Annotated in this window: 65 protein-coding genes (1 of these 65 only partly in view); 33 read left to right on the top strand and 32 right to left on the bottom strand. The window is 68.4% G+C overall.

Annotated elements, in window-relative coordinates; translation table 11 throughout:
- Positions 1 to 21: 21 nt before the first annotated feature.
- Complete coding sequence (locus tag ncot_RS13510; protein WP_168618087.1) at positions 22 to 1,182, bottom strand: site-specific integrase; 1,161 nt, start codon at positions 1,180 to 1,182, stop codon at positions 22 to 24.
- A gap of 497 nt (positions 1,183 to 1,679) precedes the next feature.
- Between ncot_RS13510 and ncot_RS13505 the strand changes: the two genes are divergently transcribed.
- The 12 genes from ncot_RS13505 (at position 1,680) to ncot_RS13450 (ending at position 9,338) form a co-directional block, all read left to right on the top strand.
- Positions 1,680 to 1,892, top strand: a complete 213-nt coding sequence (locus tag ncot_RS13505; RefSeq protein ID WP_168618086.1) for a helix-turn-helix domain-containing protein — start codon at positions 1,680 to 1,682, stop codon at positions 1,890 to 1,892.
- Positions 1,889 to 2,098 (top strand): hypothetical protein, encoded by a 210-nt coding sequence (locus ncot_RS13500; protein ID WP_168618085.1) that lies wholly within the window; start codon positions 1,889 to 1,891, stop codon positions 2,096 to 2,098. Before ncot_RS13505 ends, ncot_RS13500 begins: the two co-directional genes overlap by 4 nt.
- A gap of 181 nt (positions 2,099 to 2,279) precedes the next feature.
- The gene (locus ncot_RS13495; protein WP_168618084.1) at positions 2,280 to 2,561 is read left to right on the top strand and encodes a hypothetical protein; all 282 of its coding nucleotides are present in this window, start codon (positions 2,280 to 2,282) and stop codon (positions 2,559 to 2,561) included.
- Between the two features lie 541 nt (positions 2,562 to 3,102).
- Positions 3,103 to 3,360: a hypothetical protein gene (locus ncot_RS13490; RefSeq protein WP_168618083.1), complete on the top strand. Its 258-nt coding sequence runs from the start codon at positions 3,103 to 3,105 to the stop codon at positions 3,358 to 3,360.
- Positions 3,361 to 3,871: 511 nt separating this feature from the next.
- Positions 3,872 to 5,209, top strand: coding sequence for a terminase large subunit (locus ncot_RS13485; protein WP_206064969.1), 1,338 nt, complete (start codon positions 3,872 to 3,874; stop codon positions 5,207 to 5,209).
- Complete coding sequence (locus ncot_RS13480) at positions 5,206 to 6,525, top strand: phage portal protein (protein WP_168618081.1); 1,320 nt, start codon at positions 5,206 to 5,208, stop codon at positions 6,523 to 6,525. The genes ncot_RS13485 and ncot_RS13480 overlap by 4 nt, the downstream gene beginning before the upstream one ends.
- Positions 6,525 to 7,052 (top strand): hypothetical protein, encoded by a 528-nt coding sequence (locus tag ncot_RS13475; RefSeq protein WP_168618080.1) that lies wholly within the window; start codon positions 6,525 to 6,527, stop codon positions 7,050 to 7,052. The genes ncot_RS13480 and ncot_RS13475 overlap by 1 nt, the downstream gene beginning before the upstream one ends.
- Positions 7,053 to 7,066: 14 nt before the next feature.
- Positions 7,067 to 7,483 carry a hypothetical protein gene (locus ncot_RS13470; protein WP_206064968.1) on the top strand — a complete coding sequence of 139 codons (417 nt, stop codon included), beginning with the start codon at positions 7,067 to 7,069 and terminating at the stop codon, positions 7,481 to 7,483.
- A gap of 13 nt (positions 7,484 to 7,496) precedes the next feature.
- Positions 7,497 to 7,724, top strand: coding sequence for a hypothetical protein (locus ncot_RS13465; RefSeq protein ID WP_168618079.1), 228 nt, complete (start codon positions 7,497 to 7,499; stop codon positions 7,722 to 7,724).
- Between the two features lie 41 nt (positions 7,725 to 7,765).
- Complete coding sequence (locus ncot_RS13460) at positions 7,766 to 8,716, top strand: phage major capsid protein (RefSeq protein ID WP_277345736.1); 951 nt, start codon at positions 7,766 to 7,768, stop codon at positions 8,714 to 8,716.
- Entirely contained in the window at positions 8,716 to 9,036 is a 321-nt protein-coding gene (locus ncot_RS13455; protein WP_168618077.1) for a hypothetical protein, read from the top strand. Before ncot_RS13460 ends, ncot_RS13455 begins: the two co-directional genes overlap by 1 nt.
- An 8-nt stretch (positions 9,037 to 9,044) precedes the next feature.
- Positions 9,045 to 9,338 (top strand): hypothetical protein, encoded by a 294-nt coding sequence (locus ncot_RS13450; protein WP_168618076.1) that lies wholly within the window; start codon positions 9,045 to 9,047, stop codon positions 9,336 to 9,338.
- 159 nt (positions 9,339 to 9,497) lie between these two features.
- Here ncot_RS13450 and ncot_RS13445 read toward each other — a convergent pair whose 3' ends face one another.
- Complete coding sequence (locus ncot_RS13445; RefSeq protein WP_168618075.1) at positions 9,498 to 9,833, bottom strand: hypothetical protein; 336 nt, start codon at positions 9,831 to 9,833, stop codon at positions 9,498 to 9,500.
- Positions 9,834 to 10,256: 423 nt separating this feature from the next.
- Positions 10,257 to 10,943, bottom strand: coding sequence for an acyltransferase (locus tag ncot_RS19830; protein ID WP_277345735.1), 687 nt, complete (start codon positions 10,941 to 10,943; stop codon positions 10,257 to 10,259).
- Positions 10,944 to 11,049: 106 nt separating this feature from the next.
- Between ncot_RS19830 and ncot_RS13435 the strand changes: the two genes are divergently transcribed.
- The 3 genes from ncot_RS13435 (at position 11,050) to ncot_RS13425 (ending at position 12,845) form a co-directional block, all read left to right on the top strand.
- The gene (locus tag ncot_RS13435) at positions 11,050 to 11,382 is read left to right on the top strand and encodes a TfoX/Sxy family protein (RefSeq protein ID WP_168618074.1); all 333 of its coding nucleotides are present in this window, start codon (positions 11,050 to 11,052) and stop codon (positions 11,380 to 11,382) included.
- A gap of 30 nt (positions 11,383 to 11,412) precedes the next feature.
- On the top strand, positions 11,413 to 12,075 hold the full coding sequence (locus ncot_RS13430; protein ID WP_168618073.1) for a class I SAM-dependent methyltransferase: 663 nt from the start codon (positions 11,413 to 11,415) through the stop codon (positions 12,073 to 12,075).
- A 98-nt stretch (positions 12,076 to 12,173) separates the two neighbouring features.
- Positions 12,174 to 12,845 carry a hypothetical protein gene (locus ncot_RS13425; RefSeq protein ID WP_168618072.1) on the top strand — a complete coding sequence of 224 codons (672 nt, stop codon included), beginning with the start codon at positions 12,174 to 12,176 and terminating at the stop codon, positions 12,843 to 12,845.
- A 41-nt stretch (positions 12,846 to 12,886) separates the two neighbouring features.
- Here ncot_RS13425 and ncot_RS13420 read toward each other — a convergent pair whose 3' ends face one another.
- The 3 genes from ncot_RS13420 to ncot_RS13410 all read right to left on the bottom strand — a co-directional run bounded on the left by ncot_RS13420 (position 12,887) and on the right by ncot_RS13410 (position 16,278).
- Complete coding sequence (locus tag ncot_RS13420) at positions 12,887 to 14,155, bottom strand: choice-of-anchor P family protein (protein WP_168618071.1); 1,269 nt, start codon at positions 14,153 to 14,155, stop codon at positions 12,887 to 12,889.
- Positions 14,156 to 14,302: 147 nt separating this feature from the next.
- The gene (locus tag ncot_RS13415) at positions 14,303 to 15,811 is read right to left on the bottom strand and encodes an MXAN_6640 family putative metalloprotease (RefSeq protein WP_168618070.1); all 1,509 of its coding nucleotides are present in this window, start codon (positions 15,809 to 15,811) and stop codon (positions 14,303 to 14,305) included.
- A 68-nt stretch (positions 15,812 to 15,879) separates the two neighbouring features.
- Positions 15,880 to 16,278 (bottom strand): adenylyltransferase/cytidyltransferase family protein, encoded by a 399-nt coding sequence (locus tag ncot_RS13410; protein WP_168618069.1) that lies wholly within the window; start codon positions 16,276 to 16,278, stop codon positions 15,880 to 15,882.
- Between the two features lie 52 nt (positions 16,279 to 16,330).
- On the opposite strand from ncot_RS13410, the gene ncot_RS13405 reads away from it, so the two are divergent.
- Positions 16,331 to 17,590 carry a DUF445 domain-containing protein gene (locus ncot_RS13405; RefSeq protein WP_206064967.1) on the top strand — a complete coding sequence of 420 codons (1,260 nt, stop codon included), beginning with the start codon at positions 16,331 to 16,333 and terminating at the stop codon, positions 17,588 to 17,590.
- A gap of 43 nt (positions 17,591 to 17,633) precedes the next feature.
- On the top strand, positions 17,634 to 17,879 hold the full coding sequence (locus tag ncot_RS13400) for an RNA-binding S4 domain-containing protein (protein WP_168618068.1): 246 nt from the start codon (positions 17,634 to 17,636) through the stop codon (positions 17,877 to 17,879).
- A gap of 108 nt (positions 17,880 to 17,987) precedes the next feature.
- Here the strand turns inward: ncot_RS13400 and ncot_RS13395 are convergent, their stop codons facing one another.
- From ncot_RS13395 to hisN, 3 genes are all read right to left on the bottom strand, one after another.
- Positions 17,988 to 18,362 (bottom strand): FKBP-type peptidyl-prolyl cis-trans isomerase, encoded by a 375-nt coding sequence (locus tag ncot_RS13395; protein ID WP_168618067.1) that lies wholly within the window; start codon positions 18,360 to 18,362, stop codon positions 17,988 to 17,990.
- A 12-nt stretch (positions 18,363 to 18,374) separates the two neighbouring features.
- Positions 18,375 to 18,806 carry a CBS domain-containing protein gene (locus tag ncot_RS13390; protein WP_168618066.1) on the bottom strand — a complete coding sequence of 144 codons (432 nt, stop codon included), beginning with the start codon at positions 18,804 to 18,806 and terminating at the stop codon, positions 18,375 to 18,377.
- A gap of 111 nt (positions 18,807 to 18,917) precedes the next feature.
- Complete coding sequence (gene hisN, locus ncot_RS13385; protein WP_168618065.1) at positions 18,918 to 19,802, bottom strand: histidinol-phosphatase; 885 nt, start codon at positions 19,800 to 19,802, stop codon at positions 18,918 to 18,920.
- Positions 19,803 to 19,856: 54 nt separating this feature from the next.
- Here hisN and ncot_RS13380 point away from each other — a divergent pair, with 54 nt between their 5' ends.
- Positions 19,857 to 20,327 (top strand): DUF2231 domain-containing protein, encoded by a 471-nt coding sequence (locus ncot_RS13380; RefSeq protein ID WP_168618064.1) that lies wholly within the window; start codon positions 19,857 to 19,859, stop codon positions 20,325 to 20,327.
- A 33-nt stretch (positions 20,328 to 20,360) separates the two neighbouring features.
- Here the strand turns inward: ncot_RS13380 and rsgA are convergent, their stop codons facing one another.
- The 3 genes from rsgA to ncot_RS13365 are packed head-to-tail and all read right to left on the bottom strand — an operon-like array spanning position 20,361 to position 24,236.
- A complete protein-coding gene (gene rsgA, locus ncot_RS13375; RefSeq protein ID WP_168618063.1) occupies positions 20,361 to 21,347 on the bottom strand; it encodes a ribosome small subunit-dependent GTPase A in 987 nt (328 codons plus the stop codon).
- Positions 21,344 to 22,627 carry a 3-phosphoshikimate 1-carboxyvinyltransferase gene (gene aroA, locus ncot_RS13370; RefSeq protein WP_168618062.1) on the bottom strand — a complete coding sequence of 428 codons (1,284 nt, stop codon included), beginning with the start codon at positions 22,625 to 22,627 and terminating at the stop codon, positions 21,344 to 21,346. Before aroA ends, rsgA begins: the two co-directional genes overlap by 4 nt.
- Positions 22,628 to 22,655: 28 nt before the next feature.
- Positions 22,656 to 24,236: a sigma-70 family RNA polymerase sigma factor gene (locus tag ncot_RS13365; protein WP_168618061.1), complete on the bottom strand. Its 1,581-nt coding sequence runs from the start codon at positions 24,234 to 24,236 to the stop codon at positions 22,656 to 22,658.
- A gap of 363 nt (positions 24,237 to 24,599) precedes the next feature.
- Here ncot_RS13365 and ncot_RS13360 point away from each other — a divergent pair, with 363 nt between their 5' ends.
- From ncot_RS13360 to ncot_RS13335, 6 genes are all read left to right on the top strand, one after another.
- Entirely contained in the window at positions 24,600 to 25,196 is a 597-nt protein-coding gene (locus tag ncot_RS13360) for a hypothetical protein (protein ID WP_240937903.1), read from the top strand.
- A gap of 408 nt (positions 25,197 to 25,604) precedes the next feature.
- A complete protein-coding gene (locus ncot_RS13355) occupies positions 25,605 to 26,351 on the top strand; it encodes an SOS response-associated peptidase (RefSeq protein WP_168618059.1) in 747 nt (248 codons plus the stop codon).
- Positions 26,351 to 26,989, top strand: a complete 639-nt coding sequence (locus tag ncot_RS13350; RefSeq protein ID WP_168618058.1) for an alpha/beta family hydrolase — start codon at positions 26,351 to 26,353, stop codon at positions 26,987 to 26,989. Before ncot_RS13355 ends, ncot_RS13350 begins: the two co-directional genes overlap by 1 nt.
- Before the next feature lie 95 nt (positions 26,990 to 27,084).
- The gene (locus ncot_RS13345) at positions 27,085 to 27,726 is read left to right on the top strand and encodes a sigma-70 family RNA polymerase sigma factor (RefSeq protein WP_168618057.1); all 642 of its coding nucleotides are present in this window, start codon (positions 27,085 to 27,087) and stop codon (positions 27,724 to 27,726) included.
- Complete coding sequence (rsrA, locus tag ncot_RS13340) at positions 27,723 to 27,986, top strand: mycothiol system anti-sigma-R factor (RefSeq protein ID WP_168618056.1); 264 nt, start codon at positions 27,723 to 27,725, stop codon at positions 27,984 to 27,986. Before ncot_RS13345 ends, rsrA begins: the two co-directional genes overlap by 4 nt.
- Positions 27,987 to 28,218: 232 nt before the next feature.
- On the top strand, positions 28,219 to 28,590 hold the full coding sequence (locus ncot_RS13335) for a hotdog domain-containing protein (protein ID WP_168618055.1): 372 nt from the start codon (positions 28,219 to 28,221) through the stop codon (positions 28,588 to 28,590).
- A 23-nt stretch (positions 28,591 to 28,613) separates the two neighbouring features.
- On the opposite strand, the gene ncot_RS13330 is transcribed toward ncot_RS13335, so the two are convergent.
- The 3 genes from ncot_RS13330 to ncot_RS13320 form a co-directional block, all read right to left on the bottom strand.
- Positions 28,614 to 29,096, bottom strand: a complete 483-nt coding sequence (locus ncot_RS13330; protein ID WP_240937902.1) for a GNAT family N-acetyltransferase — start codon at positions 29,094 to 29,096, stop codon at positions 28,614 to 28,616.
- Positions 29,097 to 29,098: 2 nt separating this feature from the next.
- Positions 29,099 to 30,766, bottom strand: a complete 1,668-nt coding sequence (locus ncot_RS13325) for an acetolactate synthase (RefSeq protein ID WP_168618054.1) — start codon at positions 30,764 to 30,766, stop codon at positions 29,099 to 29,101.
- A gap of 85 nt (positions 30,767 to 30,851) precedes the next feature.
- Entirely contained in the window at positions 30,852 to 31,679 is an 828-nt protein-coding gene (locus ncot_RS13320; protein WP_168618053.1) for a DUF2785 domain-containing protein, read from the bottom strand.
- 52 nt (positions 31,680 to 31,731) lie between these two features.
- Between ncot_RS13320 and ncot_RS13315 the strand changes: the two genes are divergently transcribed.
- Positions 31,732 to 33,204: a PAS domain-containing sensor histidine kinase gene (locus ncot_RS13315; RefSeq protein WP_168618052.1), complete on the top strand. Its 1,473-nt coding sequence runs from the start codon at positions 31,732 to 31,734 to the stop codon at positions 33,202 to 33,204.
- A gap of 138 nt (positions 33,205 to 33,342) precedes the next feature.
- Here the strand turns inward: ncot_RS13315 and ncot_RS13310 are convergent, their stop codons facing one another.
- Entirely contained in the window at positions 33,343 to 33,594 is a 252-nt protein-coding gene (locus tag ncot_RS13310) for a WhiB family transcriptional regulator (RefSeq protein ID WP_056686333.1), read from the bottom strand.
- A 179-nt stretch (positions 33,595 to 33,773) separates the two neighbouring features.
- On the opposite strand from ncot_RS13310, the gene ncot_RS13305 reads away from it, so the two are divergent.
- The gene (locus tag ncot_RS13305) at positions 33,774 to 34,175 is read left to right on the top strand and encodes a hypothetical protein (RefSeq protein WP_168618051.1); all 402 of its coding nucleotides are present in this window, start codon (positions 33,774 to 33,776) and stop codon (positions 34,173 to 34,175) included.
- Positions 34,176 to 34,223: 48 nt separating this feature from the next.
- Here the strand turns inward: ncot_RS13305 and ncot_RS13300 are convergent, their stop codons facing one another.
- Together ncot_RS13300 and ncot_RS13295 are read right to left on the bottom strand one after the other, a co-directional pair.
- Positions 34,224 to 34,997 carry an RNA polymerase sigma factor SigF gene (locus ncot_RS13300; protein WP_206064966.1) on the bottom strand — a complete coding sequence of 258 codons (774 nt, stop codon included), beginning with the start codon at positions 34,995 to 34,997 and terminating at the stop codon, positions 34,224 to 34,226.
- A gap of 34 nt (positions 34,998 to 35,031) precedes the next feature.
- Positions 35,032 to 35,406, bottom strand: coding sequence for an anti-sigma factor (locus ncot_RS13295; protein WP_240937901.1), 375 nt, complete (start codon positions 35,404 to 35,406; stop codon positions 35,032 to 35,034).
- Positions 35,407 to 35,944: 538 nt separating this feature from the next.
- Here ncot_RS13295 and ncot_RS13290 point away from each other — a divergent pair.
- On the top strand, positions 35,945 to 36,271 hold the full coding sequence (locus tag ncot_RS13290; protein ID WP_168618048.1) for a helix-turn-helix domain-containing protein: 327 nt from the start codon (positions 35,945 to 35,947) through the stop codon (positions 36,269 to 36,271).
- 165 nt (positions 36,272 to 36,436) lie between these two features.
- Here ncot_RS13290 and ncot_RS13285 read toward each other — a convergent pair whose 3' ends face one another.
- From ncot_RS13285 to ncot_RS13235, 11 genes are all read right to left on the bottom strand, one after another.
- Positions 36,437 to 36,742 (bottom strand): hypothetical protein, encoded by a 306-nt coding sequence (locus tag ncot_RS13285; protein ID WP_168618047.1) that lies wholly within the window; start codon positions 36,740 to 36,742, stop codon positions 36,437 to 36,439.
- Positions 36,739 to 37,059 carry a hypothetical protein gene (locus ncot_RS13280; RefSeq protein WP_168618046.1) on the bottom strand — a complete coding sequence of 107 codons (321 nt, stop codon included), beginning with the start codon at positions 37,057 to 37,059 and terminating at the stop codon, positions 36,739 to 36,741. The genes ncot_RS13285 and ncot_RS13280 overlap by 4 nt, the downstream gene beginning before the upstream one ends.
- Entirely contained in the window at positions 37,059 to 37,934 is an 876-nt protein-coding gene (locus tag ncot_RS13275) for a phage major capsid protein (protein ID WP_168618045.1), read from the bottom strand. Before ncot_RS13275 ends, ncot_RS13280 begins: the two co-directional genes overlap by 1 nt.
- A gap of 113 nt (positions 37,935 to 38,047) precedes the next feature.
- Positions 38,048 to 38,209, bottom strand: a complete 162-nt coding sequence (locus ncot_RS13270) for a hypothetical protein (RefSeq protein ID WP_168618044.1) — start codon at positions 38,207 to 38,209, stop codon at positions 38,048 to 38,050.
- Positions 38,210 to 38,223: 14 nt separating this feature from the next.
- Positions 38,224 to 38,622, bottom strand: a complete 399-nt coding sequence (locus ncot_RS13265) for a hypothetical protein (protein WP_168618043.1) — start codon at positions 38,620 to 38,622, stop codon at positions 38,224 to 38,226.
- Between the two features lie 11 nt (positions 38,623 to 38,633).
- Positions 38,634 to 39,161 carry a hypothetical protein gene (locus ncot_RS13260; RefSeq protein WP_168618042.1) on the bottom strand — a complete coding sequence of 176 codons (528 nt, stop codon included), beginning with the start codon at positions 39,159 to 39,161 and terminating at the stop codon, positions 38,634 to 38,636.
- Entirely contained in the window at positions 39,161 to 40,645 is a 1,485-nt protein-coding gene (locus ncot_RS13255) for a phage portal protein (RefSeq protein ID WP_168618041.1), read from the bottom strand. The genes ncot_RS13260 and ncot_RS13255 overlap by 1 nt, the downstream gene beginning before the upstream one ends.
- Positions 40,642 to 41,979, bottom strand: a complete 1,338-nt coding sequence (locus tag ncot_RS13250; protein WP_206064965.1) for a terminase large subunit — start codon at positions 41,977 to 41,979, stop codon at positions 40,642 to 40,644. The genes ncot_RS13255 and ncot_RS13250 overlap by 4 nt, the downstream gene beginning before the upstream one ends.
- A gap of 517 nt (positions 41,980 to 42,496) precedes the next feature.
- Positions 42,497 to 42,733: a hypothetical protein gene (locus ncot_RS13245; protein WP_168618039.1), complete on the bottom strand. Its 237-nt coding sequence runs from the start codon at positions 42,731 to 42,733 to the stop codon at positions 42,497 to 42,499.
- Entirely contained in the window at positions 42,730 to 42,885 is a 156-nt protein-coding gene (locus tag ncot_RS13240; protein ID WP_168618038.1) for a hypothetical protein, read from the bottom strand. Before ncot_RS13240 ends, ncot_RS13245 begins: the two co-directional genes overlap by 4 nt.
- Before the next feature lie 849 nt (positions 42,886 to 43,734).
- On the bottom strand, positions 43,735 to 43,923 hold the full coding sequence (locus ncot_RS13235; protein ID WP_168618037.1) for a helix-turn-helix domain-containing protein: 189 nt from the start codon (positions 43,921 to 43,923) through the stop codon (positions 43,735 to 43,737).
- Between the two features lie 94 nt (positions 43,924 to 44,017).
- Between ncot_RS13235 and ncot_RS13230 the strand changes: the two genes are divergently transcribed.
- Both ncot_RS13230 and ncot_RS13225 read left to right on the top strand, forming a co-directional pair.
- A complete protein-coding gene (locus tag ncot_RS13230; RefSeq protein ID WP_168618036.1) occupies positions 44,018 to 44,524 on the top strand; it encodes a helix-turn-helix transcriptional regulator in 507 nt (168 codons plus the stop codon).
- The gene (locus ncot_RS13225; RefSeq protein ID WP_240937900.1) at positions 44,524 to 45,594 is read left to right on the top strand and encodes a site-specific integrase; all 1,071 of its coding nucleotides are present in this window, start codon (positions 44,524 to 44,526) and stop codon (positions 45,592 to 45,594) included. Before ncot_RS13230 ends, ncot_RS13225 begins: the two co-directional genes overlap by 1 nt.
- A 29-nt stretch (positions 45,595 to 45,623) precedes the next feature.
- Here ncot_RS13225 and sodN read toward each other — a convergent pair whose 3' ends face one another.
- Positions 45,624 to 46,025, bottom strand: a complete 402-nt coding sequence (gene sodN, locus ncot_RS13220) for a superoxide dismutase, Ni (RefSeq protein WP_057324572.1) — start codon at positions 46,023 to 46,025, stop codon at positions 45,624 to 45,626.
- A gap of 65 nt (positions 46,026 to 46,090) precedes the next feature.
- Here sodN and ncot_RS13215 point away from each other — a divergent pair, with 65 nt between their 5' ends.
- The 4 genes from ncot_RS13215 to ncot_RS13200 all read left to right on the top strand — a co-directional run bounded on the left by ncot_RS13215 (position 46,091) and on the right by ncot_RS13200 (position 49,513).
- On the top strand, positions 46,091 to 46,471 hold the full coding sequence (locus tag ncot_RS13215) for a S24/S26 family peptidase (RefSeq protein WP_168618035.1): 381 nt from the start codon (positions 46,091 to 46,093) through the stop codon (positions 46,469 to 46,471).
- 243 nt (positions 46,472 to 46,714) lie between these two features.
- A complete protein-coding gene (locus ncot_RS13210; RefSeq protein WP_240938190.1) occupies positions 46,715 to 47,836 on the top strand; it encodes an NADP-dependent malic enzyme in 1,122 nt (373 codons plus the stop codon).
- A 10-nt stretch (positions 47,837 to 47,846) separates the two neighbouring features.
- A complete protein-coding gene (locus tag ncot_RS13205; RefSeq protein WP_168618033.1) occupies positions 47,847 to 48,815 on the top strand; it encodes a zinc-binding dehydrogenase in 969 nt (322 codons plus the stop codon).
- Positions 48,812 to 49,513, top strand: a complete 702-nt coding sequence (locus ncot_RS13200) for an SDR family oxidoreductase (protein WP_206064964.1) — start codon at positions 48,812 to 48,814, stop codon at positions 49,511 to 49,513. The genes ncot_RS13205 and ncot_RS13200 overlap by 4 nt, the downstream gene beginning before the upstream one ends.
- A 97-nt stretch (positions 49,514 to 49,610) precedes the next feature.
- Here the strand turns inward: ncot_RS13200 and ncot_RS13195 are convergent, their stop codons facing one another.
- A complete protein-coding gene (locus ncot_RS13195) occupies positions 49,611 to 49,787 on the bottom strand; it encodes a DUF6104 family protein (protein WP_168618032.1) in 177 nt (58 codons plus the stop codon).
- A gap of 6 nt (positions 49,788 to 49,793) precedes the next feature.
- Positions 49,794 to 53,337: the 3' portion of a multifunctional oxoglutarate decarboxylase/oxoglutarate dehydrogenase thiamine pyrophosphate-binding subunit/dihydrolipoyllysine-residue succinyltransferase subunit gene (locus ncot_RS13190; protein ID WP_206064963.1), read on the bottom strand. Its footprint extends 215 nt past the window's final position; 3,544 of the gene's 3,759 nt are visible here — the last part of the coding sequence; the start codon falls outside the window, past its right edge; it ends in the stop codon at positions 49,794 to 49,796.

The following is a 53,337-nucleotide window of genomic DNA, read 5'->3' as shown; positions in this document are numbered from 1 at the left end:
TAAGTCACTCTATGAGTCACCCTATCCGTCCGCGCTGGCCGTCCAAGCGGCCCCGAGAGCGTCGAACGCATCCCGCGCGACGTCGGGGGAGACGTGGCCGTACAGGTCGACGGTGACGGCGATCGAGGCGTGCCCCATGATCCGCGAGACGGTCGCCATCGGGATGCCGGCGTTCAGCATCATCGTTGCCGCCGTGTGCCGGAGCGTGTGCAGGCCAACACCCGGCAGGTCCGCCCGCTCTGCTGCCACCTGCAGAGCCCGTAGCGCGTTGCGAGGGTCGCACGGCTCCCCGAACTCGGTGACGAACACGTAGCCCGTCTCGTGCCACTTGCTGCCCGCCTTGAGCCTGTCCTCCGCGTTGCGCTTCTTCGTCCGTCGCAGCACGTCGAGGGCCGCTGCCGAGAGAGGGATTGTCCGATCAGACTTCTTCGACTTCGGAGCCGTGCGGATCAGGTCGCCGCCCTGGCGGACCAGCGTCTTCCGCACCCGAGCGGTTCGCCCCTCGAGGTCGACGTCCGACCACTTGAGCGCCAGAGCCTCTCCGCGTCGTAGGCCAGTGTTGATCAGCAGCTCGAACAGCAGCGCGTAGCGCGACCCGCCCGCCTCCGTGACGAGCACGCGAGCCTCCTCGACGGTCAGGACTGCCGCTTCCCGGTGCTCGACCTTGGGCCGCTTCACCTGGCCGAACGGGTTCTCGGTGATCAGCCGATCCCGCACGGCCGCGTCCCCGATGCCGCGAGCCACCGTGTAGACCTGCCGCACGGTCGAGTCCGACAACCCCTTGCCGCGTAGTTGGGTGATGAACCGCTCGACGGTCGACGCCTTGATCCTGTTCATGGGGGAGCGGCCGAGATCGGAGTCGATGACGTGCGAGCGGGTGAGACCGGCGTACAACGTCTTGGTCGACTGCTTCCGGTCGGAGACCTCGAGGGACGACGAGATCCACTGCTCCGCGAACGATCCGAACGTGGCCGTATCGTCCCTCGGTGGCTGCTTCTTCTCGACGCGCTCACGGATCTTCTTCAACGCATCCGACGCCGCCTTCTTCGTGTCGCCTGAGACCTGGGAACGCTTCCGGAGTCCGGTCGCCGGGTCGTCGTAGGTAATGCGGCCGATCCACCTTCCGTCCGCCCGCTGAAAGATGCTGCCTTCGCCCTTGGGTCGTCGTGACTGTGTGGTCATGTTCGCCAGTGTATGACCCCTTGACCTGTTCCCGGGGTCATTTGGCGAAGTCTCGACACGTACCTCAACGCCCTGCGCAATGTGTACACCGGATCAAGATGTACGCCGACTACAAGAACGTCGACAATCTGCACAGACGCCTGTCCACAAATGAGTCAACCGGATCAAGATGGACGCCGAATCTGCATATGGCTCTGACCTGCGGAAACGTGAGTTATCCCCAAGTGAGTTGGGGACAACAGCCCCGTAGCCCCTTACGTCGACAATCTGCACATGCGCTCTGACCTGCGGAAACGTGAGTTATCCCCAAGTGCCCTGTGGAAGCGGGCTTCCCACTGTCGGGAACGGTGTGCATCCTTAATGAGAACCACAACCGTGTAACCACCACCGGACGTCGGCAGCACCAGACGAACCGAGTTCCGCGAGATGAAGGCGGCCGAACCGCCAAGAACGAACGCCCTCATCCCGCTCCGATCCACTACTAGGAGTGAACCGCCATGACGGTATCCGACCACCCCAGCACCAGCACAACCCCCGCGCCGCCGCTTGTGCATGACATCCCCGAGGCCGCCGACTGGCTCCGGTGTGGTCGCTCGACGGTCTACAAGCTGCTCGAGACGGACGAGATCAAGGGGATCAAGATCGGCCGGCGTCGTCTGGTCACTCACGATTCCCTGGTCGCCTTCGTTGCGCGGCAGGTGGCATCTTGACCTCGCAGGCGGGCCGGGTGCCCGCGCAATCCCCGAGTTTCGACGAGCTCGTCACCACCACCGGCCTGCACCCGGCCGTGATTCGCAAGGCTCGCAAGGCGCGCCGCTCACGCGAGCAGCGGGACGAGCGCGGGCCGTGGAAGGCCGAGCACCCCGACCCCACGGCGAACGATGCGATCCACAAGGTAACCAAGGCGGGGCTCTGATGACCGCCCGCATCGGTTGTCCGTGCGGGTGCCGCCCCGCTGACGGTGAGGACTGCATCACCGACAAGCCCGCGCCGACTGGATCGCACTGCCCGTGCTCGACGCTCGAGATTGGGCAGCTCTGCAAGCGCGAGGCCGTGCGCTGGCATATCGCAGGGCACCCGGCCTACGGCGGTGCCGCGTGACCTGGCGCGTGATTTTTGACCACCAAACGGCGTACCTGATCGGCCCGAAGAACGAGGCCCGTCGTCGTCTCGCTGTCTGTGGTGACTCGTCGCCGGTCTGGTCCAAGCTCCGCGACGCCTGGGCAACCTCGACCGATGTCGGGAACCGCGTGCTTGACCAGCTCGAGGGCAGGAACGTCTTCGTTCCGGTGGAGCATCACGACCAGGAAGAGCTCGACCTCACCGAGACCGAGCCCGCCAACGTCGACAGGACCGAGCGGCAGGGGGTCATCTGGTGAAGCGACCACCGCCAACCACCGAGTCCCGACCGTGGGCACGCCACTATCAGGACGAGTGGGCATCCCGTGCCGGAGACCCGCGACTCCCTCACTGGTTGCGCGTCACGGCACTGGCCTACTCCAGCCACACCGACAACGGTCACGCACGGTTCAAGCGTGGTGAGGTCGCGCTCATCCTTGGTCGGGTCGACGCGACCACCGGAGAGATCCAGCCACACCGCAACGTGGCCCGCGTCATCGGTGAAGCGATCGCCTACGGGTGGCTGGCCGCTGACTCGTTCTGGGGCTGTCTCGTCGTCCCGGCACACGCGATCAAGAAGGGCTCACACGGCACCGCGAGCCCCTGCCCGATCCACGTCAAGCGACGCCGGAAGAACGCAAACAACTCACTCAGTGAGCCGTTCGACTCTCGTTCTTCAACCCTGAGTGAGCCGTTCGAGGCCCAAACCCCTCACTCAGTGAGCCGTTCGGAGCGTAACCCCCTCTCTCTTGTTCTGTCCCCCGCAACCACCCAACGACCTGCACCCGAAAGGCCCGCCTCATGACCAGCTCCACCGACATCAACCGGGACGCCTTCCTCGATGCGATCGCCTTCACCCGCTGCCGGCTGAACAATGACACTGACGGACTAACCGCCGTGGCGATGGCCTGCGAGCCCGTGGAGATGGTGGAGGCACTCGCAAGCCTCTACATCGCCAACATCATGGAGCTTGTTGCCCACGACCCGCGACGCGTCGACCTGTTCCTCAAGTGCCTACAGTCCGAAGTGTCAGCGCCGCGGGATGAGTCCGGCCGATGAAGCCGTGCCTGATCTGCGGTGAGCCCAGCGAGCAGACCCGCTGCCTGGAGCACCAGCGCCCCGACGAGCGCGGCACCCGAGCAGAGCGCGGCTACGGATACGCCTGGGAAAAGCTCTCCCGACGAGTCCGCAGGATGATGCCCTTCTGTGGTGACTGTGGCAGCACCGAAGACCTGACCGTCGAGCACACCGAAGAGACGTGGCGACGCTACGAGGCACGCCTGCCGATCCTGCCCAAGCACACCGGCGGCACGCTCTGCCGCCCCTGCAACAGCAAGCGGGGACGAGCGCGACCCCAGGGGAGGGAGCCCCTCGAGACGGGTTCCGCACCCGTGGGTAAGGCGCAATCCCCGTTACACACGAGAACGGTTCTCAAGTGAGGGCCGGTCCCAAGGCCGCGGTCGACGGTTCTGCGCTGCCCTGGGCACCGCGTTCTCTAGGTGCTGCTCGGTTCGGAAAGTTCTGCGAGAGGTTCATCGTCACGCCCAAGGGGACGGGCGCTCGGAAGCCGATGAAGCCCCGAGCGTGGCAGCTCGAGCTCGTGGGCTCGGTGCTCGACGCCACGCCTCGACCGCGCACCGCTGGATGGATGATGCCGCGCGGACAGGGCAAGTCGACGCTGGTGGCCGCGCTCGGTCTCTACGACCTGTTCGAGGGTGAAGAGGGCGCGTCCGTCGTGGTCGCTGCCACCGACGAGCGCCAGGCCGGGATCGTGTTCAAGACGGCCGCCCGCATGGTGGAGCTGAACGAGGATCTGCAGAGCCGATGCCAGGTGTTCAAGGACCGGCTCTACATCCCCGAGCGCGGTGCCTCGTTCGTCTGCCTGCCGGCCGAGCCCAAGCGCCTGGAGGGTCTCGACTACACGACCGCCATCCTCGACGAGATCGGCGTCGTCTCGCGCGACACCTATGAGGTTCTGACCCTCGCACAAGGCAAGCGAGAGACCTCGACCCTGATCGGCATCGGCACCCCGGGCCCCGACCCCACGAACAACGTGCTGGCCGACATGCGCCAATACGGAGCCGAGCACCCCGACGACCCCACGTTCGTCTGGCGCGAGCACTCCGCGGCCGGCTTTGAGGATCACCCCGTCGACTGCGCTCACTGCTGGGAGATCGCCAACCCGGCACTGGATGACTTCCTGCACCGCGACGCGATGCAAGCTCTCCTGCCGCCGAAGACAAGAGAAGCCACGTTCCGTCGTGCTCGTCTCTGCCAACTCGTCACCGACACCGACGGCAAGTTCCTCCCGCCCGGCGTCTGGGATGGTCTGTCCACCGGGGCCGGCGTGCCCGACGGGCGAGAGGTCGTCATCGCCCTCGACGGCTCGTTCTCCGACGACACGACCGCGCTGCTCGTGGGCACCGTGGCCGCCGAACCTCACTTCGATGTCGTGAACGTGTGGGAGCGTCCGGCCGGGGATGACTCCTACCGGGTGCCGGTGGCCGACGTCGAGCAGGCCATCCGCGACACCTGCAAGCGCTGGCAGGTCGTCGAGATCATCGCGGACCCGTTCAGGTGGCAAAGGACGCTGCAGGCGCTGGAGTCCGAGCGGCTGCCCGTCGTGGAGTTCCCGCACTCCCCGAGCCGTCTCACGGCCGCGACGACCAGCCTCTACAGCGCCGCGACCAATGGCGCGATGACGCACTCAGGAGACGCCCGGCTGGCCGCTCACGTCGGCGCAGCCGTCATTACCGAAGACGCCCGAGGGATGCGCCTCGCCAAGGCGTCCCGGTCCCGCAATGCCCGCAAGATCGACCTGGCCGCGTGCCTGGTCATGGCGCACTCCCGCGCCACCTGGCGAGCCTCTCGCCGATCCCGCAAGAAGACTAGGAGCTTCGCCTCATGACCGACCTGACGACCACTCTCCTGCAGAAGCTGGACGAGAACACAGCCACCTATGCCGAGCTTGACAGCTACTACTCCGGCACGCAGCCGCTCGCCTTCCTCTCTCCCGAGGCGAAGACAGCGCTGGGCACCCGGTTCGGGCGGATGGCCTCGAACATCCCGCGCCTTGCCGTCGCTGCCCTGGCCGAGCGCCTGCGGATCACCGGGTTTGCCGGTGCCGACGTGTGGCCGGATTGGATCCGAAATGATCTCGACCAGATGGCCGGCGTCGCGCACCGCGAGGCCCTCACGCTGGGCCGCTCCTACGTGATCGTGTGGGCCAACCCGGACGGCTCACCGCGAGTCAGCATCGAGTCCGCCCGCCAGGTGGTCGCCCTCCGCGATCCCGGCACCCGCCAGATTGTCGCCGCCCTCAAGCGCTGGGAGACCGGCACCACGACCGAGGCTGTCCTGTACCGCCCGGACGGGATCACCCGCCTGCGATCGAACAACCCCGGTGCGACCACGACCGGATTCCACACCGTGGAAGAGATCGACAACCCGCTCGGTCAGGTGCCCGTCGTCGCGCTGCGCAACTCCGACCGGCTCCTCGACGACGGCGTGAGCGAGCTCGAGGACCTCAAGCCGCTGGTCGACGGACTCAACAAGTCGCTGGTCGACATGATGACGACCTCGGAGTACGTCGGTCGCCCTCGACGCTTCGCGGTGGGAATCGAGCTGGAAGAGGACGAGGAGAGCGGGGAGGCCGTGAACCCGATCCCCGAGGGCAATCGGGCGATGATCTCGGAGAACCCCGACGCGAAGTTCGGACAACTCCCCTCCGCAGATCTCGGCGGCTATGAGGCTTCCGCTCGAGTGCTGCTCGGTCAGATCATGGCAGTCTCCGCTCTGCCCGCTCACTACGTCGGCGTCTTCTCCGACAACCCCGCCAGCGCCGACGCCCTCCGCGCCGCCGAGGCATCCCTGACCGCACGCGCCGAGGCCCGTCAGGCGACGTTCGGCCGCGCCTGGGAGGACGTGGCCCGCCTCATGGTGGGAGTCCGCGAGGGCACCGACCCGACGACCGTCGACGTCCGCGTCCAGTGGGCCGACGCTGCCACCCGCTCGGTGGCGCAGGAGGCCGACGCCATCGTTAAGTTGTACGGTGCCGGTCTCCTGCCTGCCTCGACCGCGCTGGCCCGTCTCGGCTACGACACAGACCAGATTGCCGAGATCCGCAACGCCCGCCGCGCGGAGGCCCTCGACGGCGCAGGGCTCAACCTCGACGGACTGCTCCAGACCGAGGGCACGCCGACCAGTGGCCTCGAGGACGCCTGATGGCCTACCGCGACAGCCTCAAGGCGCTGGCCGCCGAGACCGAGGCGCAGGTGCTCGCCGCCTACGCTGCCTTCCTGGCCGGCCGGATGAACGCCGAAGCGTTCGTCGCGATCCTGGCCGCCTACATCGCGGCCGGCAACGTCAAGGCGTACTCACTCGCGGATCTCTCGCTGGCCATGTCGCTGTCCGTCGAGCTGGGAACGCCCGTCGCCGCTCTCGGAGTGAGCCCGCCAGCCGATGACGCCGACCGGCTCGCCAAGGCCGCGCACACGCTCCTGGCCGTCGACGAGCTGGCCACCGCGCGAGTAGGACGTCTGGCCCGCTCCGAGCCGCTCGAGGCCGCAGCGCGCGCCTACAGCGCAGCCATGAACAAGTCCCCGCACGTCGCCGGCTGGGTCCGCAACGTCTCCGGTGGAGCCTGCCAGCTCTGCACCTGGTGGTGGCGCGAGGGCCAAGTCTGGCCGGCCGATCACGAAATGCCCACACACAAGGGATGCACCTGCACCCCACAACCCGTCACCGCCTGAGAGAGGAAGCAACCATGACCGAACAGATTGCCGAGACCGAGGAAGTCATCGAGCTCAGCACCGAGCCGGTAGTCGAGACCGAGGAGACCGAGACCCCCGAGACCGACCCGGAGACGTTCCCGCTCGAGTACGTGCAGAAGCTCCGCGACGAGTCCGCGAAGTACCGCACCCGAGCCCAGCGGGCCGACGACCTCGCGCAGCGGCTCCACGTCTCACTGGTGGCCGCCAGCGGCCGGCTGGCCGACCCCGACGACCTGCCGTTCAACGAGGCCCACATCGACGACCCCGAGGCGCTCACGGCCGCGATTGACGATCTCCTGACCCGCAAGCCTCACCTCGTTTCGAGGACACCTGTCGGTGACGTAGGGCAAGGTGCCACCCAAGGGGAGGCGACCGTCGACCTAGCCGGGATGCTCCGGCGCAACGCATGACGAAAGGGAAACCATGAGCACCTACAACAATGTGTGGCCCGTACTCAACAGCGTGACCGGCGATGACTACATCGGTGACCACCTCGACGAGTTGACGGTCGACCAACGATTGAAGGCGGCCGAGGTGTTGGCGCTGCTCTCGATCTCCGAGGAGCTCTCGAGGCTCAATCCGCAGAACACCACGACTCGCGACGATGACGGGACCACGCGCAACGGCTGGGGCTTCCCGACTCGCACCTGAGAATCGTTCTCAAGTGTGATACCCTGAGAGGGACGGTCCTGGTGGCCGTCCCTCTTCGCTTCGCGGTCCTGGCGGCCGAGCGTGACAACTTCCGCTCTCACGTTAGGACAGCCGTCATGGCCGTAGACACCAGTACCGCCGCAGAACTCACCGCCGAGCAGGTCCAGAAGGTTCTGGTCCAGCCGCTCGAGGCGCAGTCCGCCTTCCTCGCAGCCGGCCCCCGGATCATCGACACCGCCGGCCCGCTCCGTCTCCCGAAGATGGGCCCCGCGACCAGTCCCGGCTGGTTCGACGAGAACGCACAGATCACGCCCGAGGTCGACCCGACGTTCGACGAGATCATGCTGCTCCCCTCGACCATGCAGAGCGTGAAGACGCTGACGCGCTTCTCCAACGAGCTGGCCCGCCAGTCCGTCATCGCGCTCGACCAGGCGCTCCGCGACCGGATCGTCAAGGACGTGGCCGACACCCTCGACAAGCAGTTCCTGGGCCTCGCCGGAGACGGCGTGACCAAGCCCAAGGGTCTGTTCGTCTACGCCGGCCAGTCGCTCGCCGTCGACGCAGCGGTCGGTCTCGACGACCTCCTCGACGCCGAGGCCCTCGCGCTCGGTGCGAACGTCAACCCGGACGCGCTCAAGTGGGTCATGACCTCGCGTGAGTTCATCGCTCTCCGCAAGATCAAGGCCGCCACCGGCTCGAACAACTACGTGCTGCAGCCTGACCCCACCAAGTCCGGCGGCTACACCATCTTCGGCAAGCCGGTCATCGTGACCAACCACCTGACCGACACGACCGGCACGCCGAACACCGGCAACATGGCACTGGTCGACTTCTCCCAGATCGTGGTTGCCCGCGACCTGGCCCCCTCGGTCAAGGTGCTCGACCAGACGTTCGGCGACTACGACCAGCAGGCCATCCGCGTGGTTGCCCGCTACGACGTTGCCGCCCTCAACGACGACGCCGTGATCGAGCTGACCGGCATCACGATCTGATGGCTGCGCCCACGGCGCAGACCGTCGCGGACTTCCTTGGCCAGGGTGATGACGTGGGTTTCATCGCCCTGGCCGAGGAACACCTGCCGATGGTCACGCACATGGTCAACGCCTACACGCGCGGGAAGGGCTTCACCGACGGCATTCCAGACGATGACGTCGCGGCCGTGATCGTGTCCTCCGTGGCTCGACTGGTGGTCAACCCGGAGCAGTACGATCTCGACACCGCTGGCCCGTTCACGACGCGCTACCGCGTGTTCGACGGCTGGTCCCTGCCTGAGCTGGCAGTCCTCCACCGCTACCGCAAGAGGGCGCTATGAGGCGGCTCGTGGTGACACACGTGCAGGTCACCACGATCACCGACGACTACGGCAACACCGAGACCGTCGAGACCCCCGTCGACGTCCCCGGCTGCCTCCTGGCCCCGCGCGCGTCGAGCGAGCGCAGCGACCCGCATGCACCGGCCGTCATCAGCGGGTCACAGCTCTACATGCCCGCACGCTCCACACCCCCTGTCGCCGCGGATCACTTCCTCATCGACGGGAAGCGGTACGAGGCCGAGGGAGAGGCCGGCGTCTGGTCCGGCCGCGGGATAGAGGTCGCCGTGAAGCACATTCCCTGACCCGGCGTGAACGTCACCGACCGTTGAGTGCAGCGGCTCGGAACGATGGCAGGAGAGCGGCTCTTAACCTTTCGACCGCAGAGACCCTGCCAGCGCCAGACACAGCGAGACCCCCGGAGTAGTGATGTCCTCCGGGGGTCTTGCTGCGTTTGGGAGCGGTCAGTCGTCCGCTCGGTCGTGAGCAGCCCGGAGCTGGTCCGCGTAGAACTGACAGAGAGCCGCAGAGAAGGCAGGCACCGGAACGGCACCCTGTTCGATGCGAGTCAGGCCGTCGACGGTCGCCCAGCCTGCGAGCTCGTTGCTCTCGCACATACTGGCGACGTCCTCGATCGTGAGCTCGAGCACCTCACGGATAACCCTGTACGCCGAGCCGGCAGTGCCGTACTCGGTGGGTGTGTGCGTCCTGGTGCTGCCGTGCCGCGGGCACGAGTCCCAATCTCCGCAATCGCGGTCGTGCGCGGTGGTGGTGATAGATGATGTGGTCATGGTGCTCAACTCCTACTAGTTGGGTGCCTAGGCCCTGTCCGGTGTTGGTAGCACCGGGCGGGGCCGCTTGTGTTAGTTCTACCCCGAGCCGCCGACGCTTGTCAGCGGAATCGGACCTTCTGCATGTTCTGCATATTCCGCGAAGTCACCTTATGAGTCACCCTATCGACCCAGATTGCTGATATTCGCCAAAGTCCGTGAACGTCCAATCGTCAACCCTGTAAGGGGATTGGAGATATTGGCGAACATCAGCGGACACGCTGCCGATGCCTGGGGGTCAAGGGGTCGCAGGTTCAAATCCTGTCAGCCCGACCGAAGGAAGCCGGCCCTGAGCTGCGGAGACGCAGGTCGGGGCCGGTTCTCATTGGGCGGATCCACGACCACCGTGCAGGCCGTGCACGGGATCCGCGATCAGCAGCCCGGTCCAGCGCGTCAGACCTCGCCGGCGAGCATTCGTGTCACGTCCTCGGTGGACCAGGCGGGACGGACGTCGTCGCCCTTGCCGACCCAGCCGATGCCCGGCTCGAGGCGGCGTACGACGCGGGCAGGCACGCCTGCGACGATCGCGTGGTCGGGGACGTCGCCTCGCACCACGGAGCCTGCGGCGACCACGACATTGCGACCGATGGAGGCGCCGGGCAGGATGATCGCCTGGTGCCCGATCCAGGAGCCGGAGCCGATCGAGACCGGCTGGTGCTGGCCCAGCTGGTTGCCGATCGGTGTCTCGGGGTCCTGGTAGCCGTGGCTGGCGTCGGAGACGAACACCCCCTGGCCGAACCAGACGTCGTCACCGATCGCGATGCTCTCGTGGGCGGTGACTGTGCTCCTCGTGCCGAACACGCAACGGTCGCCGATGACGAGCCCGTGCGAGGGCAGCTCGTGGTTCCCGGGGCCATACCCCAGGGTGAGTGTGCAGGAGCGGCCGATCAGAGTCCTGCTGCCGATGTGGATGCCTCGCTCGCCGAAGATGGTGGCCTGCGGGAACGCAATCAGACTGGCCTCGCCGAAGCTGGCGAACCGGCTCGCCGCCCTGGTGCCGGGGGTGATCTCGCCGACCCATTCGACGGCACGTCGAAGGGCGTGGAGCGATGGGCTCAGGAGGGTTCGCAGGATCGGCACGGTGGCAGGCTAGCGGCTGCGCGTCAGCTCGAGCGGAATGGTGTGACGCGCTAGCGTCGGGGGAGACCCGGCTGCCCCGTGACGCGGACCGGATGAGGGAGACACGATGGCGTACGACGAGGAGCTGGCCGAGCGGATCCGGCACGCTCTTGCTGGAGCACAGGGCTGCAGCGAGAAACGGATGTTCGGCGGGCTCGCCTTCCTCCGCAACGGCAACATGGCCGTGGCCGCGACCAACCACGGACAGATGATGGTGCGTGTGGACCCGGATCGCGCCGAGGAGCTGATCACCGCCCCCGGCGTTCGACGCATGGTGATGAAGGCGCGGGAGCTGAACGGCTGGGTGGAGGCCGACGCCGTCGCGCTGGAACGAGCCGAGGACCTGGCTCGTTGGGTGGACGAGGGGTGGGCCTTCGCCGGCACACTGCCGGCGAAGTGAATGACCCGCGGCGATCGAGGAGGAGACGAGATGGCAGGGCACGGACACGACCACCGGGAACCACTCACCGACGAGGAGTTCCGAGAGCTGTTCGAGCAGCCCTCCTGGGAGGAACGCTACGGCGCCAAGGACGACCTGTGGAGCGGCAACCCGAATCCACAGCTCGTGGCCGAGGCATCCGGCCTCGCCCCCGGACGCGCACTCGACGTCGGTTGTGGTGAGGGCGGAGACGCGATCTGGCTGGCCCAGCAGAAGTGGCAGGTCGCCGCGCTCGACTTCTCGGTGCTCGGGCTGGCCCGTGCGGCCGCCCACGCCGAGAACGAAGCCGTCGCCCATCGCATCGAGTGGCTGCATGCCGACGTACGCAAGGACGACCTCGGCTCGGACTACGACCTGGTCACCTCGCAGTTCCTGCACCAGCCCGACGGCGGGATGGTGGAGGTGACCCGCCGCCTTGCCGAGACGGTCGCCCCGGGTGGCACGCTGCTGGTCGTCGGACATCACCCGGAGGACGCGGAGACCGGTCTGCGCTGGCGGATGAACGACGCGATGTTCACCCCGGACGACCTCGTGCCAGCGCTCGACCCGGAGGCATGGACGGTGCTGGCCGAGGTCCGCGAGCGCAGCGTCGAGGGGCCCGACCGGCAACCGGTCACCGTGCGTGACTCGGTGATCCGGGCGACCCGACGCTGAGTGTCGGCGTGGGCGTGACCAGCGGCCGGTGACCCTTGCGGGAGGGGCACCGAAGGGTGAGTCGGCCACGTCGCGGAGCACCGAATAGGATCGTGGGAATGGACGCGACCTCGACGGTGACCCGGCACGAGACGCCCGGCCTGGTTCGTGGCCTGGACGTCGCGGCCAAGGCCGCCCTCCTGCTGATGCTGGTCGTGGCGTTCATCGACCCCGAGATGGGCAACATGAAGGACAAGGGGGCCGGAGCGCGGGCGATCGCCTACCCGATGCTGGCCTTCACGGTCCCGGTGATCTGGTCGGTCTGGTGGAAGGAACGAGCATCGTTCCCCTGGCTGGCCGACCTGATGATCACCCTCACCTGCTTCTCCGACATCCTCGGCAACCGGATGGATCTCTACGACACGATCGTCTGGTTCGACGACTGGATGCACTTCTTCAACACCGGCGTCATCACTGCCGCCGTCATCCTGCTCACGATGCACCACACCTCCGGCCTGGGCGCCACGATCGAGCGGTCACTGGCCGTCGGCGTGACGGGCGCCGTGGTGTGGGAGCTGGCTGAGTACGCCGCGTTCCTGAGCAAGTCGTGGGAGCGCCGGGCCGCCTACACCGACACCTTGGGCGACCTCGCCCTCGGCACGATCGGGGCCGTGCTCGCGGCGGTGCTGGTCCACCACCTCTGGCAGCGCGGTCGACTGCACGACGCCGCGCCCCAGCTCGAGCAGCACTTCGTCCGCTCGACGAGAATGGCGGCCGGCCCGGTCGAGTAGCTCGACCGGGGCCGACCGCTTCCACCCTGGGGGTGCGGAGATCAGTGCCAGATCCTGGTGGAGGCCACGGCGATCTCGATGCGTGCCCCGGCCTCGAGACCTGAGCGCGGTTGCAGCAACTTCACGAAGAGGCCGCGGATCTTGTTGCCGTTGGGTGTGCGGGCTCGTTGGTTGACGACCACGTTGGCGACGTTGCCCACCTTGATGGTGGTGTTCCTGCCGACGTCGATCGGGATCCTCTGGCCGGCGATCACCAGGTTCACGAACGTCATCTTCTCGTCCTTGCGGTAACGCTCACCGCGCAGCTTCGAGTGGGCCTTGACGAAGATCGCGTCGGCACGGATGAGGCCGTTGAGCACGTTGAGCCCGGCGATCCGGTTCGTGTTGGTGACCTCTCCCCGGTGGGCGGACGAGGTCGACGTCGTCGTCGAGCTGATCGCGCCGACGTGGAGGATGCCCGGGATGTCGACGTCGGCCGTCCGGTTCTGGTTGGTCCGTCCGCCCGTGCTGATCGGGGGAGTCGCGACCTCTCCGGTGCGGCCCACCTCCCCACGCACCTTCGAGGTCGCCTTGATCAGTGCACTGGTGCCGTAGGCGTCGCCCCCCACTGCGGGAGCATCGCCGGGCACCGGCACGGAGAGCGCGGACATGGTCGGGTTCAGGATGATCGAGCTGCCGAGCGGTGCGGGGCCGCGGTCCTTCAGCAACCACACGCCGATGGCGTAGCCCTGACTGCTCACCACGCCGTCCTTCTGGCCCGTCACCGACGAGTTGAGCACCACGGCGGCGACGCCGGGAATCTGGACCCGGAAGTTCTTCGGGATGTCGACCGGCAGCCGAACTCCGGAGATGCGGAGGTCGACGAACCGCGTCCGGGACGTGGCCTTGAGGCCCCGCGGGGTGCCCTTCGTGACGTTCTTCGTCACGACGGCCTCGGCGCGGATCAGCCCGTTGAGCAGCGAGACGTTCGCGGTGCGGGCCGTGGAGATCAGCTTGATCCCCTTGGCGCCGGCCTTCTCGGCCCGGGTCTTCGTGTGCACCGCTCCCACGTCCACGAGGTTGTCGACGTCGACCGCGGCGACCGCACTTCGCTTCGCGCTCGGCAGGTCCTGGCCGGCGATGGTCGACTGTGCGGTCAGGTCGGAGGAGATCGTGGTGCCTAGCGCACGCACCATCGTGCCGCCGGCGGCGGAGTAGTAGGCGTAGCCGCGCGAAGCGTTCGCCGGGGCTTCGGCCTGGGACGGGGCAGCGAACAATCCGATGACCATGAGGAGGAGAACGGGGACCGAGAACATTCTGCGGGGGGACATCAGGAGCACCTCTGGGGTCGACAATGAGTCAGTTCCGCTCCCCAACAGGCACTCTAGGGATCACTCGAGGGCCAGTCCAGTGTTGAGGTCGCCCGACGTCCGTGTTCCGTCGTACGCCGTCGGCTGGGTCCCGAGGACCAGGAGGGCCTATCGGCGCCGCACCGTCGCCCGGTAGGTGAACAGGGTGTCGTCGTCGCGCGCGATTCCCTGGCAGGTGAGCGCTGTGCCCTCGAAGCAGCGGTACCGGAACGACGTGTTGGACAGGGTGAGCACGACGCGCGAGACGCTGGATCGGGAGAACGCGACGCCGGCCCGGGCGACACCGGCATCGCCGAAGTCGATGGTGCGCCGCTTGACGGCGCCGTCCGTGAACTTCACGAGCAGGCGGGCACGGACCCGGTGCGACTCCGTGGCGAGTCGGATCCGCAATCTGGTCCCGTCGCGGGTGCCCCGCCTCGGCCTGAACACGTAGTTGCGTGACGACATGTGGTCCTGGCGGAAGGAATGGGTCCCCGTGCTGTGCCGGGTCGGCCCGAGGCGGAAGGCGCGTGTGACCGCCGACCGGGCGTAGTTGCTGCCCTCCTCGAAGAACAACCGCGGCACGTTGCTTCCACTGGCGAAGCGCGAGAACTCGGTGGCCAGGCTGCTGCCCCGCTTGGTGAGGGCGGTGTTGACCGCCGTCATGGAGTTCCGTCCGACGGCAACCTGGTGCCAGGCGGCGCGAACGACTCGCGGCCCGTGCCGCTGCGACAACGCCTCGAAGAACACCCAGTTGGCATAGAGATTGGCCGCCCTGTCCAGCGGCTTGCCGGGTCGCACAGCGGTGCTGCCCGCGAGGAACTGACGGTTGTCGTCGATGTCGTCGTAGACCCGTTCCTCGACCCAGGCCGCAGTCGACTCCATGAACCAGCGGTCACCCATGGTGCTGTAGGCGAACTGCACGGCGTGGAAGAACTCGTGGGCGGCGGTGACCTTCAGCGCGTCGATCGGACGACCGGAGAACTCCGCGAAGTCGTTGTCGAGCACGAGGTAGGCGGACGAGGTGGAGGTGGTGTCCTCGGGAACGGCATAGCCGTAGACCTGTTGGGCGCCGGTGTTGCCCAGATAGACGTCGACCAGTCCCTTGCGGCTCTCGCCGTCGGGGTTCCCCTTCGTCCCGTCGCTGATCGGCGAGCGATAGCCGAGGGTGTCCACCTCGGTGGCCCACACGCGTTCCATCGCGGTGGCAACGGTCTCGACGTAGTCGGGAAGGCCGTCGTGGTCGGCGTCGTCCGAGGCCGGAGCGTGCTTGCCCTCGGTCACCCAGTGGATGCAGAAGTGCTCCGTGCAGTGGCTCTCGGACGGCTCTCCGTCGTAGCTGATCTCGGTGGGCCGGTTGTCGTCGTCGGTGGGGCGGGCCAGGAGGCTGGCGGCGCGTTCGCGGTCGGTCCCGGACAGGTCGTGCTTGGTCTGTTGCACCTCGACGAGCGCGAGGGTGGCGTCGAGACTGCCACCGCCGTCGAGGGTGGCCTCGGCCTGGTCCAGTGCCTGCTTCGCGTGCTGGCCCCGATCGTCGTCGGGCATGATCACCGGAGCGGCCGATGCCGAGGCGGTGCTTGCGGCCCCGGCCGGGGCGGCCAGGCCGACGGGCAGGACGAGGGCGCCGAGCGTCGCCACGCACAGGAGCCCGCGAAGAGTGCGGGACCGGTGCGGGGACGGTGCGGGCGGACGGCGCGACTCCGACGTCACGCGGTGCCCGAGATCTTCTCGATCAGGGCCGTGGTCGAGATCGCCGGCGTCCGCGGCAGGTAGACGACCTCGCAGACGTCGGAGAACTCGTCGAACCGGCCCTTCCAGTCATCGCCCATCACGAGCACGTCGGCGCCGTGCTCGACGATGTAGTCACGCTTGAGCTCGAGGGACTCCTCCACGAACACCTCGTCGACGTCACGGAGCGCGGCCACGATCGCCAGTCGTTCGGCCTGGCTGAAGACGGGGGAACGACCCTTCTTGCGCTCGTTGAGCGCATCCGCGGAGACCCCCACGACGAGACGGTCGCCCAGCTCTGCGGCGCGCTCGATGACGCGCAGGTGGCCGACGTGGAAGACGTCGAAGGTGCCGAAGGTGATCACGGTGCGAGGCATGGCGCGAATGCTACCGGTGGGCTCGGCCAACACCTGACAGAATCGACGCGCCATGACGATGCCATTGATCACTCCCGCTCCCGAGGCCGACGACGAACGACGCAGGGCCCTACGCCGGATGAAGGGGCTGGCCCTGGGTCTCCTGCTCCTCGCCGCAGTTGTCTACCTCTTGACCCGCAACCACGACGGGCTGCTCGGCTTCGTCAACGCGGGCGCCGAGGCGAGCATGGTCGGTGCGATGGCCGACTGGTTCGCGGTGACGGCGCTGTTCCGGCACCCGCTCGGGGTCCCGGTGCCGCACACCGCGCTGATCCCGAGGCGCAAGGACGAGCTGGGTCGTGGTCTCGAGGAATTCGTCGGCGAGAACTTCCTCCAGGAGGACATCATCCGCGAACGCGTCGCGTCCGCCGAGGTGACGCGACGGGTGGGTGACTGGGCCGCCGAGCCCGCCAACGCCGCGCGCGTCGTCGAGGAGGTCACCGACGTGGCCACCATCGCGCTCGGGCGGGTCAGGGACGAGCACATCGTCGACCTGGTCGAGGCGATCCTGGTGCCCCGCTTCCGCGAGGAGCCGATCGCTCCGATCCTGGGCACCTTCCTGGTCGAGGCCGTCCGTGACGACCTGCACCACGGGCTGGTCGACCTGGCCCTCGAGGAGCTGTCGGGCTGGCTCGAGCACAATCACGACACCTTCGTCGAGGTGCTCGGCGAGCGCGCGCCCTGGTGGGCTCCTCCCAAGCTGAACGACGCGGTCACCACGCGGATCCACACGGAGGCCCTGCGCTGGCTGGACGACATCAGGCACGATCCACGACACCGTGCTCGCGCGGCCCTCGATTCCATGCTGGCGCAGCTCGGCCAGGACCTGCTGTTCAACGACGAGACCCAGCAGCGCGCGGAGAACCTCAAGCTGCGGCTCCTCGAGCACCCCCAGTTCTCCGCCACCGGCATCTCACTCTGGAAGGCCCTGCGCAACGCGCTCCTGGACGCGCTGCGGGACCCGCGTGGCCCGCTGAAGGTGCGTCTGCAGGCGGAGCTGGAGAGGACCGCTGCTCGATTCAGCACGGACGAACGACTGCAACGCCGCCTCGACGGGCTGCTGTCCGACGCTGTCGTCTTCGGAGTCTCGCGTTACGGCACGGAGCTCACCACGGTGATCACCCACACCATCGAGAGGTGGGACGGGAAGGAGGCCGCCGAGCGGATCGAGCTGCACGTCGGAAGGGACCTGCAGTTCATCCGTATCAACGGCACCATCGTCGGTGGCCTCGTCGGGGTGCTCATCCACATGGCAACGATCCTGATTCCCTGACCTCCGGGTCGACCGCCTCCGACACGTGGAGGACAATCGCAGCATGACCATCGACGTTCCGATCCGTGACGAGTCGATCCGACTCGGCCAGTTCCTCAAGCTCGCCAACCTCGTGGAGGACGGCGCGGAGGCGAAGTCAGTGATCGCAGCGGGACTCGTGCGGGTGAACGACGAGGTCGAGACCCGGCGGGGCCGACAGCTGCAGGTCGGTGACGTGGTGATGCTGACGAGCCAGACGGCCCGAGTCGCCGCTGGTGATCCGGACGCGGACGACGGCCTGCCTTGGTGACGTGACGTGGTGACACGCGCAGACCGGGACGCCGGCGTCGCGAACCTGCGGTTCTCGGCGCCGGCGTCCCGGTCTGCGTGATGGTGGCCCGTTGCGCACGGGGTGGGGTCAGGAGACCCCGAGGAGGTCGACGACGAAGATCAGCGTCTCGCCCGGCTTGATGACGCCGCCGGCGCCCCGGTCGCCGTAGCCGAGGTGGGGCGGGATGACCAGCTGGCGTCGGCCGCCGACCTTCATGCCCTGGACGCCGGTGTCCCACCCGGAGATGACCTGGCCGATGCCGAGGCGGAACTGCAGGGGGGTGCCCCGGTTGTAGGAGGCGTCGAACTCCTCACCCGTCGAGTGGGCCACGCCCACGTAGTGCACGGAGACGGTGTCGCCGGACTTCGCCTCGGGACCGTCGCCCTCGGTCAGGTCGGTCACCACGAGGTCGGTCGGGGGCGTCGGGTCGACGAAGTCGACCTCGGGCTTCTCGGTGCTCACAGGTAAGTCTCCTCAGCTCTTGTGCAGGTAGTTGTCGAGTTGGTCGCGCTCGAACTCGAGCTCGCCGATGCGGCTCTTGACCACGTCGCCGATGGAGATGATGCCAGTCAGCGCACCGTCGGTGAGCACGGGGACGTGGCGGATGCGGTGCTCGGTCATCACCTGCATCAAGTCGGTGACGGCGGCCGTGCCCTCGCAGGTCTGCACCTGGGTGGTCATGATCGACGAGACCGGCGCCTCCAGCATGTCCGCGTCGTCGAGGACGCGGCGTACGACGTCTCGCTCGGAGACGATGCCGTCGACGGAGGAGCCGTCGGTGCTGACCACGAGTGCGCCCACGTTGTGGTCTCGCAGCAGACTGATCAGCTCCCGGACGGTCGCGTCGGGACGGATGGTGACCACGTCCTGTCGGGGCTTGCCGTGGATGACGTCGTTGATGCGCATGCGGACCTCCCGGTCGGTTCATGTGACAGGAATCACGCTAGTGCGCGACGGCGCGCTTTGGTAGGTCGTTGTCCAGCAGCCGGGCAGGAGGGAACGAAGCAGGCGCCCGGGTCAGCCCAGTGGGGGCTCGTCGACGGGTTCGCGACGTCGCTGGCGCAGGTCGTGCACCGAGCCGCCGGTCCTGGCCTCGGTGTCGGGGTCGGTGGCCTCGCTGGAGCCGAGGAAGGCCAGAGCCGCCTCGTGCAGGTGGCCATTGCTGGCCACGGCGTTGCCACCGAACGGGCCCGGCGTGCCCGACAGCGAGGTGAACTGCCCGCCTGCCTCGCGCACGATGATGTCGAGGGCCGCCATGTCGTAGACCTCGAGCTCCGGCTCGGCGGCGATGTCGACCGCCCCCTCGGCGACCAACATGTAGGACCAGAAGTCGCCGTACGCGCGGGTGCGCCAGCAGCGTCGGGCCAGCGACAGGAAGTCGTCGAGTCGGCCGCGTTCGTCCCAACCGGACAGCGAGGAGTAGGACAGCGACGCGTCGTCGAGCCGGCGTACGTCCGAGGTGTGGATCTGGGTGGCCTTCAGCAGTGATCGCCCGGTCCAGGCGCCGTTGTCCTTCGAGGCCCACCAGCGACGCTGCAGCTGGGGCGCCGAGACGACGCCGAGCACCACCTCGTCGTCGACCACGAGGGAGATCAGGGTGGCCCAGACCGGGACGCCGCGGACGAAGTTCTTGGTGCCGTCGATCGGGTCCACGATCCAGCGTCGCTGGCTGTGCCCGGTGGTGCCCTGCTCCTCGCCGATCACTGCGTCGCGGGAACGGACGCGTGACAGGGTCCGCCGGATGCCCTCCTCGACGGCCTGGTCGGCGTCGGTGACAGGGGTGAGGTCGGGCTTGCTCATCACGTGCAGGTCGAGCGCCTTGAAGCGAGCCTGGGTGAGCGAGTCGGCATCATCGGCCAGGACATGCGCCAGGCGAAGGTCGTCGGTGTAGTCGGTGGCCATGGACACAGGCTATTCCTCTGCGGGATCGACTGCGCCGTGCCCTAGGGTTCAGGCATGGAGATCAACGGCCTGCCGGCGCACCCACTCATCATCCACGTGGCCGTGGTGCTGATCCCGATCGCTGCGGGACTGTCGGCCTTCTATGCCGTTGTTCCGCGGTGGCGCTGGTACACCCGCTGGCCGATGGTGGGCTTCTCCGCGGGTGCTCTCGCCGCCGTGATGTTCGCCTACTTCTCCGGGAAGGACTTCCTCGAGAGCCGCCCCGAGCTCGAGCCGATCATCCAGCCGCACCAAGAGCGTGCCCAGATCCTGTTCTGGCTGACGATCGTCTTCATGGGCGTGGTGTTGATCAGTGCCTTCGCCCTCGGCGGTCCGTCCGCGATGGCCTCAGGACGCGGCGCCCGCGGGCGTCACGCGCCACTGATCGAGTGGACCCTGATGGTGATGCTGGTGATCTTCGCGGTGGCGTTGATCCTGATGACCTTCCAGACCGGTGATGCCGGGGCACGCCTCGTGTGGGGCTGACCCGGCCTCGTTGCCCTGCCCCTGCGGTCGGCGTCAGTCGCCGCTCTCGCGGGAAGCGAGCAGTCGTCGGAACGACTCGACCCGCTCGGGGTCCAGGGAACCCGTCGTCATCGCCTCGTCGAGCCCGCACTCGGGCTCACCGCTGCCGTGCGTGCACCCGCGGGAGCAGGTCGCGGTCATCTCCTCGAGATCGGGGAAGGCGCCGATGATGTCGCCCGGCTCGACATGGGCGAGGCCGAAGGACCGGATGCCCGGGGTGTCGATGATCCAGCCGTCGTCCCCGGGGAGCGCCAGCATGTAGGCCGAGGTCGAGGTGTGCCGGCCACGACCGGTCACGGCGTTCACCACGCCCACCTCGCGCCCCGCGTCCGGGACCAGGGCGTTGACCAGGGTGGACTTGCCGACGCCGCTGTGGCCCACCAGCACGCTGGTGGTGCCGTGCAGGACCTCCCGCACCGCTGCCACGTCGCCGCCGCGCTGGGTCACGACGTACGGCACACCGAGGGAGCGATAGGTCGACAGCAGCGTCTCCGGGTCCGCGAGGTCGGCCTTGGTCAGGCACAGGATCGGTTGCATGCCCGCGTCGTAGGCCGCGACCAGCGCGCGGTCGATCAGGCGCGGGCGCGGCTCGGGGTCGGCCAGAGCGGCGACCACGACGAGCTGCGCGGCGTTCGCGACGATGACCCGCTCGACCGGGTCATCGTCGTCGGCGGTACGTCGCAGGGTGGTGGTGCGCTCCTTGACCTCGACGATGCGCGCCAGGCTGCCGTCGTCGCCGGACATGTCACCGACCACGCGCACCCGGTCGCCGACCACGACGCCCTTGCGGCCGAGCGGCCGAGACTTCATCGCCATCACCCGGCGGCCGTCGTAGCGCAGGGTGAACCTCCCGCGGTCGACCGTGATCACCACGGCCTCGACCGCGTCGTCGTACGACGGCCGGTCCTTGGTGCGCGGACGGGTCCGACGGCGTGGCCGGTCGTAGTGCTCGAGGTCGTGCTCGGTGTAGCGGCCGCTCATGGAGCCTCGGCGGAGGCGGGGAACAGGCCGGACCAGAAGGTGGCGAAGTCGGGGAACGTCTTGGCGGTGGTGCCGATGTCCTCCACCGCGACACCGTCGACCGCGGCGGCGATGATCACTCCCGCATGGGCCATCCGGTGGTCGGCATAAGTGTGGAACACACCGGGGCCCAAGGGCGTCGGACGCAGGGACAACCCGTCGGGATGCTCGGTGACCTCGGCTCCGAGGCCGGTCAGCTCGGTGGCCAGGGCACTGAGCCTGTCGGTCTCGTGGCCGCGGATGTGGGCAATGCCCCTCAGGTGTGAGGGAGAGTCGGCCAGGGCGCACAGGGCGGCGACCGTGGGGGTCAGCTCGCCCACGTCGTGCAGGTCGAGGTCGACTCCGTGGAGCGGGCCGTTGCCGGTGACCGTCAGTCCGTCCGGCGAGAGCGCGACGGTGCACCCCATGCGGGTCAGGATGTCGCGCAGCGCGTCACCGGCCTGGGTCGTGCTCCGGGGCCAGTCGCGCACGGTGACCGATCCGCCGGTGACCGCGGCCAGGGCCAGGAAGGGGGCCGCGTTGGACAGATCGGGTTCGATGACGTGGTCGACCGCTCGGATCGGGCCGGGAGCGACCGCCCACCGGTTGGCGTCGCTGTCGGCCACGTCGACGCCGTGGGCACGCAACATCTCCACCGTCATGTCGATGTGGGGGAGAGAGGGCACCGGCTTGCCGTCGTGACGGACGTCGACGCCTTCGTCGTAGCGGGCGCCGGCCAGCAGCAGGGCCGAGATGAACTGCGAGGACGCCGACGCGTCGACCACCACACGCCCGCCCCGCACCCGGCCGTGGCCGGTGATGGTGAACGGCAGTCGGTTCCCCTCGGAGACGTCGACCCCCAGGCCGCGAAGGGCGGTCAGCACCTCACCGACCGGCCGGTTGCGCATGTGGGCGTCACCGTCGAAGGAGACCGAGCCGTCGGACAGCCCGGCAACGGGAGGGACGAAGCGCATGACGGTTCCGGCCAGGCCGCAGTCGACGTCGACGTCCCCGGTGAACGCTCCGGGCGTGACGCGCCAGTCCTCGGCCGACGTGTCGATCGCGGCTCCCAACGAGGTCAGGGCACGTGCCATCAGCACGGTGTCGCGGGACACGAGTGCGCGGCGTACGACGGAGGGAGCATCGGCCAGGGCGGCCAGGATCAGCGCCCGGTTGGTCAGCGACTTCGAGCCGGGCAGGGAGATCGTCGCGTGCACGGGCTCGCGAGCTCGAGGTGCTGGCCAGGGATCAGGTGTCGTCACGGTCGAAGGGTATCGAGTGGCTCGGTGATCACCGGGACAGCAGCACGGTTCGGCTGTTGTTGGCCGGGTCGGCGTCGTCGGTCCCGTCACCCGGGGTGACGGTGAAGGTGAGGCTGGTGTCAGCGAGGACCTTCATCGCCGTGAGGTCGAAGGATTCGCCGCCGGCGCCGTCGATCCGGCAGGTGAGGGTGCCGATCCCGATCCTGCTGCACCGCGGATCGAGCAGGTCGAGCACGACCACCGGGTTGTCACTGGTGATGTCCAGCGTGGCGGGGCCGTGGCTGACCGTGACGGCCACCTTCCAGAGGGTGGAGCTTCCCATCTGCTCTGCGGAGGCGGTGACGGTCAGGTCTGCCTCGGGGTCCTGCGTCGGCGTGGGGGTGGGCGTGGGCCTCGGGGTCGGGCTCGGTGACGGCGTCGGGCTGGGAGTCGGGCTCGGGTTGGGAGTGGGGGTCGGGCTGGGAGTCGGGGTCGGGGTGGGGGCGGGCTCCGGGGCGGGGCTGTCCACCGGGAAGGGGCTGTCCACCGCGACGGGGGCGGGCGCCGCCGGGACGGCTGGCCGCGGGGTGCTCGGCTTCGGCTTCCGCTTGGCGGGCGCGTCGGCGCCTGGCGATGCCGGTGCCGTGGAGTCAGGGGCCGCGATCTGTGCGGCGGGGGGCTGGTTCGGCCGATCTCCTTGGTTGACTGCCACCGCGATCGAGACACCGGCCACCGCGGCCACCGTCGCGACCCCGCCCACGGCGGCCATCTGGGTGTTCGCCGCGACGAAGTCCTTGGCCCGGTCGAAGAACAGCAGCACGGCTCCCTTGGCCGCCAACGATCCGGCCCCGGCGAGGTAGGCCGCGCCGACGGAGGTGCCGAGGAGGAGCGGGGCCAGCAGTGCTCCGAGGTTGGAGTTCACCTCGGTCAGCTCCAGGTAGATCGCCATGCAGCTGCGGCACTCGTCGACGTGCTTCTCGATCTTGGCCGCGTCTCGTCGCGACACCCCGTTGCGGATGTAGGCGCCGAGGTGGTCATGGGTCCACCGGCACTCGGGCTTGTCGAGCTCCTCCACGTGGGAGTTGAGGAAGGCCTGCCGCAGTCCCTCGCGGGCCCGGTAGGCGAGGGCCGACACGGAGTTGGCGCTCATGCCGAGGATCGTCGCGACTTCGGCCGGCTTCTGACCCTCGACCTCGGTGTGCCACAGGACCAGCTGCCAGCGCTCGGGCAGCGAGGCGAACGCCTTGGCGGCTGCTTCGTTCTCGAAGCCCTCGACCGCGGTGTCCCGGAACGGCACGCCGGGGTCGAACGCCTCCATGTCGTCGGTGGTGTGCAGTCGCGAACCGGCGCGGATCCTGTCGACGTGCAGGCGGCGTACGGCGGTGAGCAGGTAGGCGCGGAAGGCGACATCCGGTCCGCCTCCGCCCTGCAGCACCTTGAGCACCTTCGTGAAGGCGTCGGAGACGAGGTCGTCGGCGTCCGAGGGAGTGGTGAGCTGACGCGCGAGTCGCCGGGCAGCGGTCACGTGGCGCTCGAACAGGTCGCCGTAGGCGGACACGTCACCACCTCGGACGGCCGAGATCAGCTCGGCGTCGCCCGGTTCCTCGACTTCGGGGAGTGTGGTGCTCACATGTCTCCAACGATCCAACCGGCAATTGATGACGCAGGAAGCGCTCCACGAAACAGGTTAGTCGCTGGCCGGCAGGTGAGCTCGGTCACGTCGATCGGCTGCAGGAAAAAGATTCTGGAGAAAATCTGCGAAGTCGCGTCATGAACCCACGGGGGCTCCGTTCCATGGTCACGAGACGTGGAGCATGACACCGGGAGGGGCAGGGCCGTGGGTTTCTTCGCAACCAAGACGCGACGGAGCACCACGGACGATTCCGGGGCAAGGGCTGAGCTGTCCGAGCTGACACGGCAGGGGTTGCCGGCTCAGTTCGAGGCAGTGGGGGAGGCCCTTGCCTCGGGATCTGGCTCTGCCGAGGCCTGTGAGGTGGCGGGACGACTGCTGGCCAGGGACGGGGCCTCGCTCGACGAGGCCCTCGAGCTGCTCAGCCGGACGACCCACCTCGTCACGGGAGGGGAACCGGCCTTCGTGGACGTCCGGGCGCTGTCCATGGCCTGGAGCGAGTCGACGCTGGCCTATCTGCACCAGCTGTCCTGCGAGGATCCCCTCACGGGTCTCGCCAGCCTGGCGCACATCCGCAGCCGTCTGTCCGAGCTGTACAGGGGGCAGCTCGGCCGCCGGTCCGCGGACCTGGGTGAGACCCATGCCCTCGTGGTCGTGGAGCTCCCTGACGATCGGCCGGGTCGAGGTGCCCGGGGCGAAGACCAGTTCTCACGTGCCCTCCGGCTGACCCGCTTGGGGGAAGTCGTGAGAACCGTCTTCAACGGCACCGAGACCATCGGCCGATCCGGCACCAACCGCGTCGTGGTGGTCGTCGAACGAGATGCCCGGCTGGGGCGCCGCGTGGCGCTCATACGCACGATGCTGGCAACGACCGGCCACCCGACCCGGGTCTGGATCGAGGGGCTGCCGCCGACCGACGCAGGTGCGGCCTCGCTCCTCGACGAGCTCTGCCGCCACTGACGCTGATCGCGCAGCCGGAGGCGCTGGTTGCCTTGGCTGCCCTGCGTCGGTCCCGGGTGTCTCGACCCGCCGGTCGCGACCTCGTTCTCGGTCGCGCGGTTCGCTCGACCCGCCTCGGTCCTGACTGTGCGCTCCTTCGTCGTGCACAGTTGGGCCTTGCTGCCCTGCGTCGGTCCCGGGTGTCTCGACCCGCCGGTCGCGACCTCGTTCTCGGTCGCGCGGTTCGCTCGACCCGCCTCGGTCCTGACTGTGCGCTCCTTCGTCGTGCACAGTTGGGCCTTGCTGCCCTGCGTCGGTCCCGGGTGTCTCGACCCGCCGGTCGCGACCTCGTTCTCGGTCGCGCGGCTCGCTCGACCCGCCTCGGTCCTGACTGTGCACTCCTTCGTCGTGCACAGTTAGGCTCGGCGCATGTGTGGTCGTTATGCCTCGTCGCGTCAGCCTGAGGACCTGGTCGAGGAGTTCGAGGTCCAGGAGTCGCTGGTTCCCGCGCCGCTCGAGGCTGACTTCAACGTTGCGCCCACCAAGGAGGTCTACGCCGTCCTCGAGCGCCCCGAGAAGGACGACCGGCCGCAGCAGCGCCAGCTGCGGGTGCTCACCTGGGGGCTCGTGCCCTCGTGGGCCAAGGATCCGTCGATCGGCAACCGGATGATCAACGCGCGCATGGAGACCGTGGCGGAGAAGCCGGCCTACCGTCGCGCCTTCGCGGCCAGACGGTGCCTGCTGCCGGCCGACGGCTACTTCGAGTGGTACCCGACGCAGGAGCTCACCAAGGCCGGAAAGCCGAAGAAGCAGCCGTTCTTCATCCGACCCAAGGACGGCGAGGTGCTGGCGATGGCCGGCCTCTACGAGATCTGGCGCGATCCCACGAAGGCCGACGACGACCCGGCCCGCTTCCGGTGGACGTGCACGGTGATCACCACGGACGCAGAGGACTCGCTGGGCCACATCCACGACAGGATGCCGCTGATGGTTCCCGTGGACCGGCGATCCGACTGGCTGGATCCCACGCAGAAGTCCCGGGACGACCTGCTGTCGCTGCTCGAACCGGCGGTCCCGGGCCAGCTGGAGGCCTATCCGGTCTCGACCCTGGTCAGCAACGTCCGCAACAACGGACCCGACCTCATCAAGCCGCTTCCGCTGGAGGAGGCACCCTGATGGTCAACGTCGAGCGCATCGTTGCCACGCCGTACGGCGACGCGCGGCTGGTCTCCTCACGGTCTCGCCGTCCGGTGGCCACGCTGTTGCTCAGCCACGGAGCCGGTGCGGGAATCGACACGCCTGACCTGGAGGCGCTGACGGCGTCGCTGCCGGGGCAGGGGATCACGGTGCACCGGCTCGAGCAGCCGTGGAAGGTGGCCGGCAAGAAGGTGGCCACGGCGCCGCCGACGCTCGACGTGGCGCTGCGGGCGGCAGCCGGGGTGATCCGGCCGCGCACACCGTTGATCGTGGGTGGGCGGTCGGCCGGTGCCCGCTCGGCGGCCCGCTGTGCGCACGGCCTCGCCGCCGCCGGCGTGCTCGCCCTCTCGTTCCCGCTGCACCCGCCGGGCCGACCCGAGAAGACCCGGCGTTCCGAGCTCGCGGGGGTCGGGGTGCCGTTGCTCGTGGTGCAGGGGGCGCGGGACCCGATGGGCAGGCCCGAGGAATTTCCCGAGGGCACCAACCTGATCGAGGTGCCCTTCGCCGATCACTCGTTGAAGGTCCCGCGGACGGCCCCGCTGTCCGGTTCCGACGTCACGGCGATGGTCGTCGAGGCCACACTGGAGTGGATCGTGCGCGAGGTCACCGGGCGTTGAGGCCCGGTCCCGGGAATCATTGGGACGCTCCTCCGGTTGAACCAGACGTGCTCGCACTACTCGAACGTCCCACGACCCGCGTAGGCTGGGAGGCGATGACTGAATCCCTCACCAGCGACGTCGACATGTCCGAGGTCGACCTCGCCAACGAAACAGACGCCGAACGCTCACTGCGCTTCGAGCGCGACGCGCTGCCCTTCCTGGACCAGCTCTACTCAGCGGCCATGCGGATGACCCGCAACCCGACCGATGCCGAAGACCTCGTCCAGGAGACCTTCGCGAAGGCATTCTCCGCCTTCCGCCAGTACAAGCCCGGAACGAACCTGAAGGCCTGGCTCTACCGGATCCTCACCAACACGTTCATCAACAACTATCGCAAGAAGCAGCGCCAGCCGCAGCAGTCGATGGCTGAGGATGTCGAGGACTGGCAGCTCGCTCGTGCCGAGTCGCACACGTCGACGGGCCTCAAGTCCGCCGAGATGGAGGCGCTGGAGCACCTCCCTGACTCGCAGGTGAAGGACGCGCTGCAGCGGCTCCCCGAGGAGTTCCGCCTGGCCGTCTACCTCGCCGACGTCGAGGGCTTCCCCTACAAGGAGATCGCAGAAATCATGGACACCCCGATCGGGACGGTCATGTCCCGCCTGCACCGTGGCCGCCGTCAGCTGCGGGACATGTTGTCCGGCTACGTCCGCGACAACGACCTGGTGCGCCCGGCCTCGAAGGGAGCGGACTCGTGAACGACCCGAACTCCGCCGAGGACTGTGCCGACTACCTCGAACGCATCGTCTACCTGATCGACAACGAGCTCGACGAGGCCGACTGCTCGGTGGTGCGCCACCACCTCGAGGAGTGTGCCCCGTGCCTCCAGAAGTACGACCTCGAGCGCACCGTGAAGGCCCTCGTTGCCCGCTCGTGCTCCGAGTCCGCGCCGAACAGCCTGCGTGACCGCGTGCTGGTGCAGCTGCGCCAGGTGCAGATCGAGATCACCGAACGCTGACCGAGCCGATTGGCGGCGACGGCCGCTTTGCTGCGACAATGGCCGCCGAAGATCTCCAGGAGGACACATGAGCAAGCGAGGCCGCAAGCGCCGCGATCGCAAGAAGAAGGGCGCGAACCACGGCAAGCGCCCCAACGCCTGAGCATTCGGGCCAGCAGAACCCCCGAGCCCCCTGGGCGAGGGGGTTCCGTCATTTCGTGGGGACGGGGCAGTGATGGGGAAGAATCACGGCATGGCCCCTTCCGAGATGACCGCCACCCGCACCTTCGCCGTCACCGCGGCCGACACCGCGCTGGCGGTGGGGTCCGGGACGTTGGAGGTGTTGGGCACGCCCCGGTTGCTGGCATGGTGCGAAGCCGTCACCTGCGTCGCGATCGAGTCCCTGCTGAGCGAGGGAGAGACCTCGGTGGGCACCCGGATGTCGCTCGAGCACCTGGCAGCGAGCCCGGTGGGTGCCGAGGTCGTGGTGGCTGCGGCCTCGTCGTACGTCGACGGGCGTCTCGTGCGCTTCACGGTGTCCGCCCGGATGAACGGCAAGCTCGTCGGCAGCGGTGAGGTGACCCGGGTCGTCGTCGACACGCAGAAGTTCCTGTCCCGGCTCTGAGCGTGGTCCCGGATGGTCGTGGGTCAGGCGTAGGGCAGCTCGAACGCGATCAGCTGCACCCCCGGGGCGGGGGACCAGTCACGCTCGGCCCGCCGGGAGAACCCGAGCCGGCCGTAGAGGCGATGCGCGGCCGTCATGTCCTCCAACGACGACAACACCATGCCGCGGTGTCCGGCCGCCCGGGAGAGGGCGATGCAGTGCCTGGCCAACGCCTCGCCGACGCCACGCCCCTGCGCTTCCGGGGCAACGGCGAGCATTCGGAACTCCCCCTCGTCGGGACGACTGATCTCGCGCCAGATGGAGCCGTTCGGACACCAGGTGACGTTGCCCAGGACGGCGCCGGTGTCGTCCGCGACCCAGAGCTGGGCCTCCGTGGCGCGGCTCGCTGCGTCACGCAGCTTCGCGACGTAGGGATCTGCCGGCCCCAACGTGAACGCGGCATACGCCGTCTCCGTGATCTCGCCGATGCGGACCAGCTCGTCGGATCGCGCGAGTCGGATCTCCACGCTCAGATTCCGAAGGTGTTGCGGGGGTAGGCGGCATCGACGTCGGTGATCACGTTGACGAGGTAGGGCACGCCGGAGGCGAAGGCCCGGTCGATCGCGGCACCGATCTGCTGGGGGTCGGTCACCGTCTCCCCGGCGCCGCCGAGAGCCCTGACCACCTCGTCGTAGGGTGTGCGCGGGGCGAGGTCGGCCGCGACGTCATAGCCGTAGAGCATCTGCATCGGGCCCTTCTCGAGGCCCCAGGCGGAGTTGTTGCCGCAGATCATCACGACCGGGAGGTCTTGCCGCACCAGCGAGTCGACATCCATCAGCGAGAAGCCGGCCGCACCGTCACCGAGCAGCAGCACCACCTGGGAGGACGGACGGGCGATGCGTGCCGCCATCGCCGACCCAAGGCCCGCGCCGAGGCAACCGTAGGGCCCGGGGTCCAGCCAGCCGCCCGGACGCTGGGGCTCCACGAACTTCCCGGCGAAGCTGACGAAGTCCCCGCCGTCCCCGATCACCACGGCGTCGTCGGCCAGCCGGGGGACCAGCTCACCGTAGATGCGGGCCGGGTGGATCGGATCGGCCTCGGCGCCGAGAAGTGTCCTGTCGCGCTCGACGGTGGCCCGGACGGTGTCCTGGAGGCTGGTGACCCACGGTGTCCAGTCCGGCTTGCGGACCACGCGGTCGACGGCCCGCGCCAACCCCTCGAACGTCAACGAGAGGTCACCGAAGGCCGACGCCGCCAGCGTGGCGTGCCCGGAGACCTGCCGCTCGGAGTCGGCGATGTGCACCACCTCGGCGGGTTGGGCACCGTCCTTGCCGCCGAACACTCCGTAGCCGAGGCGGAAGTCCAGGGGAGTGCCGACCACGATCACCAGGTCGGACTGTCCGAGCGCCTGCCCGCGGGCCTTGGTCACCAGCAGCGGGTGGCCGCCGGGAACCACGCCGCGACCCATGCCGTTCGTGATGGTCGGCATCCCCATCTGCTCGACGAAGGCGAGCGCCGCGTGCTCGGCCCGATCGGCCCACACATCGGTGCCGAGCACCATGACCGGGTGTCGCGAGTGGCCGATCAGCTCGGCGATGGCCGAGATCGAGTCCGGGTCCGGCTGCTGCGTCGCGACCTGTCGTGGCCCGTGCCAGTCGACGTCGGCGGTGTTGAAGAACTCATCCATGGGGACGTCGACGAAGACCGGTCCGCGGTGGGACGAGCCCGCGACGGTGAACGCCTCATCCATGCCGCCGGCCACGTCGGCAGCGGTGGGGAGGGTCCTGGCGAGCTTCGCGACGGGCGCGAGGATCGGCGGCTGGTCGAGCTCCTGGAGGCTGCCGGTGCCCCAGCGGCCCTGCGGAGCCCGCCCACCGACGACGACCATGGGGGAGCCGGCGAACTGCGCCTGCGCGACGGCACTCACGCCGTTGGTGACGCCCGGCCCTGCGGTCAGGACCGCGAGTCCCGGCACCCGGGTCAGCTTGCCGGTCGCCTCGGCGGCGAAGGCGGCGGTCTGCTCGTGGCGTACGTCGACGATGCGCATCGGCGGATCGGCCTTGACCGCCCCGTCATACATCGGGAACACGTGCGCACCCGAGAGGGTGAACATCGCTTCGACGCCGTGGGCCCGGGCCACGTGGACGGCGTGCTCTCCGGCGTGGCCGGAGAGCGACGGCTCCGCTGCTTCTGTCATGCGCGTCACACTAACCACCCGCGGCAACCACGGGGCCGAAGTCGGTTCGGGAGGCGGCGGAGCCGTCCCGCGGCGCGGACGCGGGTCAGTGGGCGTCGAAGTAGGCAGCGTTGAGGTCGCGGAGGACGTCGACCAGCGCGAGCACCAGGTCCGCGCGAACGGCGGGGTGTCGCCGCCCGAGGGTCAGGTGCAGGTGCAGGGCGCGCAGGCAGGCATGGGCGTTGAAGCCGATGGCGGTCTCGTCGTGGCCGCCTGCGGACGCTCCGATCCTCGCCACCCAGGGCTCGAGCACGGAGAGTGGCACCAGGTCACGGCCCAGGATCTCCAACGTGGCGACCGCGAGCCTGTCCGGCTCGCCGTGGACCAGTCGTTGCTCGGTGGTGGCCAGGATCCGGTCGGCCAGCACGTCGAGGAGCACGGTCAGCTCGTTGACGCCTAGACCTGGTGAGCGTCCCAGGGCGCCGACCGCGTCGGCCCCGTGGGCGATCGCGTGGGCCCGGCCCTTGCCGGGCACCCAGCCACGGAGGTCCTGCTCGCGGACGAACCAGCCCGTCAACCGGTCACCCCACTCGAGGACCTTCTCCGGGGAGAGCTCCGCGACCTCCAGGTTCCGGTCGAGGCACACGGCCAGGACCAGGGCGGAACAGCTCCGGCGGAAGACCGTGTCGGTGCCGACCTCGCCCAGCCCGATGGCGAGGCCGGCGACCATGCCGTCGCCAAGGCCGGCCAGCAGGTCGTCGTACACCCCGCGGCGGATCCAGGTGGCCAGCACCCGGAGCGCGGTCTCGTCACGGCGATGGGCGTCCGCGCTGCCCAGCATGATGGTCAGCTCGGTGGTCAGCTCGTCGAGCGGTCGGTCGGTCGGGACCTCGAGGTCGTGTGCAAGCACGTGGTCCCAGATCGACGCAGGCATGTCCCCAGCATGCCAGCCGAGTGCCTGCGTCGCGGAGGCATAGGGTGTCGCCGTGCCCACACTCGACGAACTGGCCAAGGCGCACACGGATCTCGACGCCGCGGACCTCGACTGGCTGCAGCGGCTGATGGCCGACTGGCAGATCATCGCCGACCTGTCCTTCGCCGACCTCGTGCTCTGGTTGCCCGATCTCGAGGGGAAGGGTTTCTGGGCCGGCGGTCAGATGCGCCCGACCACCGGGCCGACCGCGTTGCTGGACGACGTCATCGGCAGCTTCGTGCCGATCAACCGGAGGCCGACGCTCGACATGGCGCTGGCCCAGGAGCGGGTGATCCGTGAGGGCGACCCGGAGTGGCGCGACGACGTCCCGATCCGCGTGGAGACCATCCCGGTGCGCCGGGGTGACCGGGTGATCGCGGTGGTGGCGCGCAAGACCAACCTCCTCGGCGTACGCACCCCGAGCCGGTTGGAGCTGTCCTACCTGCAGACGGCCGCGGACCTCACCCAGATGATCAGCAGGGGCCTGTTCCCGGCGCCGGGGGACCGCAGCGACCACGCCGACACGCCCCGGGTGGGTGACGGGTTCATCCGGGTCGGTGTCACCGGGTTGGTCACCTACGCGTCGCCCAACGCATTGAGCGTCTACCGCCGGCTCGGGCACGCGGAGGACCTCACCGGTCACGTGCTGACGGACCTGACCCGCGACCTGGTGCCGCCCCGCAAGCGGCCCGACGAGGAGACGCTCAGCGCGGTCCTGGGTGGCCACGTGCACAAGGATGCCGAGATCACCGGTGACGGGGTGGCGCTGATCGCTCGCAGCATCCCGCTCCGGCCCCAGGGGGAGCGGATCGGCGCACTGATCCTGTTGCGTGACGTCACCGACCTGCGTCGTCGCGACCGCGAGCTGGTCACCAAGGACGCCACCATCCGGGAGATCCACCACCGGGTGAAGAACAACCTGCAGACGGTCGCGGCGCTGCTGCGCCTGCAGGCTCGCCGCATGGACACCCCGGATGCGAAGGCGGCCCTGGAGGAGGCGGTACGCCGGGTGGGGTCGATCGCGATCGTCCACGAGACCCTGAGCCAAGCAGTCGAGGAGCACGTCGACTTCGACGAGATCGCCGACCGGCTCGGGCGGATGGTCACCGACGTGAGCGCCGTGGGGGAGACCGTCCGTGTGGTGCGCTCAGGCAGCTTCGGGGTGCTCAGCTCGGAGACGGCCACGGCGCTGGCCATAGTGGTCACCGAGGTGCTGCAGAACGCCGTCGAGCACGGCTACGTGACCGGGGACGACGGACGGATCACGGTGGAGGCACGGCGACTGGTGGGGCGTCTTCACGTCTCGATCGAGGACGACGGTCGCGGGCTCCCTGACGGATTCTCGCTGGACGGCGAGATCAACCTGGGGTTGTCGATCGTGCGCACGCTGATCGAGTCGGAGCTCGAGGGCGTTCTCTCCATGGGAGCTGCGCACCCGCCGCTGACGCACGGCACCCGCGTCGACCTCGACATTCCGGTGGACTGAGGCCCGCGTTCGTCGCTGCCGGCGGTCTGCTCCCGTGTCACTGGGTCTCGACCCGGCGGTCGCGGCTTCGTTCCTCAGCCGGCGCGCCTCGCTCGACCACCGTCGATCCGTGCGACCTCGCAGGCTCAGTCGTCCGGATCAGGCCGTGCGGACGCGCGCCCTGGCGTTGCGGCGCTTGAGCGCGCGACGCTCGTCCTCCCCGAGTCCGCCCCAGACGCCGTGGTCCTGTCCCGCCTCGAGGGCCCAGGCAAGGCACTGCTCGCGCACCTCGCAGCGTCGGCACACCTGCTTGGCCTCCTCGATCTGGAGGATGGCCGGACCGGTGTTGCCGATCGGGAAGAACAACTCCGGGTCCTCGTCGAGGCACGCGGAGCGATGGCGCCAATCCATGGCGGGGGACTCCCTCTTCTCAGTGTCGTCGGCGGCCAGTGGGCCGTCACGTAAAAGTTCTAGTACGCGCGCAGGGTCAAGCGAACCCGTTCACGAGCGCACGGAACAGAGTTTCAAGAAGTGAACCCCGTGACAACCCCTTACCGACGTCACTTTGGTCACAAGTACTGTTTTTCCTCGTGAGCACCCCTGTTGAAACCCCGATTCCGGCGCTGTTGAAGGTCGCGGTCGGCCTCGCGGCCCTGGAGTCACTGGGCCTTGTGACCTACGCCATGCTCGAGTTGTTCCACCTCTCGGGTGGTCGACTCGTCATGGGACTGAGCACGGCGCTGTTCTTCGCGGCGTACGGCGGATTCCTCGCGTGGGCCACTTGGTCGATGCGGGCGGGCGAGTCCTGGGCCCGCAGCCCGGTCGTGTTCACCCAGCTGATGGCCCTGGGCCTGGCCTGGAGCTTTCGCGGGGGCGAGACGACGGCGGTGGCCATCGGGCTGGCCGTGGTCGCGGTGGTCGTGCTCGGTGGCGTGCTGAACCCGGCCAGCATGGACTACCTGTCCGACGAAGGAACCGTGGACCCGTCCTGACCCTGCGCGAACCGCGGGTGCTCGATGCGCGAACCGCGGATCTTGACGCTAGTGGGCCTCGTCAGCCAGTGCCTGGCGCAAGTGCTCGAGGGTCTTGGTGAGCAACCGCGACACATGCATCTGGCTGACTCCGACCTCGGTCGCGATCTGCGACTGGGTCATGTTCTTGAAGAACCGCAGCATCAGGATGTTCTTCTCGCGCGGCGGCAGCTGCTCGAGGAGCGGCTTGAGCGACTCCCGGAGCTCGACGTGCTCGATGCCGTCGTCGTCGACCCCCATGGTGTCGAGCATGCTCAGCGAGCCGTCGTCGCTGCTGTCACTGCCGGCATCGAGTGACAGCGTGGAGTAGGCGTTGGCGGACTCGATCCCCTCGATGACCTCCTCGACCGTGCACCCGATCACGTCCGCCAGCTCCGACGGTGTGGGGGAGCGGCCCAAGGACTGGTTGAGGTCGGCTGTGCTCGAGCTGATCTGCATGCGCAGCTCCTGGAGCCGGCGCGGTACCCGAATGGCCCAGCCCTTGTCCCGGAAGTGCCGCTTGATCTCACCGATGATCGTGGGGGTCGCATAGGTCGAGAACTCGACGCCCCGGTCGGTGTCGAAACGGTCGACCGCCTTGATCAGGCCGATCGTGCCGACCTGGACCAGGTCCTCGAACGGCTCCCCCCGGTTGCGGAAGCGTCGGGCACAGTGCTCGACGAGGGGCAGGTGCAGCCGGACCAGGTCGTCGCGCGCGACGGAGCGTGCCGCCTCGCTGGCCTCCTCGTCCGTCACCTGCTCGAACAGGAGCGCACTGGTCGCCTTGATCTCCGCCAGTGGCATGCGGTCGGGAGCTCCCCCGCTCTCGGCTCTCATCTCAGGCCGCGACCGTCGAGTGCATCGTCATGGAGACGGAAAGGGCTCCGTCGCCCGACGCCAACTCGGCGTGTGTGGTCAGTGCGCTGAGCACCTGCCAGGCGAAGCCGTCCTCCTCGGGGAGCTCGGTCTGGGTGCTGGGCACCGTGATGGTGATGGTGACCTCCCCGTTCTTCATGAAGAACGCACACACGAGGTCGGATCCCTCCTCGGCGGAGGGCAGCACCATGGCGCAGGCCTCGCCCACGGCCATCCGCAGGTCCTCGATGTCATCGATGGTGAAGTCGAGCCTGGCGGCCAGACTCACGGTCGTGGCCCGCAGCACGGACACATAGGCGCTGTCTACGGGGAGCCTGAGCTCGACATCGGGTCGCATGCGCTCCAACATATCGCTTCTCCGCGATCGCTCGCCGCAGGCCACGAGGTGTCCCGAACCGAGGTGCTGAGCGTCGGCTCCTGACGGTCGAAGGCCGGCCACTGATGCGCTGCGGACGAGGCACCGCGACGTTTCCGGCGTACGCCGTTCGTGCGTGCGCCGTGCCTGAAATCAGGGAAGGGTGCCGCGCTGGTGCGCGACACCCTTCCTCGGGACGGCGTCGCCCCGAGGGCGCGACTCCGTCGAGACGTCAGGCCTTCTTGGTCTCCTTGTGGGCCACGCTTGACGGCAATTGTGTGCCCTGATTGGCAAATGCCGGTTGACCTGCGGCGATGCGTTGGCAGTCGTGGGCCGCCAACGGTCCCGGCTGAACTTCTCGCGGACTCCCTGCGGACTGCGAGCATGCACAGAACATGCAGGAGTTGCCGTTCCGCTGACAGGTGTCGGTGGCTCGGGATAGAACAGACGCAAGTCGGCCCCGCCCGGTGGTTGAGCACCGGACAGGGCCTAGGAACCCAACTAGTAGGAGTTGAGCACCATGACCGCAGTATCCACCACCAACTACCTCGACCCCGCCGAAATGGCAGAGCGGCTCTCCACCGAGCACGACCGAGTGTCGGCGCAGTGGGTCCGGGGCGAGCTCAGGGCCGGCCGCATGCAGGGCACCAAGATCGGCCGTCGCTGGTTCATCCCCGAGGCATCGAACCCCGCGGGCCCGCTCGCCGTGAGCACGCTGCGATCGATGGTTGAGATGAGCGGCTTCACCATCGAGGGTATCGACGACAACATGACCTGGGCTCAGGCCGGACAGGTCGCGCGCGAGTTGGGCAACAAGCTCGCCGAGTACCGCCCGGCGACTGCCTGATCCGACCCAGAGCAGCAGGAGACCCCCGGAGGACATCACTACTCCGGGGGTCTCGCTGTGTCTGGCGCTGGTGGGTCTGTGCGGTGAAAGAAGTCGCAAAGGCCGCTCGCCACCATCGTTCCCGGACGCGAGATAGGAGCACGTCGGGGTGACGTTGACGCCGGGTCAGGGAATGTGTTTCACGGCTACCTCGATGCCTCGGCCCGGCCAGACGCCGGGCTCTCCCTCGGCGTCGTACCGCTTCCCGTCGATGAGGAAGTAGTCCGCGGGGGCCGGGGGCGTGGAGCGTGCGGGCATGTAGAGCTGTGACCCGCTGATGACGGCCGGTGAGTGTGGGTCGGTGCGCTCGGTCGACGAGCGCGGGGCCAGGAGGCAGCGCGGGACATCTACGGGCGTCTCGACCGTGACCGTGTTCCCGTAGTCGTCAGTGGTCTCCGTGACCTGCACGTGAGTGACGACGATGCGCCTCACAGCGCCCTCTTGCGGTAGCGGTGAAGGATCGCGAGCTCGGGCAGGGACCAGCCGTCGAACACGCGGTAGCGCGTCGTGAACGGGCCAGCGGTGTCGAGGTCGTACTGCTCCGGGTTGACCACCAGTCGAGCCACGGAGGACACGATCACGGCCGCGACGTCATCGTCGGGGATGCCGTCGGTGAAGCCCTTCCCGCGCGTGTAGGCGTTGACCATGTGCGTGACCATCGGCAGGTGTTCCTCGGCCAGGGCGATGAAACCCACGTCATCACCCTGGCCAAGGAAGTCCGCGACGCTCTGCGCCGTGGGCGCAGTCATCAGATCGTGATGCCGGTCAGCTCGATCACGGCGTCGTCGTTGAGGGCGGCCACGTCGTAGCGGGCGACCACGCGGATGGCCTGCTGGTCGTAGTCGCCGAACGTCTGGTCGAGCACCTTGACCGACGGGGCCAGGTCGCGGGCAACCACGATCTGAGAGAAGTCGACCAGCGCCATGTTGCCGGTGTTCGGCGTGCCGGTCGTGTCGGTCAGGTGGTTGGTCACGATGACCGGCTTGCCGAAGATGGTGTAGCCGCCGGCCTTGGTGGGGTCGGGCTGCAGCACGTAGTTGTTCGAGCCGGTCGCGGCCTTGATCTTGCGCAGCGCGATGAACTCACGCGAGGTCATGACCCACTTGAGCGCGTCCGGGTTGACGTTCGCACCGAGCGCGAGGGCCTCGGCGTCGAGGAGGTCGTCGAGACCGACCGCGGCGTCGACGGCGAGCGACTGGCCGGCGTAGACGAACAGACCCTTGGGCTTGGTCACGCCGTCTCCGGTGAGCCCCAGGAACTGCTTGTCGAGGGTGTCGGCCACGTCCTTGACGATCCGGTCACGGAGCGCCTGGTCGAGCGCGATGACCGATTGGCGAGCCAGCTCGTTGGAGAAGCGCGTCAGCGTCTTCACGCTCTGCATGGTCGAGGGAAGGAGCATGATCTCGTCGAACGTCGGGTCGACCTCGGGCGTGATCTGCGCGTTCTCGTCGAACCAGCCGGGACTGGTCGCCGGCCCCATCTTCGGGAGGCGGAGCGGGCCAGCGGTGTCGATGATCCGGGGGCCGGCTGCGAGGAATGCGGACTGTGCCTCGAGCGGCTGGACCAGAACCTTCTGGACCTGCTCGGCGGTGAGTTCTGCGGCGTTGCTGGTGTCTACGGCCATGATGGCGTCCTTTGGTGAGAGCGGAAGTTGTCACGCTCGGCCGCCAGGACCGCGAAGCGAAGAGGGACGGCCGCCAGGACCGTCCCTCTCAGCATACCTCAAGTGAGGTTTAACTACTTGGTGACGTGAACTTCCCCGCCGTGCGGCTGTCCGGGACTCACGAGCCAGGCGTAGGTCTCTGCCAGCTTCAGGAGTTGGGTCGAGTTGCTCGCGCCTTCCGCCATCTTGGTCAGCTTGTCGAGCATCGTCTGCTCGAATTCCGCTCTGGTTGCCACGGTTCTCCCTTTCGTCATGCGTTACGCCGGAGCATCCCGGCGAGGTCGACGGCTGCCTCCCCTTGGGTGGCACCTTGCCCTACGTCACCGACAGGCGTCCTCGAAACGAGGTGAGGCTTCCGGGCAAGCAGGTCGTCGATCGCGGCCGTGAGCGCCTCGGGGTCGTCGATGTGGGCCTCGACGAACGGCAGGTCGTCGGGGTCGGCAAGGCGGCCGCTCGCGGCCACCAGTGAGACGTGGAGCCGCTGCGCGAGGTCGTCGGCCCGCTGTGCTCGGGTGCGGTACTTCGCGGACTCGTCGCGGAGCTTCTGCACGTACTCGAGCGGGAACGTCTCCGGGTCGGTCTCGGGGGTGTCGGTCTCTTCGGTCTCGACCTCGGGGGCTTCCTCGGTCTCGGCAATCTGTTCGGTCATGGTTCTTCCTTTCAGGCGGTGACGGGTTCAGGGGTGCAGGTGCATCCCTTGTGTGTGGGCATCTCGTGATCGGCCGGCCAGACTTGTCCCTCGCGCCACCACCAGGTGCAGAGCTGGCAGGCTCCACCGGAGACGTTGCGGACCCATCCGGCGACGTGCGGGGATTCCTTCATGGCCGCGCTGTAGGCGCGTGCTGCGGACTCCAGTGGCTCGGAGCGGGCCAGCCTGCCCACGCGGCCGGTGGCGAGCTCGTCGACGGCCAGCAGCGTGTGAGCGGCCTTGGTCAGCCGGTCGGCGTCATCGGCCGGCGGGCTCACTCCGAGCGCGGCCACGGGCGTGCCCAGCTCGACGGAGAGGGACATGGCGAGGGAGAGATCCGCGAGCGCGTAGGCCTTGACGTTGCCGGCCGCGATGTAGGCGGCCAGGATCGCGACGAACGCATCCTCGTTCATCCGGCCGGCCAGGTAGCTGGCATAGGCGGCGAGCACCTGCGCCTCTGTCTCGGCGGCTAGCGCCTTGAGGGTGTCGCGGTAGGCCATCAGGCGTCCTCGAGCTCGGTGGCCTCGGACTCGGGCAGGCGCAGCGAGACCGGCACGGCTCCGGTGAAGTCGACCCCGGAGAGGCCGACGAGAGCGGCGGCAGACTTGGGCTCGGCACCGGCACGGATCAGGATGCCCAGCGCGTCGGCCTTGGCCTTGAGGTCAGCGCCTTCGGTGGGACCGCTGGTCGGCGTGCCCTCCGCCTGGAGCAGCCCGTCGAGGTTGAGCCCTGCGCCGTCGAGGGCCTCACCGCGGCGAGCGTTGCGGATCTCGGCAATCTGGTCCGTGTCGTAGCCCAGGCGGGCCAGCGCGGTCGAGACGGGGAGCAGCCCGGCACCGAACAGTTTCACGATCGCGTCGGCCTCCTGTGCCACCGAGCGGGTAGCGGCGTCGGCCCAACGGACGCGCGCCTCGACAGTCGTCGGGTCGGTGCCCTCGCGGACTGCCACCATGAGGCGGGCCACGTCCTCCCACGATCGGCCGAACGTCGCCTGACGTGCCTCGGCGCGTGCGGTCAGGGATGCCTCTGCAGCGCGGAGCGCGTCGGCGCTGGCGGGGTTGTCGGAGAACACGCCGACGTAGTGCGCCGGCAGCGCGGAGACGGCCATGATCTGACCGAGGATCACGCGCACCGATGCCTCATAACCGGCCAGGTCGGCGGCGTTGAGCTGCCCGAACTTCGCGTCGGGGTTCTCCGAGATCATGGCCCGGTTGCCCTCGGGGATCGGGTTCACGGCGTCGCCGGTCTCGTCGTCTTCCTCGAGCTCAATGCCGGTAGCCCAGCGGCGCGGGCGGCCGACGTACTCCGAGGTCGTCATCAGGTCGACCAGCGACTTGTTCAGCCCGTCGACCAAGGGCTTGAGATCCTCGATCTCGCTCACGCCGTCCTCGAGCAGACGATCCGAGTTGCGCAGCGCCACGACGGGCACGACTCCGAGCGGGTTGTCGATCTCCTCGACGATCTGGAAGCCGGTCGTGGTCGCGCCGGGACTGTTGGAGCGCAGGCGGGTGATCCCGTCCGCACGGTAGAGCACGGCCTCCGTGGTCGTGCCGGTCTCCCAGCGCTTGATCGCGGCGACGATCTGGCGCGTGCCGGGGTCGCGGAGCGCGACGACCTGGCGGGCAGACTCGATGCTGACGCGCGGGGAGCCGTCGGGGTTGGCCCACACGATCACGTAGGACTTGCCCAGGGTGAGCGCCTCGCGGTGCGCGACGCCGGCCAGCTGGTCGAGGTCGTTGCGGATCCAATCGGGCCACACGTCGGCCCCGGTGAAGCCGGTGATCCGCAGACGCTCGGCCAGGGCAGCCACGGCAAGGCGCGGGATGTTGGAGGCCATTCGGCCGAACCGGGTGCCCAGCGCTGTCTTCGCCTCGGGGGAGAGGAAGGCCAGCGGCTGCGTGCCAGAGTAGTAGCCGTCCAGCTCGGCATAGGCCGCGGTGGACTCGTCCAGCTTCTGCAGGAGAGTGGTTGTCAGGTCGGTCATGAGGCAAAGCTCCTAGTCTTCTTGCGGGCTCGGCGAGTAGCTCGCCACGTGGCGCGGGAGTGCGCCATGACCAGGCACGCGGCCAGGTCGATCTTGCGGGCATTGCGGGACCGGGACGCCTTGGCAAGGCGCATCCCCCGGGCGTCTTCGGTGATGACGGCTGCGCCGACGTGAGCGGTCAGCCGGGGATCTCCTGAGTGCGTCATCAGGCCATTGGTCGCGGCGCTGTAGAGGTCGGTCGTCGCGGCCGTGAGGCGTGACGGGGAGTGCGGGAACTCCACGACGGGCAGCCGCTCGGACTCCAGCGCCTGCAGGGTCCGCGTCCAGCGGAACGGGTCCGCGATGATCTCGACGACCTGCCAGCGCTTGCAGGCGTCGCGGATGGCTTGCTCGACGTCGGCCACCGGCACGCGGTAGGAGTCGTCCCCGGCCGGGCGCTCCCAGACGTTCACGACATCGAAGTGAGGTTCGGCGGCCACGGTGCCCACCAGGAGCGCGGTCGTGTCGTCGCTGAACGAGCCGTCGAGGGCGATGACGACCTCTCGCCCGTCGGGCACGCCGGCCCCGGTGGACAGGCCATCCCAGACGCCGGCCGGGAGGAACTTGCCGTCGGTGTCGGTGACGAGCTGGCAGAGGCGGGCGCGGCGGAACGTGGCCTCGCGGGTCTTCGGCGGCAGGAGGGCCTGCATCGCGTCGCGGTGAAGGAAGTCATCCAGCGCGGGGTTGGCGAGCTCCCAGCAGTGAGCGCAGTCGACGGGGTGATCCTCGAAGCCGGCCGCGGAGTGCTCGCGCCAGACGAACGTGCGGTCGTCCGGGTGCTCAGCCGCGTACTGGCGCATGTCGGCCAGGACGTTGTTCGTCGGGTCAGGGCCGGGGGTGCCGATGCCGATCAGGGTCGAGGTCTCACGCTTGCCCTGTGCGAGGGCCAGAACCTCATAGGTGTCACGCGAGACGACGCCGATCTCGTCGAGGATGGCCGTCGTGTAGTCGAGTCCCTCGAGGCGCTTGGGCTCGGCCGGCAGGCAGACGAACGAGGCACCGCGCTCGGGGATGTAGAGCCGGTCCTTGAATACCTGGCAGCGGCTCTGCAGGTCCTCGTTCAGCTCCACCATGCGGGCGGCTGTCTTGAACACGATGCCGGCCTGGCGCTCGTCGGTGGCGGCGACCACGACGGACGCGCCCTCTTCACCCTCGAACAGGTCGTAGAGACCGAGGGCGGCGACCAGCGTCGACTTGCCCTGTCCGCGCGGCATCATCCATCCAGCGGTGCGCGGTCGAGGTGTGGCGTCGAGCACCGAGCCCACGAGCTCGAGTTGCCACGGCCGGGGCTTCATCGGCTTGCGAGCGCCCGTCCCCTTGGGCGTGACGATGAACCTCTCGCAGAACTTCCCGAACCGAGCAGCACCTACAGAGCGCGGTGCCCAGGGGAGCGCTGACCCGTCGACCGCGGCCTTGGGACCGGCCCTCACTTGAGAACCGTTCTCGTGTGTAACGGGGATTGCGCCTTACCCACGGGTGTGGAACCTGACTCGAGGGGGCCCGTCCCCTGGGTCTCCAGCGGCTTGGCCCTCCCTCTCTTGGCGTTGCAGGAGCGGCACACGACGTCGACGTCGCGGAGGCGGATGGCCTTGCCGGCTGCCTTGCGTGCCCAGGCCTGCGGGCTGTGGTCGGTGGTCAGGTCGTCGGTCGTGAAGCAGTCGGAGCACCACGGCTGCAGGGCACGTGCCCTCTTGCTGAGCTTCTGCCACGTCCAGTCGTAGCCGCGCTCTGCCGGTGTGCCGCGCTCGTCGGGGCGCTGGTGGTCAGGGCAACGGGTCTCTTCGCTCGGCTCACCGCACGATAGGCAGGGCTTCACTCGGCGACGTCCTCGAGCTCGGCGAGCATCTCGGGGTGCAGCAGGTCGGCGATCGCGTCGGGGTGCTCGCACTCGTCGTCGAGGCACGAGCAGTCCCATCCCTTGCCTGCCCGGCAGATGACGGAGTAGCCGTCGACGAAGCCTTGAACGAACGCCTTGTCGAGCGTGCTGCCCTTGCCGTCAGCCTTGTGGCGTCGGGTCGTCTTGCTGACGCGGCGGATCTGGACCTTCATCGTGTGTAGCCCTTCTGGAGGTGGGGCCTGCAGGTCAGGCAGGGGATCGGGCGGCCGGCGTAGTCCTCACCGAGCCATCCGTTGTCACAGGTGTGCGTGTCGTCCTGGCCGGTCTCGTCCTCGACGGGCTCGCCGTAGCGGTCGTAGGTCATGCGACCCTCCCCGCGCAGCGGATGCATTCGCTCGGGTCGTCCTTGGCTGTCATGGCCTGATCGCAGGTGCAGGGCTGTCCTGCGTTGCGCAGGTTCTGGGGCACGACGACCTCGAGGTGTGGGGCCTCGCTGCTTGTCCGGGCGGCAGCGGGAGCGCCAGCGGACGCCCGCGCCCTTAGATCTATAGATCTGTGTCCCGCTCTGGCACTAGTCGAGGTCGTCTCTGGGACAGGTCCCTGTCCCGCTCTGGGACTAGTGGAGAGGTTGTCTAGTGTCAGAGCGGGACTAGTGGAGGTCGGGTATCCGGCCGGGATCGTGGTCGTGTACGTCGTCATCTCGCGGTGCTGGATCTGCTCCCACGTCGCGGGCCTGTCCCTCTCGATCCAGTCGCCGGCCTCGAGGACGTTGAGAGCCCGCGCCACGGTGCTGCGTCCGAGTCCGGTGTAGCCGGTGAGCACGCTGAGTGACACGCGGACCTGACCGCTCGCGCTGTCCGCCACGCTTGCCAGGGTCAGGGCCACGTGCCGCGCGGGTCCCGGTAGATCGCTCTTGCGGATCGCGCTGGCGTACCAGTAGCCGCCCTGCGGGCTCGGCTTGCGGCTCATGCTGCCGCCAGGCGGGACGGGTGAGCCCGGGCCGCGGGGATTCGGCCCCGAGTCGGAATGGCCACGGTGCACGGCTGGCCGGGCGCTGCGCCACAGTGCGGGCAGCGAACCTCCGGGGTGACCCGCTCCAGCTGGTAGCGGCGGCGGATCTCGTCGGCGTTCATGCTCTGCCGGTGCGAGGCGTGGAGACGGCAGACCTTGCCGCAGATGCACGGCAACGGCTGAGGCAATGCGGTCCCGGCCATCAGGCGGCCGGGCTTCCGTCCTCGAACTGCTGGTCGATCCACGCGAGCACGTCGGCCTCGCGGTAGACGATGCGTCGTCCGAGTTTCGCCGACCGAGGGCCGGTGTTGGTGGCCCTCCAATAGCGGAGCGTGTTCGCTGCGATGCCCGTCATCGCGGCCACGTCATCGATGCGGAGGAGCTTCTCCATTGTGACTAGCCTTCCCAGTGAATTACAACCTTGGGATCTAGTTAACCATGGGTTCTAGTGGACGGCAACTAGAAACGGTAGTAGCCTGTTGCGCATGACAACTCGCGATGAGGAAATCGGACGAGCTGTGCGCTCGATACGTGGCGACATGCCTCAGGCCACGCTGGCCGCAGCAATGGTTGACGAAGGTCACGAGAAGTGGAGCCAGTCGACCGTGTGGTCGATCGAGAAGGGCACGCGGCCGCTGAGGTTCAGCGAGGCGGAATCGCTTGCCTTCATCCTGAAAACCTCGGTCGACGAGTTCAGCATGGACACCGATCGGCAGACGATCCGGTTCTTGCTTGGAGACGTGAGCTCGAGAGCTTCCGACCTTGGCTTCGCGGCCGTGAAACTAGAGGCCGCCCGGGAGCGAACGCGGAGGTACCTCGACTCGGTGGGGAAGTCCTTCGATGAGTTGCCAGAAGCCCTCTTGGAGAACGGGCCATACAAGCAGTGGTTCGAGATGTCGGTACCTGAGATTGCGGCGGCGGCCTTAGAGCCGGACGGTGGGAAAGTGGGCTTCCGGTATGAGCCCGGCACTCCGGATACGACGTACCTCTGATGGCTAGCGTCAAGAGGCGTCCCGACGGCAAGTGGAGAGCCCGCTACCGCGACGAGGCCGACAAGGAACACGCGCGGCACTTCGCTCGCAAGGTCGACGCCCAGCAGTGGCTTGACTCGGTGACGGCCGCGGTCGTCCGGGGTGACTACGTGGATCCACAGGCGGGCAAGGCCACAGTGAAGGCCTACGCGGACCAGTGGCAGCGCATCCAGGTCTCGAGCGACGGCACGCGGCGAATCGTCGACAACGCGCTACGGCTGCACGTCCTCCCGACGCTCGGCACGCATCGGCTGGCCGCGGTGCGCCGGAGCCACGTCCAGGCGCTCGTGAAGGCGCTCGAGGACAAGGGGCTGTCGGCCGGGTCGATTCGCAACATCTACGACGTGATGGCCCAGGTGTTCTCGTCGGCCGTCGAGGATCGCGTGATCGCGTCGACGCCGTGCCGGAGGATCACCCTGCCCAAGGGTGCCGGGGGAGAGGTCGAGATCCCGACGCTCGAGGAAGTGCAGGCGGTGCGCTCGGCTCTCGATGAGCGGTGGCAGGCCATCGTGGTGACGCTCGCCGGCTCCGGCCTGCGGATCGGGGAGCTCCTCGGGCTGCAGGTCTCTGACGTCGACTTTCTGCGGCGAACGATCCGCGTCGAGCGGCAGCGGCTCCAGTCCAACGAGCTCGGGCCGGTGAAGGGGAGAGCGGCGCGAACCGTGCCGGTCGGTCAGGTCGTGATTGACGAGCTGGCAGCGCACCTTGCGGCGTACCCGTCCGATGGCGCGCTGTTCGGCGATGAGTTCGGGGAGCCGCTCACGTACCGACGATGGAAGCGACTGCTCTCAGACACCGGCGTCGGGGTGACCAGTCACGCCTTCCGGCACTTCGCGGCCTCGGCCCTAATCTCCGGGGGAGCGTCGGTCAAGCAGGTGCAGACGTTCTTGGGCCACTCGTCCGCGGTCATCACCCTGCGGACCTACGCGCACCTGTTCCCGGGCGATGAGGATCGCACCCGAGACGTGCTAGACGCCGCTCTCAATCCGCTTGCGGACTCTGTGCGGACTGAGGCGGCGTCTAGTGACTAACGATGCAGGTCAGCGACCTGCGGACCTTCTCAGGCCTTCTTGGTCTCCCAGAAGATCTCGGCGATCTCGTCGATCTTGGCGAGGAGCTGGTCAGCAGCCTCGACGTCCATCGTGCCCTTCGTGCCCCCGGCGCCGGCAAGCTTGGTCGCCTCGTTGACCAGCGTGTGCAGCTGCGGGTACTTCTCGAAGTGCGGGGGCTTGAAGTAGTCGGTCCACAGCACCCAGAGGTGGTGCTTGACGAGCTCGGAGCGCTCCTCCTTGATCAGCACGGCACGGGTGCGGAAGTCGGGGTCGTCGTTGTCGGCGAGCTTGCCGATGACGGCCTTGATGGACTCGGCCTCGATGCGGGCCTGTGCGGGGTCGTAGACGCCGCAGGGCAGGTCGCAGTGGGCCTGGACCTCAACGGTGGGGGCGAACAGTCGCTCAAGCATGCTTGGCGTCCTCTCTTCGACGTGGAAAACGGAGAATTTCCTTCTGCGCTGCGACACTACTCCGCATGGATGACCGTCGTCAGCCGGGTGCCCACAAGCGGATCGGCTTTGCCGTGGTTCGTGGGCGCTCCATGGAGCCGCGGCTGCGCGACGGCGACCGACTCCTGGTCTCCTACGGCGCACGGGTTCGGGCCGGTGACGTCGTGGTGGCCCGCTTCGCGGACGGCACCGTCGCGGTGAAGCGCGCCGTGGAGGAGCGTGCCACCCGCACCGGCGCACCGGGCTGGTGGCTGCTGAGCGACAACCAGGCGGCTGGCATCGACTCGCGCCATCGAGGCGTCGTGCCAGCCACCGAGGTGCTGGGCGTCGTACGCCGGCGGGTGTGGCCCTGGCGCCGGCGGGTGTGGCCCTGGCGCCGGCGGGTGTGGCCCTGGCGTCGACGGTGATGCGCGTCTCATTCGCTGTCCGCGACGCGTGACGGGATGGAGGGGCACGATGGCTTGTGACAATATGGAGTCAGGGAGACCCCCTGGTCCGACAAGTTCCGCGAACCACCTCTGACGCGTCGAACTGGGCCTGCCCACTCCGTTTCTCCTCCGCGAAAGTCCGTCATGCCTGCCTCTGTGAATGAACCCACGGAGCACCCGTTCGCGGGTGATCCGGTCTTCGACCTGCACGTCGGCGGGAAGATGGAGACCCGCTCACAGGTGGCGCTCGCCGGTGCCGACGAGCTCTCCCTGGCCTACACGCCGGGCGTTGCCCGGGTGTGTGAGGCGATCTCGGAGAACCCCCAGCTGACCCGCAACTACACGTGGGTGCCCAACACGGTCGCCATCGTCACCGACGGCACGGCCGTCCTCGGGCTGGGCGACATCGGCCCGGCCGGGGCGATGCCGGTGATGGAGGGCAAGGCCGTGCTGTTCAAGCAGTTCGGTGGTGTCGACGGCATCCCGATCTGCTTGGCGACGACGGATGTCGACGAGATCGTGGAGACCGTGGCCCGGATGGCGCCGTCCTTCGGGGGCATCAACCTCGAGGACATCTCCGCCCCCCGATGCTTCGAGATCGAGCAGCGGCTCAAGGACCGCCTCGACATCCCGGTCTTCCACGACGACCAGCACGGCACCGCCGTGGTGGCCCTGGCTGCGCTCAAGAACGCCCTCAAGCTGACCGGACGCGTCGCCGAGACCACCCGTGTGGTCGTCTCGGGCGCCGGCGCCGCAGGCGTTGCGGTCACCCGGATCCTGCTGGAGGCAGGCGTCAAGGACATCGCGGTCATCGACCGACAGGGCGTGCTGAACTCCCAGCGGTCCGACCTCACCCAGGTCAAGAAGGACCTGGCCCGCGACACGGCCGACCACTTCGGCCGGACCGGGAGCCTGGCCGACGTGATGAAGGGCGCCGACGTCTACATCGGTGTGTCCGGCGGCAACGTGCCCGAGGAGATCGTGGCCACGATGGCCGACGACGCGATCATCTTCGGCCTGGCCAACCCGACCCCTGAGGTGCACCCGGACGTCGCCCACCGGCACGCCCGCGTGGTGGCCACCGGGCGCTCCGACTACCCGAACCAGATCAACAACGTCCTGGCCTTCCCCGGCATCTTCCGGGGCGCCTACGACGTGCACGCCACCGCGATCACCGAAGGCATGAAGCTGGCCGCGGCCGAGGCCCTGGCCGAGCTGATCGGCGACGAGCTCGCCGAGGACCTCATCATTCCGTCGCCGTTCGACCCGCGGGTCGGGCCGGCAGTGGCCGCAGCGGTGTCCGAGGCAGCACGTCGTGACGGGGTCGCTCGCTCAGTTCGCTAGGTTTGGCACCATGTTTGCGGTCTATGCAGAGAAGTTCGCGTCCGATGACCCGTTGAGCGGCCTGGTGGTGGGGGAGCGCCCCGACCCCGTGGCTCGCGAAGGCTGGACGACGGTGACCGTCAAGGCGGCCTCCCTCAACCACCACGACCTCTGGTCGTTGCGCGGCGTGGGCCTGCGTGAGGAGTCGCTGCCGATGATCCTGGGCTGCGACGCCGCGGGTCGCGACGAGGACGGCAACGAGGTGCTCGTGCACGCGGTGGTCTCCGACCCCGACTGGCAGGGCGACGAGACGTTCGACCCGAAGCGGTCGTTGCTCTCCGAGCGGCACCAGGGCACCTTCGCCGACAAGGTGATCGTGCCGAAGCGCAACGTGGTGGCCAAGCCGGCGTCGATGTCCTTCGCCGAGGCCGCCTGCCTGCCCACGGCCTGGCTCACGGCCTACCGCATGCTGTTCACCCAGGGCGACCTGAAGCCGGGTGACACCGTGCTCGTCCAGGGTGCCGGCGGTGGCGTGGCCACCGCCCTGATCACCCTCGCTCGCGCCGGCGGCCTGAAGGTGCTGACCACCAGCCGGGACGAGGCCAAGCGGGCCCGGGCCCTGGAGATCGGTGCCCACGAGGTGTTCGAGTCCAACGAGCGACTGCCGATCAAGGTGGACGCGGTCATGGAGACGGTTGGTCGGGCCACCTGGTCGCACTCGATCCGTTCCTTGCGCCCTGGGGGCAAGATCGTGATCAGCGGCACGACGAGCGGACCCCAGCTCGACGACGCCGAGCTGACCCGCATCTTCTTCCTGCAGCTGCAGGTGATCGGCTCCACGATGGGCACGCGCGGCGAGCTGGCTGCGCTGACCACGATGCTCGACGCGACCGGTGCACGGCCGTTGATCGACAGGGAGATCGCGATGACCGACGCCCGCGACGGGTTCGCGGCGATGGCCGGCGGCGACGTCTTCGGCAAGATCGTCTTCACCAGGTGAACACCGCTCGCACCCACCTGGTGACCGGTGCCGGCTCCGGGATCGGCGCGGCGGTGGCCACCGAGCTCCATGCCCGCGGTGACGAGCTGTGGTTGTTGGTCCGCTCCGAGGAACGGGCCACGGAGCTGACCGAGCGTTTCCCACGCGCTCGGACGGTGGTCGCCGACCTGGCCCGGCCCGACACCCTCGAGGCCGCACTGTCCGATCTGCCGGAGCGACTGGACTCGCTCCTCCACGTTGCCGGCGCCGTCGACCTGGCACCCGTTGCCGAGCAGCGGGTCGAGCAGGTCCGCCACCAGCTCGACGTCAACCTGATCGCCCCGATGGAGCTCACCCGGATCTGCCTGCCGGCGCTGCGTGCGGCGCGTGGCCTCGTGCTGCTGGTGAACTCCACCTCGGGGCGGGTCGCCAACCCCGCGTGGACGGCGTACGCCGCCTCGAAGTTCGGTGCCCGGGCCTTCGCCGACGGGTTGCGTGCCGAGGAGCAGTCCCACGGAGTGCGTGTCAGCAGCGTCTTCCCGTCGCGCACCGCCACTCCGATGCAGGCCAAGGTCCATGAGCAGGAAGGGTCTGCCTACGACCCGGATGCCTTCGTCTCGGCCGCGTCGGTCGCGGCCACCATCCTGCACGTGGTCGACCTTCCCGAGGACGCCACGATCCCCGAGGTGACCGTCCGAACGGCGCCGGGTCGAGGCTGAGCCTCACCCGAGCCTTCTGGTGTGGCGCCGGACTGCTCCGAGAGCGAGGCGGGCCCGAGGACAACGACGTGTCCTCGGGCCCGCCTCGATCGCGCGCTCAGTCCTCCGGGTCGTCCAGCCGGGCGAGCCAGGTGGCGAACCGCTCCACCGGGACCTCGAACTCGGGGAACGTGTCGGTGAACTCCTGCAGTCGCTCGGCCAACCACGCCAGGGTGACTTCCTCGTCACCCCGGCGCTTCTCGAGCTCCTCGATCCCTCGGTCGGTGAAGTACATCGCAGCTCACTCGAAGGCGGCGTCGAGGAGGTTGCGCTGCTCCTCCTGGTGACGCTTGGCCACACCGACGGACGGCGCTGACGAAGCCGGACGGGTCACCGGCTGCACGTCGAGCCCGAGGTCGTCCCAGACGTTCAGCTTGTAGTGCGGCCACGGACCCATGTTGGCCGGCTCGTCCTGCACCCAGCGGACCTGCTTGAGGTTCGGGAACTTCTTCACCTCGGCAGCGATCTGCTCCGACGGGGTCGGGTAGAGGCGTTCCACACGAGCGATCGCGAAGCGGTCACCGTTGTCGCGCTTGGAGCGCTCGACCATCAGGTCCCAGGTGACCCTGCCCGAGCAGAGCAGCAGCGTGTTCACCTTGCTGGGGTCTGCCGTGTCGTCACCGATGAGCGGGAGGAACGAGCCCTCGGTGAAGTCGCTCGGCTGGGAGGCGGCCTCCTTGCGCTTGAGCATCGACTTCGGCGTGAACACCACCAGGGGACGGTGCTCCTCGCCGAGCGAGTGGCGGCGCAGGAGGTGGAAGTAGGACGCCGGGGTCGACGGCTGCGCCACCACGAAGGCCTCCTCGGCACACATGGTGAGGAAGCGCTCGATGCGGGCCGAGGAGTGGTCGGGCCCCTGTCCTTCGTAGCCGTGCGGCAGCAGCATGACGACGCCGGACTGCTGGCGCCACTTCGCCTCGCCCGCGGTGATGAACTCGTCGATCACTGTCTGGGCGCCGTTCACGAAGTCACCGAACTGCGCCTCCCACAGCACCAGGGCGTCCGGACGGGCCACGGAGTAGCCGTACTCGAAGCCGAGGGCCGCGTACTCGGAGAGCAGCGAGTCGTAGACGTGGAACCGGGCCTGGTCCTCGGTGAGGTTGCTCAGCGGGGTCCACTCATCGGCATTCTTGCGGTCGATGATCGTGGCGAAGCGCTGCACGAACGTGCCACGGCGCGAGTCCTGGCCGGCCAGGCGCACCGGGCGCCCCTCCATCAGGAGCGCACCGAAGGCCAGGATCTCTCCGGTGCCCCAGTCGATCGGGCCGTCGGTGATCGCGGCGGCACGACGCTGGAGCTGCGGCATCACCTTCGGGTGGACCGTGAAGCCCGCCGGTGGGGTGATGTAGGCGTCGGAGATGCGCTTGAGCACCTCGGACGAGACCGAGGTGGTCGCCTCGCCAGCCGGCTTCTCCGGATAGTCGGGGACGGTGGTCCACTCGTCGGGCAGGGCGTTCTTTGCCTCGCGCACCTCGGTGAAGACCCGCTCGAGCTGCTGCTGGTAGTCACGCAGCACGGTCTCGGCCTCCTCGATCGTGATGTCGCCACGACCGACCAAGGACTCCGTGTACAGCTTGCGGATGGAACGCTTCTGCTCGATGAGGTCGTACATCAGCGGCTGGGTGTACGACGGGTCGTCGCCCTCGTTGTGGCCGCGACGGCGGTAGCAGACCAGGTCGATGACGACGTCCTTGCGGAACGCCTGGCGGTACTCGAAGGCCAGTCGGGCCACCCGGATGCAGGCCTCGGGGTCGTCACCGTTCACGTGGAAGATTGGTGCCTGGACCATGCGGGCCACGTCGGTGCTGTAGAGCGACGAGCGTGACGAACCGGGGGAGGTGGTGAAGCCGACCTGGTTGTTGACGACGAGGTGGATGGTCCCGCCGGTGCGGTAGCCGCGCAGCTGCGAGAGGTTCAGCGTCTCGGCAACCACGCCCTGACCGGCGAACGCCGCGTCGCCGTGCACCAGGAGCGGCATCACGGGGTACTCGGCGCCCCGGTCGAGCACGTCCTGCTTGGCGCGGGCGATGCCCTCCAGGACCGGGTCGACGGCCTCAAGGTGGGACGGGTTGGCGGCCACGGAGACCTTGATCCGGTCACCCTTGCCGGAGACGAACTCGCCCTCGGCGCCGAGGTGGTACTTCACGTCACCGGAGCCCTGGACGGTGCGGGGGTCGATGTTGCCCTCGAACTCGCGGAAGATCTGGGAGTACTTCTTGCCGACGATGTTGGCCAGGACGTTGAGCCGACCACGGTGGGCCATGCCGATCGTGACCTCGTCGAGCTCGGACTCGGCGGCCGCCTCACAGATCTCGTCGATGACCGGGACCGTGGTCTCGGCACCTTCGAGGCTGAACCGCTTCTGGCCGACGAACTTGGTCTGCAGGAACGTCTCGAACGCCTCTGCCTGGTTGAGCTTGAGCAGGATGCGCAGCTGCTCCTCGCGTGGCGTCTTGGTGTGCGGCACCTCGACGCGCTCCTGGATCCAACGACGCTGCTCGGGGTCCTGGATGTGCATGTACTCGATGCCGATGGTGCGGCAGTAGGAGTCGCGCAGGATGCCGAGGATGTTGCGCAGCTTCATGAAGCGCCGGCCCTCGCCGCCGAACGAACCAGTGGCGAACTCGCGGTCCAGGTCCCACAGGGTCAGCCCGTGCGACTCCACCTCGAGGTCGGGGTGGCTGCGCTGGCGGTACTCGAGGGGGTCGGTGTCGGCCATCATGTGGCCGCGCACGCGGTAGGCGTGGATCAGCTCGAGGATGCGGGCCTGCTTGCTGATGTCGTCGTCGTGCGTGGTGGCGATGTCGCTCGACCAACGGATCGGCTCGTAGGGGATCCGCAGCGACTGGAAGATCTCGTCGTAGAAGCCCTCCTCGCCGAGCAGCAGCTGGTGCACCCGGCGCAGGAACTCGCCCGACTGCGCGCCCTGGATGACGCGGTGGTCGTAGGTGGAGGTGATCGTCAGGATGCGGCTGACCGCGTTGCGGGTCAGGGTCTCCTCGGAGGCGCCCTGGAACTCCGGCGGGTAGTCCATCGAGCCGACACCGATGATCGCGGCCTGGCCGGCCATCAGTCGCGGCACCGAGTTGTTGGTGCCGAGGCCGCCGACGTTGGTCAGGCTGATCGTGGTGCCGGTGTAGTCCTCCATCGTCAGCTTGTTGTCACGCGCCTTGCGGATCATCGCTTCGTACGCTGTCCAGAAGCCGGCGAAGTCCATCGTCTCGCAGCCCTTGATGGACGGCGCCACGAGCTGGCGCGTGCCGTCGGGCTTCTGCTGGTCGATGGCGAGGCCCAGGTTGATGTGGGCCGGGGTGACCATGGTCGGCTTGCCGTTGGTCTCGGTGTAGGAGTTGTTCATCTCCGGCATCGACTTGATGGCCTTGATCAGGGCGTAGCCGATGAGGTGGGTGAACGAGACCTTGCCACCTCGCGCGCGCTTGAGGTGGTTGTTGATCACGGTGCGGTTGTCCCACAGGAGCTTGACGGGGACGTTGCGCACGGAGGTGGCCGTGGGGACGCTCAACGAGACGTCCATGTTCTTCGCGGTGGCCGAGGCGATGCCACGCAGCACCGTGTAGGTGGGCTCGTCGGAGGCCTCCGACTTCTCGGCCGGCTTCGGGTCGCGCGGCTCAGGGCTGGACGTGCCCTTCGCGGGCTCGGCGGGCTTGCTGACGGCACGCGGCTTGGCCACGGGCGCCGGGCTCTGTGCCGCTGCCTGCCCCGGGGCGTCGGCCTGCTTCGGGGAGTCGGCTTGCTTCGCCGGGGACGGCGACGACGACTTGGCT

The sequence above is a fragment of the Nocardioides sp. JQ2195 genome (assembly GCF_012272695.1).
Classification (GTDB): Bacteria; Actinomycetota; Actinomycetes; order Propionibacteriales; family Nocardioidaceae; genus Nocardioides.
The sequence above is the reverse complement of the archived record's forward strand: the minus strand, read 5'-3'. Positions and strand labels throughout refer to the sequence as shown.

What these genes read in the sequence shown, in the direction of transcription:
- ncot_RS13280 (WP_168618046.1), bottom strand. Translation starts at nt 37,059, where the DNA reads ATGACTGCGCCCACGGCGCAGAGCGTCGCGGACTTCCTTGGCCAGGGT.
- ncot_RS13290 (WP_168618048.1), top strand. Translation starts at nt 35,945, where the DNA reads ATGACCGCAGTATCCACCACCAACTACCTCGACCCCGCCGAAATGGCA.
- ncot_RS13435 (WP_168618074.1), top strand. Translation starts at nt 11,050, where the DNA reads ATGGCGTACGACGAGGAGCTGGCCGAGCGGATCCGGCACGCTCTTGCT.
- hisN (WP_168618065.1), bottom strand. Translation starts at nt 19,802, where the DNA reads ATGGCCACCGACTACACCGACGACCTTCGCCTGGCGCATGTCCTGGCC.
- ncot_RS13255 (WP_168618041.1), bottom strand. Translation starts at nt 40,645, where the DNA reads ATGACCGACCTGACAACCACTCTCCTGCAGAAGCTGGACGAGTCCACC.
- ncot_RS13250 (WP_206064965.1), bottom strand. Translation starts at nt 41,979, where the DNA reads ATGAAGCCCCGGCCGTGGCAACTCGAGCTCGTGGGCTCGGTGCTCGAC.
- ncot_RS13430 (WP_168618073.1), top strand. Translation starts at nt 11,413, where the DNA reads ATGGCAGGGCACGGACACGACCACCGGGAACCACTCACCGACGAGGAG.
- ncot_RS13475 (WP_168618080.1), top strand. Translation starts at nt 6,525, where the DNA reads ATGGCCTACCGCGACAGCCTCAAGGCGCTGGCCGCCGAGACCGAGGCG.
- ncot_RS13295 (WP_240937901.1), bottom strand. Translation starts at nt 35,406, where the DNA reads ATGCGACCCGATGTCGAGCTCAGGCTCCCCGTAGACAGCGCCTATGTG.
- ncot_RS13485 (WP_206064969.1), top strand. Translation starts at nt 3,872, where the DNA reads ATGAAGCCCCGAGCGTGGCAGCTCGAGCTCGTGGGCTCGGTGCTCGAC.
- ncot_RS13390 (WP_168618066.1), bottom strand. Translation starts at nt 18,806, where the DNA reads ATGCGCATCAACGACGTCATCCACGGCAAGCCCCGACAGGACGTGGTC.
- ncot_RS13505 (WP_168618086.1), top strand. Translation starts at nt 1,680, where the DNA reads ATGACGGTATCCGACCACCCCAGCACCAGCACAACCCCCGCGCCGCCG.
- ncot_RS13215 (WP_168618035.1), top strand. Translation starts at nt 46,091, where the DNA reads ATGGATGACCGTCGTCAGCCGGGTGCCCACAAGCGGATCGGCTTTGCC.
- ncot_RS13325 (WP_168618054.1), bottom strand. Translation starts at nt 30,766, where the DNA reads ATGACAGAAGCAGCGGAGCCGTCGCTCTCCGGCCACGCCGGAGAGCAC.
- ncot_RS13380 (WP_168618064.1), top strand. Translation starts at nt 19,857, where the DNA reads ATGGAGATCAACGGCCTGCCGGCGCACCCACTCATCATCCACGTGGCC.
- sodN (WP_057324572.1), bottom strand. Translation starts at nt 46,025, where the DNA reads ATGCTTGAGCGACTGTTCGCCCCCACCGTTGAGGTCCAGGCCCACTGC.
- ncot_RS13470 (WP_206064968.1), top strand. Translation starts at nt 7,067, where the DNA reads ATGACCGAACAGATTGCCGAGACCGAGGAAGTCATCGAGCTCAGCACC.
- ncot_RS13355 (WP_168618059.1), top strand. Translation starts at nt 25,605, where the DNA reads ATGTGTGGTCGTTATGCCTCGTCGCGTCAGCCTGAGGACCTGGTCGAG.
- ncot_RS13265 (WP_168618043.1), bottom strand. Translation starts at nt 38,622, where the DNA reads ATGACCGAACAGATTGCCGAGACCGAGGAAGCCCCCGAGGTCGAGACC.
- ncot_RS13275 (WP_168618045.1), bottom strand. Translation starts at nt 37,934, where the DNA reads ATGGCCGTAGACACCAGCAACGCCGCAGAACTCACCGCCGAGCAGGTC.
- ncot_RS13310 (WP_056686333.1), bottom strand. Translation starts at nt 33,594, where the DNA reads ATGGATTGGCGCCATCGCTCCGCGTGCCTCGACGAGGACCCGGAGTTG.
- ncot_RS13300 (WP_206064966.1), bottom strand. Translation starts at nt 34,997, where the DNA reads ATGCCACTGGCGGAGATCAAGGCGACCAGTGCGCTCCTGTTCGAGCAG.
- ncot_RS13240 (WP_168618038.1), bottom strand. Translation starts at nt 42,885, where the DNA reads ATGACCTACGACCGCTACGGCGAGCCCGTCGAGGACGAGACCGGCCAG.
- ncot_RS13235 (WP_168618037.1), bottom strand. Translation starts at nt 43,923, where the DNA reads ATGGAGAAGCTCCTCCGCATCGATGACGTGGCCGCGATGACGGGCATC.
- ncot_RS13350 (WP_168618058.1), top strand. Translation starts at nt 26,351, where the DNA reads ATGGTCAACGTCGAGCGCATCGTTGCCACGCCGTACGGCGACGCGCGG.
- ncot_RS13455 (WP_168618077.1), top strand. Translation starts at nt 8,716, where the DNA reads ATGGCTGCGCCCACGGCGCAGACCGTCGCGGACTTCCTTGGCCAGGGT.
- ncot_RS13405 (WP_206064967.1), top strand. Translation starts at nt 16,331, where the DNA reads ATGACGATGCCATTGATCACTCCCGCTCCCGAGGCCGACGACGAACGA.
- ncot_RS13210 (WP_240938190.1), top strand. Translation starts at nt 46,715, where the DNA reads ATGGAGACCCGCTCACAGGTGGCGCTCGCCGGTGCCGACGAGCTCTCC.
- ncot_RS13410 (WP_168618069.1), bottom strand. Translation starts at nt 16,278, where the DNA reads ATGCCTCGCACCGTGATCACCTTCGGCACCTTCGACGTCTTCCACGTC.
- ncot_RS13345 (WP_168618057.1), top strand. Translation starts at nt 27,085, where the DNA reads ATGACTGAATCCCTCACCAGCGACGTCGACATGTCCGAGGTCGACCTC.
- ncot_RS13400 (WP_168618068.1), top strand. Translation starts at nt 17,634, where the DNA reads ATGACCATCGACGTTCCGATCCGTGACGAGTCGATCCGACTCGGCCAG.
- ncot_RS13335 (WP_168618055.1), top strand. Translation starts at nt 28,219, where the DNA reads ATGGCCCCTTCCGAGATGACCGCCACCCGCACCTTCGCCGTCACCGCG.
- ncot_RS13245 (WP_168618039.1), bottom strand. Translation starts at nt 42,733, where the DNA reads ATGAAGGTCCAGATCCGCCGCGTCAGCAAGACGACCCGACGCCACAAG.
- ncot_RS13490 (WP_168618083.1), top strand. Translation starts at nt 3,103, where the DNA reads ATGACCAGCTCCACCGACATCAACCGGGACGCCTTCCTCGATGCGATC.
- ncot_RS13225 (WP_240937900.1), top strand. Translation starts at nt 44,524, where the DNA reads ATGGCTAGCGTCAAGAGGCGTCCCGACGGCAAGTGGAGAGCCCGCTAC.
- ncot_RS13230 (WP_168618036.1), top strand. Translation starts at nt 44,018, where the DNA reads ATGACAACTCGCGATGAGGAAATCGGACGAGCTGTGCGCTCGATACGT.
- ncot_RS13480 (WP_168618081.1), top strand. Translation starts at nt 5,206, where the DNA reads ATGACCGACCTGACGACCACTCTCCTGCAGAAGCTGGACGAGAACACA.
- ncot_RS13425 (WP_168618072.1), top strand. Translation starts at nt 12,174, where the DNA reads ATGGACGCGACCTCGACGGTGACCCGGCACGAGACGCCCGGCCTGGTT.
- rsgA (WP_168618063.1), bottom strand. Translation starts at nt 21,347, where the DNA reads ATGAGCGGCCGCTACACCGAGCACGACCTCGAGCACTACGACCGGCCA.
- ncot_RS13510 (WP_168618087.1), bottom strand. Translation starts at nt 1,182, where the DNA reads ATGACCACACAGTCACGACGACCCAAGGGCGAAGGCAGCATCTTTCAG.
- ncot_RS13205 (WP_168618033.1), top strand. Translation starts at nt 47,847, where the DNA reads ATGTTTGCGGTCTATGCAGAGAAGTTCGCGTCCGATGACCCGTTGAGC.
- ncot_RS13260 (WP_168618042.1), bottom strand. Translation starts at nt 39,161, where the DNA reads ATGGCCTACCGCGACACCCTCAAGGCGCTAGCCGCCGAGACAGAGGCG.
- ncot_RS13195 (WP_168618032.1), bottom strand. Translation starts at nt 49,787, where the DNA reads ATGTACTTCACCGACCGAGGGATCGAGGAGCTCGAGAAGCGCCGGGGT.
- ncot_RS13465 (WP_168618079.1), top strand. Translation starts at nt 7,497, where the DNA reads ATGAGCACCTACAACAATGTGTGGCCCGTACTCAACAGCGTGACCGGC.
- ncot_RS13420 (WP_168618071.1), bottom strand. Translation starts at nt 14,155, where the DNA reads ATGTCCCCCCGCAGAATGTTCTCGGTCCCCGTTCTCCTCCTCATGGTC.
- ncot_RS13320 (WP_168618053.1), bottom strand. Translation starts at nt 31,679, where the DNA reads ATGCCTGCGTCGATCTGGGACCACGTGCTTGCACACGACCTCGAGGTC.